Source organism: Solemya pervernicosa gill symbiont (genome assembly GCF_002020875.1).
In the GTDB taxonomy this organism is placed as follows: domain Bacteria; phylum Pseudomonadota; class Gammaproteobacteria.
Genome location: NZ_MPRL01000030.1, coordinates 1 through 45,593 on the forward strand (window position 1 = coordinate 1; position 45,593 = coordinate 45,593).

At 52.5% G+C, this 45,593-nt stretch carries 35 protein-coding genes, 1 other RNA gene and 2 pseudogenes; 22 read left to right on the forward strand and 16 right to left on the reverse strand.

Annotation, left to right across the window (positions count from 1 at the left end; all coding sequences use genetic code 11):
- From BOW52_RS08480 to BOW52_RS08515, 9 genes and pseudogenes are all read left to right on the forward strand, one after another.
- Window positions 1-773, forward strand: a 773-nt coding sequence (locus tag BOW52_RS08480) for a response regulator (protein ID WP_135622189.1), incomplete at its 5' end; no start/stop codon positions are given.
- Window positions 774-946: 173 nt separating this feature from the next.
- Window positions 947-1,043: signal recognition particle sRNA small type (ffs, locus tag BOW52_RS08485), an RNA gene on the forward strand.
- 152 nt (window positions 1,044-1,195) lie between these two features.
- Window positions 1,196-2,992 (forward strand): DNA polymerase III subunit gamma/tau, encoded by a 1,797-nt coding sequence (gene dnaX / locus BOW52_RS08490; protein ID WP_078483654.1) that lies wholly within the window; start codon window positions 1,196-1,198, stop codon window positions 2,990-2,992.
- A gap of 74 nt (window positions 2,993-3,066) precedes the next feature.
- Window positions 3,067-3,390 carry a YbaB/EbfC family nucleoid-associated protein gene (locus BOW52_RS08495; RefSeq protein ID WP_078483655.1) on the forward strand — a complete coding sequence of 108 codons (324 nt, stop codon included), beginning with the start codon at window positions 3,067-3,069 and terminating at the stop codon, window positions 3,388-3,390.
- 9 nt (window positions 3,391-3,399) lie between these two features.
- Window positions 3,400-3,990, forward strand: a complete 591-nt coding sequence (gene recR, locus BOW52_RS08500) for a recombination mediator RecR (RefSeq protein WP_135622190.1) — start codon at window positions 3,400-3,402, stop codon at window positions 3,988-3,990.
- Between the two features lie 67 nt (window positions 3,991-4,057).
- Window positions 4,058-4,402 (forward strand): histidine triad nucleotide-binding protein, encoded by a 345-nt coding sequence (locus BOW52_RS08505; protein ID WP_078483657.1) that lies wholly within the window; start codon window positions 4,058-4,060, stop codon window positions 4,400-4,402.
- 60 nt (window positions 4,403-4,462) lie between these two features.
- Window positions 4,463-4,546, forward strand: a pseudogene (locus tag BOW52_RS17995) (SEC-C metal-binding domain-containing protein); the annotation flags it as partial.
- Window positions 4,547-4,597: 51 nt separating this feature from the next.
- Window positions 4,598-6,343 (forward strand): tetratricopeptide repeat-containing sulfotransferase family protein, encoded by a 1,746-nt coding sequence (locus BOW52_RS08510; RefSeq protein ID WP_236725679.1) that lies wholly within the window; start codon window positions 4,598-4,600, stop codon window positions 6,341-6,343.
- Window positions 6,344-6,644: 301 nt separating this feature from the next.
- On the forward strand, window positions 6,645-9,560 hold the full coding sequence (locus tag BOW52_RS08515) for an inverse autotransporter beta domain-containing protein (protein WP_172840270.1): 2,916 nt from the start codon (window positions 6,645-6,647) through the stop codon (window positions 9,558-9,560).
- An 83-nt stretch (window positions 9,561-9,643) separates the two neighbouring features.
- Here the strand turns inward: BOW52_RS08515 and BOW52_RS08520 are convergent, their stop codons facing one another.
- Genes BOW52_RS08520 through BOW52_RS08545 form a run of 6 tightly spaced genes read right to left on the reverse strand, consistent with a single transcriptional unit; the run spans window position 9,644 to window position 15,432 of the window.
- Window positions 9,644-11,047, reverse strand: a complete 1,404-nt coding sequence (locus tag BOW52_RS08520; protein WP_078483660.1) for a phenylacetate--CoA ligase family protein — start codon at window positions 11,045-11,047, stop codon at window positions 9,644-9,646.
- Window positions 11,044-12,471: a phenylacetate--CoA ligase family protein gene (locus tag BOW52_RS08525; protein ID WP_135622192.1), complete on the reverse strand. Its 1,428-nt coding sequence runs from the start codon at window positions 12,469-12,471 to the stop codon at window positions 11,044-11,046. Before BOW52_RS08525 ends, BOW52_RS08520 begins: the two co-directional genes overlap by 4 nt.
- Window positions 12,472-13,482, reverse strand: a complete 1,011-nt coding sequence (rsgA, locus tag BOW52_RS08530) for a small ribosomal subunit biogenesis GTPase RsgA (RefSeq protein WP_078483662.1) — start codon at window positions 13,480-13,482, stop codon at window positions 12,472-12,474.
- Window positions 13,483-13,519: 37 nt separating this feature from the next.
- Window positions 13,520-13,873, reverse strand: a complete 354-nt coding sequence (locus BOW52_RS08535; protein WP_078483663.1) for a 4a-hydroxytetrahydrobiopterin dehydratase — start codon at window positions 13,871-13,873, stop codon at window positions 13,520-13,522.
- A 5-nt stretch (window positions 13,874-13,878) separates the two neighbouring features.
- A complete protein-coding gene (locus BOW52_RS08540) occupies window positions 13,879-14,154 on the reverse strand; it encodes a c-type cytochrome (protein ID WP_078483664.1) in 276 nt (91 codons plus the stop codon).
- Window positions 14,155-14,184: 30 nt separating this feature from the next.
- Window positions 14,185-15,432, reverse strand: a complete 1,248-nt coding sequence (locus BOW52_RS08545; RefSeq protein ID WP_078483665.1) for a M48 family metallopeptidase — start codon at window positions 15,430-15,432, stop codon at window positions 14,185-14,187.
- 86 nt (window positions 15,433-15,518) lie between these two features.
- Between BOW52_RS08545 and orn the strand changes: the two genes are divergently transcribed.
- Complete coding sequence (gene orn / locus BOW52_RS08550) at window positions 15,519-16,064, forward strand: oligoribonuclease (protein ID WP_078483666.1); 546 nt, start codon at window positions 15,519-15,521, stop codon at window positions 16,062-16,064.
- Between the two features lie 8 nt (window positions 16,065-16,072).
- On the opposite strand, the gene BOW52_RS08555 is transcribed toward orn, so the two are convergent.
- On the reverse strand, window positions 16,073-16,891 hold the full coding sequence (locus tag BOW52_RS08555) for a sulfurtransferase (protein WP_078483667.1): 819 nt from the start codon (window positions 16,889-16,891) through the stop codon (window positions 16,073-16,075).
- Window positions 16,892-17,037: 146 nt separating this feature from the next.
- Here BOW52_RS08555 and BOW52_RS08560 point away from each other — a divergent pair, with 146 nt between their 5' ends.
- From BOW52_RS08560 to BOW52_RS08580, 5 genes are read left to right on the forward strand one after another with little or no spacing between them, the layout of a single operon-like run.
- Window positions 17,038-18,156: a 4Fe-4S dicluster domain-containing protein gene (locus tag BOW52_RS08560; protein WP_078483668.1), complete on the forward strand. Its 1,119-nt coding sequence runs from the start codon at window positions 17,038-17,040 to the stop codon at window positions 18,154-18,156.
- The gene (locus BOW52_RS08565; RefSeq protein WP_078483669.1) at window positions 18,149-18,982 is read left to right on the forward strand and encodes an FAD/NAD(P)-binding protein; all 834 of its coding nucleotides are present in this window, start codon (window positions 18,149-18,151) and stop codon (window positions 18,980-18,982) included. The genes BOW52_RS08560 and BOW52_RS08565 overlap by 8 nt, the downstream gene beginning before the upstream one ends.
- Window positions 18,979-19,779 carry an NADH-quinone oxidoreductase subunit B family protein gene (locus tag BOW52_RS08570; RefSeq protein ID WP_236725680.1) on the forward strand — a complete coding sequence of 267 codons (801 nt, stop codon included), beginning with the start codon at window positions 18,979-18,981 and terminating at the stop codon, window positions 19,777-19,779. The genes BOW52_RS08565 and BOW52_RS08570 overlap by 4 nt, the downstream gene beginning before the upstream one ends.
- Window positions 19,772-21,073, forward strand: a complete 1,302-nt coding sequence (locus BOW52_RS08575) for a Ni/Fe hydrogenase subunit alpha (protein ID WP_078483670.1) — start codon at window positions 19,772-19,774, stop codon at window positions 21,071-21,073. The genes BOW52_RS08570 and BOW52_RS08575 overlap by 8 nt, the downstream gene beginning before the upstream one ends.
- The gene (locus tag BOW52_RS08580) at window positions 21,066-21,554 is read left to right on the forward strand and encodes a hydrogenase maturation protease (RefSeq protein ID WP_078483671.1); all 489 of its coding nucleotides are present in this window, start codon (window positions 21,066-21,068) and stop codon (window positions 21,552-21,554) included. Before BOW52_RS08575 ends, BOW52_RS08580 begins: the two co-directional genes overlap by 8 nt.
- On the opposite strand, the gene sbcB is transcribed toward BOW52_RS08580, so the two are convergent.
- A complete protein-coding gene (gene sbcB / locus BOW52_RS08585) occupies window positions 21,527-22,972 on the reverse strand; it encodes an exodeoxyribonuclease I (protein ID WP_078483672.1) in 1,446 nt (481 codons plus the stop codon). The genes BOW52_RS08580 and sbcB overlap by 28 nt on opposite strands.
- A gap of 150 nt (window positions 22,973-23,122) precedes the next feature.
- Here sbcB and nifJ point away from each other — a divergent pair, with 150 nt between their 5' ends.
- From nifJ to BOW52_RS08605, 4 genes are all read left to right on the forward strand, one after another.
- On the forward strand, window positions 23,123-26,728 hold the full coding sequence (gene nifJ / locus BOW52_RS08590; protein WP_078483686.1) for a pyruvate:ferredoxin (flavodoxin) oxidoreductase: 3,606 nt from the start codon (window positions 23,123-23,125) through the stop codon (window positions 26,726-26,728).
- Complete coding sequence (locus tag BOW52_RS08595) at window positions 26,725-27,741, forward strand: dihydroorotate dehydrogenase-like protein (protein WP_078483673.1); 1,017 nt, start codon at window positions 26,725-26,727, stop codon at window positions 27,739-27,741. The genes nifJ and BOW52_RS08595 overlap by 4 nt, the downstream gene beginning before the upstream one ends.
- A gap of 173 nt (window positions 27,742-27,914) precedes the next feature.
- Window positions 27,915-29,072 (forward strand): GGDEF domain-containing protein, encoded by a 1,158-nt coding sequence (locus BOW52_RS08600; protein ID WP_078483674.1) that lies wholly within the window; start codon window positions 27,915-27,917, stop codon window positions 29,070-29,072.
- 161 nt (window positions 29,073-29,233) lie between these two features.
- A complete protein-coding gene (locus tag BOW52_RS08605) occupies window positions 29,234-32,944 on the forward strand; it encodes a PAS domain S-box protein (RefSeq protein ID WP_078483675.1) in 3,711 nt (1,236 codons plus the stop codon).
- 126 nt (window positions 32,945-33,070) lie between these two features.
- On the opposite strand, the gene BOW52_RS08610 is transcribed toward BOW52_RS08605, so the two are convergent.
- The 3 genes from BOW52_RS08610 to phnD form a co-directional block, all read right to left on the reverse strand.
- Window positions 33,071-33,910 carry a putative bifunctional diguanylate cyclase/phosphodiesterase gene (locus BOW52_RS08610; RefSeq protein ID WP_078483676.1) on the reverse strand — a complete coding sequence of 280 codons (840 nt, stop codon included), beginning with the start codon at window positions 33,908-33,910 and terminating at the stop codon, window positions 33,071-33,073.
- Window positions 33,911-34,079: 169 nt separating this feature from the next.
- Window positions 34,080-35,483, reverse strand: a complete 1,404-nt coding sequence (locus BOW52_RS08615; protein ID WP_078483677.1) for a sensor domain-containing diguanylate cyclase — start codon at window positions 35,481-35,483, stop codon at window positions 34,080-34,082.
- Window positions 35,480-36,352, reverse strand: a complete 873-nt coding sequence (gene phnD / locus BOW52_RS08620) for a phosphate/phosphite/phosphonate ABC transporter substrate-binding protein (protein WP_078483678.1) — start codon at window positions 36,350-36,352, stop codon at window positions 35,480-35,482. Before phnD ends, BOW52_RS08615 begins: the two co-directional genes overlap by 4 nt.
- Before the next feature lie 155 nt (window positions 36,353-36,507).
- Here phnD and BOW52_RS17015 point away from each other — a divergent pair, with 155 nt between their 5' ends.
- Window positions 36,508-36,678, forward strand: a complete 171-nt coding sequence (locus BOW52_RS17015) for a hypothetical protein (RefSeq protein ID WP_172840271.1) — start codon at window positions 36,508-36,510, stop codon at window positions 36,676-36,678.
- Here BOW52_RS17015 and BOW52_RS18000 read toward each other — a convergent pair.
- The 3 genes and pseudogenes from BOW52_RS18000 to BOW52_RS08635 form a co-directional block, all read right to left on the reverse strand.
- Window positions 36,670-36,861 (reverse strand): annotated as a pseudogene (locus BOW52_RS18000) (PEP/pyruvate-binding domain-containing protein); the annotation flags it as partial. The gene BOW52_RS17015 and the pseudogene BOW52_RS18000 sit on opposite strands and share 9 nt — an antisense overlap.
- Before the next feature lie 18 nt (window positions 36,862-36,879).
- Window positions 36,880-40,047, reverse strand: coding sequence for a bifunctional diguanylate cyclase/phosphodiesterase (locus BOW52_RS08630; protein WP_078483679.1), 3,168 nt, complete (start codon window positions 40,045-40,047; stop codon window positions 36,880-36,882).
- A gap of 41 nt (window positions 40,048-40,088) precedes the next feature.
- Entirely contained in the window at window positions 40,089-41,720 is a 1,632-nt protein-coding gene (locus tag BOW52_RS08635) for an alpha-D-glucose phosphate-specific phosphoglucomutase (protein ID WP_078483680.1), read from the reverse strand.
- Window positions 41,721-41,923: 203 nt separating this feature from the next.
- Here BOW52_RS08635 and BOW52_RS08640 point away from each other — a divergent pair, with 203 nt between their 5' ends.
- The gene (locus tag BOW52_RS08640; RefSeq protein ID WP_236725681.1) at window positions 41,924-42,340 is read left to right on the forward strand and encodes a DUF1249 domain-containing protein; all 417 of its coding nucleotides are present in this window, start codon (window positions 41,924-41,926) and stop codon (window positions 42,338-42,340) included.
- A 105-nt stretch (window positions 42,341-42,445) separates the two neighbouring features.
- Here BOW52_RS08640 and dapD read toward each other — a convergent pair whose 3' ends face one another.
- On the reverse strand, window positions 42,446-43,270 hold the full coding sequence (gene dapD / locus BOW52_RS08645) for a 2,3,4,5-tetrahydropyridine-2,6-dicarboxylate N-succinyltransferase (protein WP_078483682.1): 825 nt from the start codon (window positions 43,268-43,270) through the stop codon (window positions 42,446-42,448).
- A gap of 65 nt (window positions 43,271-43,335) precedes the next feature.
- The gene (dapC, locus tag BOW52_RS08650) at window positions 43,336-44,547 is read right to left on the reverse strand and encodes a succinyldiaminopimelate transaminase (RefSeq protein ID WP_078483683.1); all 1,212 of its coding nucleotides are present in this window, start codon (window positions 44,545-44,547) and stop codon (window positions 43,336-43,338) included.
- 48 nt (window positions 44,548-44,595) lie between these two features.
- Here dapC and BOW52_RS08655 point away from each other — a divergent pair, with 48 nt between their 5' ends.
- The gene (locus tag BOW52_RS08655) at window positions 44,596-45,477 is read left to right on the forward strand and encodes a DMT family transporter (RefSeq protein ID WP_078483684.1); all 882 of its coding nucleotides are present in this window, start codon (window positions 44,596-44,598) and stop codon (window positions 45,475-45,477) included.
- Window positions 45,478-45,593 lie beyond the last annotated feature (116 nt).

Consider the following 45,593-nt stretch of genomic DNA (forward strand, 5'->3'; position numbering starts at 1 on the left):
CAGGTCTGAGCATTCTGGTCGTCGATGACAATGCGATCAACTTGACGTTGGCGACGACCCTGCTGGATACCGAAGGGGCAACTGCTGTGGCTGCCAAGAGCGCGGAAGAGGCGCTTGAGCTTGTTAATAAACAGCGTTTTGACCTGATCCTTATGGATCTTGAGATGCCTGTGATGAGTGGTATTGAGGCCGCGCAGCAACTTAAAGAGGTTCAGAGTGGTGGTCGTGCGACGCCCATTGTCGCACTCACCGCGCACGCCTTTCCCGAAAAGCGGCAGGAAGCGCTGGATGTTGGGATGAACGATCTGCTGGCTAAACCCTATACCGCAGAGCAGCTCTATGACGTCATCAAGAGGTGGTGTGTTGAAAATGAATCGCAAACTGACGCAGAAGCGTTAACACAAATATCCGCTAGTGATGATCTACCACTCTATGATCGTGAAGCGGCCCTCGCTGCCGTGGGTGGCAACGAATCGGTAGCCACACAGCTACTTAAACAGTTCATGGAAAACCTGGCCATCAGTGAGGCGGCTATGGTCTCAGCACAAGAGTGTAGTGCCGATGAGCAGCTCTATCAAGCAATACACAAGCTGGCCGGTTCAGCCAGTAGTGTTGGTGTCTTGGCGCTTCATGCAGAGGCGATTCAGTTGCTGGAACTGCTGAGAGGAGAATCAGGTTCTGAAGGTATGGTTAATGATGCTATTGCCAGGCTCCAGGCACTGATTATGGAAACAAAAACGACACTGTCTCGTGAAGTAGAGGCTCTTCAATAGCTCGTTCAGCAGATCGATTGTGGCTGGTAACTTGGCCTTATATGGGGGATCTGATATTCTCTCGCTCCTCTGCCAATCACCCCAAATTGAGTGCAACGTAGATTTACCGATACGTGAGCACCAACGTGGTTGAATACTCCATCTGGAGAGCAGAACCGAGTTTTGGTGACCGGTGTTGGTCCCCTCGCGACGAGAAACTGTGAATCCGGTCAGGCCTGGAAGGGAGCAGCCGCAGCAGTGGATTCGGGCGCCGAGGTGTGGCTGGCATCGGTTGCCTCCATTTTTACTGATATCAAAGCCTGTTTTGTTGCGTTATGTGCATTGTGTGTCGATTCGCAATGCCATGTTCTGCGCTGGCGCCTACATCCCCTAATCCTGTATATTTGCTCCTTCTATTCGACTCGGATTTCAGCTGATTCCAGATGAGCTATCAGGTTCTCGCCCGTAAGTGGCGACCACGCAATTTCAGCGAGATGGTTGGGCAGGAGCACGTACTTCGTGCGCTGATCAATGCACTCGATAACGACCGCGTTCACCACGCCTTTCTCTTCACCGGTACACGAGGTGTTGGCAAGACGACTATCGCACGTATTCTCGCCAAGTCGCTTAATTGTGAACAGGGAGTTACTTCAACACCCTGCGGTGAGTGCGCGGCCTGTACTGAGATCGATGAGGGACGGTTTATCGACCTGATCGAGGTCGATGCGGCATCCAGGACCAAGGTCGAAGATACACGTGAGCTACTCGAGAACGTGCAGTACGCACCGACACGCGGACGCTACAAGGTCTATCTGGTGGATGAGGTGCACATGCTCTCCAACCACAGCTTCAATGCACTGCTGAAGACCCTTGAAGAGCCACCGCCACATGTGAAATTTCTGTTGGCGACCACCGATCCGCAGAAACTTCCCGTGACGATTCTTTCACGCTGTCTGCAGTTCAATCTCAAGCGTCTGCCCGTGAGTCGCATTGGCGGATATCTGGAGCTTCTCCTGGGGAAGGAGGCGATCAACTTCGATCAACCCGCGCTGGGACTACTCGCCAGGGCTGCCGATGGCTCAATGCGTGATGCGCTCAGTCTGCTCGATCAGGCGATCGCCTTTGGCGGCGGTATCGTCTCGGAGGCGGAGACGCGTGCAATGCTCGGTACGATCGAGCAGGAGCATGTGATTGAATTGGTCAGCGCATTGGCCGATCAGGATCCTCAGCCGATCTTTGCCAAGGTTGAGCAGCTATCAGAATTCTCCCCCGATTATGCCGGACTGCTGAATGAGGTTATCACCCTGTTGCACCGCATCGCCCTTGCACAGACGATTCCCGAGGCCATTGACGACACCTATGGTGATCGAGACGCCGTTATCGAACTGGCGAACCGCTTTGATGCCGAAGAGTTGCAGCTCTACTACCAGATCGCCCTGATCGGTCGACGAGACCTACCGCTGGCTCCAGTGGCGCGTAGCGGTTTTGAGATGGTATTGCTGCGGATGTTGGCATTCTCACCTGAAGAGAGTGGGACGACTAGTGGGGGAGGCGATCGTCCGGTTGCTCGTCGTGAGGCTGCGCCGCGTAGTACGCCACGGCCTGCTCGCACAGAGGCTGCACCCTCAGCAGCCCCAGCGGCATCTCAGCCGGGTGTTAATCGTGAAGCTGTGTCTGAACCGACTGAGGGATCGAGCCCCATTTCACGCGCTCGCTCAGCGCTCTCTGCAGCAACTGCACAAAAGGCGGCTCAGCCCGCTGCTGAGAAGAGGCCGAGTGAAGCCCCCGTTTATCAAGCTCCGGTGGCCGAACCAGAAACGCCCCCCGCTGCAACCGCCGCTAAGGCGCCATTACCACCTGAGTGCAGCTGGCCTGATGTGGTTACAGCCTTAGGTTTGAGTGGTGCATCCGTCCATCTCGCTAACAATTGCCTCTTTGTTGAGGCGGATCAAAGTAGCGTTACTCTACAGCTCGATCCGGCAGCTGAGCATCTGCGTAGTCAGAGCGTTGAGCAGCGTCTACATAAGGGATTGGAAAACTATCTGGGAAAGAGCACCCGTCTAGTCATTAAGGTTGAAAAGCCGGTGGCAGAGACACCGGCACAGGCGCAGGTTCGAAATCGTGAAGAGCGTCATCAGGCTGCAGTGGAGTCGATGCAAAAAGATATAAATGTCAAAGAGATAGTGGATGTTTTTGATGCAACTTTGCATCAGGATTCGGTGCGTCCGATCGACTATTAGTACTATCGATATCAGATAAATTCAGTAATCACTGTCCACTATATTGTGGACCGGAATAGATAGAGGAACAGGCAATGAAAGGTGGACTAGGTAACCTGATGAAGCAGGCTCAGCAGATGCAGGCCAATATGGAAAAGGCGCAGGCTGAGCTGGCCAATATGGAGATTACCGGTGAATCGGGCGGCGGCATGGTGAAGGTTGTGATGACCGGTAAACATGAGCTGCGTCGAGTCTCGATTGATGATTCCCTTGTCGGTGACGATAAGGAGATGCTGGAGGATCTGATCGCTGCTGCGGTCAATGATGCGGCCCATAAGGTTGAGGCGGCTACCCAGGAGCAGATGAGTGGCTCAATGGGTGGGATGCAGCTTCCACCTGGTTTTAAACTCCCCTTTTAGATTACGGTCGTGTCAAAGGACCTGATCTCCCAGCTGATCGATACGCTTCGCTGTCTGCCCGGTGTTGGGCCGAAATCGGCGCAGCGCATGGCCTACCATCTGCTTGAACGCAACCGAGAGGGTGGCAACAAACTTGCTCATGCCTTGGTTGAGGCGATGGAACATGTCGGCCACTGCCGTATCTGCAATACCCTCACCGAGCACGATGAGTGTGAGATCTGTTCAAATCAGGGACGTGACGGCTCGTTGCTCTGTATTGTTGAGACCCCAGCTGATGTGCTGGCGATCGAGGCAACCGGGTATCGTGGTCGTTACTACGTCTTGATGGGGCACCTCTCACCACTTGATGGAATCGGGCCAGAGGAGCTTGGGTTGCAAAAGCTGGCAGATCACCTCGATAGAGGTGGAATTGATGAGTTGATTCTTGCAACCAACTCGACGGTTGAGGGTGAAGCGACCGCTCACTATGTGGGCGAGATGGCACACAAACGCGAGATCCGTGCCAGCCGTATTGCCCACGGCGTTCCGATTGGCGGTGAGCTGGAGTATATCGATGGTGGCACGCTTGCCCATGCACTGGCGGGGCGCCAATCGGTTTAGTGGTCTAACTATTTCCTGAAAATGTCTTTACTAAGATTAACGTAACCAACTGTTATTAATGATAACTATGGAAGAGTGTCTGTTTTGTAAAATGGTGGCTGGTGAGATAGAGCCACAGTGCGTCTACGAGGATGAGCAGGTGCTCGCCTTCCGGGATATCAATCCCCAGGCACCAACCCACGTTTTAATTATTCCCAAGCAGCACCTATCGACGATCAACGATCTTGATCACGAACATGAGCAGCTTGTTGGTCGACTCTATATAGCAGCCCAGAAAATCGCTGCTACAGAGGGGCTTGCTGATAGTGGTTATCGGACGGTGATGAACTGTAATGCTGACGCCGGTCAGACAGTATTTCATATCCACCTCCACCTGCTCGGTGGTCGCAGGCTGGGCTGGCCACCGGGTTAATTCTGGTCGTCACACGACGATGCTCAAATCTGAGATACCTAAGGATAGAGATTACCTTTAATGAATCAGCAGCAAGCAACAACACCAACAAGAAATGGTCCGTGCCCATGCGGTAGCGGTAAGAAATTTAAAGACTGCTGTGGAGAGATAGAGAACAGTTCGGTATCACGACATCAGCAGTCTCAGAAAAGCGGTGTGCCACCTCACATCATCAAGCATATCGAAGAGGGTATGAGTGCTGCCAAGGCATTGACGGATGGTGGTGATCAAGAGGCTGCCGAGCATCGTTTGCAACAATTAATTAGTGAAATTCCAAAGGCTATCGACCCTCTGCGTATGTTGGTTGGGTTGATGAAAGCCCGCAAAGTGAGCAGTGATGAGCTGGTCGATCTTCAGGCAAGGCTGGTCATGCTCAGTCCAGAAAGCGATGCCTTTCTCTGTGATGCAGCCCAAACGCTGCTTAATTTAAAACGATATGCTGAGGCTGAACGCTGTGCTCGGCGTGCTGTTGGAATCCGCCCGACCAATCCGCAAGCACATAATGTTCTGGGAATGGTGTTGGCAGAGATGCATCAGCCTGATGGTGCTGAATACCATTATAAACAGGCCTTGAGTCAACACATTCCGGTTGGAAAGCTCTGTGCCAATCTCGCCTTTGTACTAAAACAGCAAGGAAAAATTGAGGAGTCAGCCGCTTTCTATCGAAAAGCGGTCGCGCTCGAACCGGATAACGCCGTCAATCTACTGACCTGGGCCAAGCTTGAAGAGTCATTGAAGCATTTTGATACCGCCTGGGATCTTGTAGAGCGTGCAAGGAAGGTCTCCTCTGACAAGGCGTGTCTGGTGCTTGAGTCGACACTCTTGCGGCGTGAAGGGCGACTCGAGGAGGCTCTGGAAAAGCTTAATGGCATCGATGTTGAGGATGAGAAGGATGTTTTCTTAATTAGTTACTTCAATGAGCGCGCACAGGTGCTCGATAAATTGAAAAGATTTGACGAGGCGTTTGTCGCCATCGATCAATCGAATAGCCTGATTCGGAAAACGAGAGAGTCGATATACGATAGCGCATCCAATCGAACTACTGTTGAGCGTTACGAGCAGTTTTATCAAGCACGTCGAATCAAGGAGATACCGTGTTGCGGTAATGATCCCGATGTTCCAGAGCAGGCCACCCCCCTGTTTATTGTTGGCTTCCCACGTTCTGGTACAACGATGGTCGAGCAGATCTTAACTTCCCACCCGAATATTTCGGCAGGCGATGAACTCACCTATTTGTGGCGTATCAGTCAACTAGCTCCCACACTGCTGGGAAGAAGAGGGGAGTTTCCCGAATTTCTCAGCAAGCTGGATCAGTCAACGCTCGAGGCGGGGTTGAAGAGTCTGCGTGAGTACTACCTCTGCAATGCGATAGCCGATCGTGTCGTTGGATCTGAGACCAAGCTTTTTACCGACAAGATGCCGCTCAATGAGATGCATTTAGGACTGATTAATCTGATCTTCAATGACGCTCCCATTATTCATATGATTCGTCACCCTCTCGATGTTGTGCTTTCAAGCTACTTCAATGATCTTACTCACGGTGATAACTGCTCCTACAGTCTGGTTAGTGCCGCACAACACTACGCTCTGATATTTGAGCTGGTGGAGCATTACAAAGCCAATCTCGATATGCGTTATCACGCGGTTCGGTACGAGGACATCGTCGATAATCCTGAAACCCATATCCGCGAGCTACTCGAATTCGTGGGTGAGGAGTGGGATGATCGCTGCCTCGATTTTCACAAAAACAAACGTTTTGCCAGAACGGCCAGCTATGCGCAGGTGACTGAGAAGCTCTATACCCGATCGGTATTCCGATATAAGAACTACCGAACACAACTTGAGGCGATTATTCCAATCCTCGAACCGGCTATTTCAGCGCTTGGATATACAGTCGAATAGCGCTTAGGTGAGCTAAATGTGTGCTGTAAGTAGTTTTTTCCTCTATTTGAGAATGGGATTATTTTGTAGCTTATTAGCCTCAAACAGGTCTGATTTATTTTTGATGTCATCATTGGAAAAGTAGATGTTATCTAACTGATTGTAATATGGGTAATTATTGAGTTTGTTGTTTGAATGATAAATGGTGGGTTTAGTTGTTATTTTCAGGAATTGTGACTAGAATTATGCAAATTCTTATGATCGACGTTCATCTTTAATGATCGTTTGTGACAAAACAACAATTCCATGGAGAGGTTTCTCAATGAGCCATCGTCGTAGCCGTACAAAAGCACAGGTTGTCGCACGTAACGAAAGACAGAAACGATCTCCCCACTTCAAACACACCATGATTGCAGCAGCTGTCGCAATGGCTATGCTGCCAGAGGCACAGGCTCTGGCCAGCAATGCGGTCAATATTGAAACCTACTTCAAACCTGGCAATCGACGTGCACTGGTTGGCGTGGAAGCTGTTTTCGCGATGGCTCGCCGTGAAGACTCGCTCTGGTTTACTGATATTAAGTTCACTGGGACCAACAAGGAGACGATGGAAGCCAACGTCGCTCTGGGACGTCGCTGGTTCAACGATTCTAACAACTGGCTCATCGGTGGTTTCGGCTCATTCGACAAGCGTCAATCGCGCAGTAAAGAGGTCTATGACCAGTTGACCTTTGGTTTTGAGGCGCTGAGCGACACCTGGGACTTCCGCGCCAACTACTACTATCCAATCACTGATAAACAGTATGTCGGTGTCGGTAACAAGGGCTGGTTCTCGGGTACATCGCTGATCCGTAGTGGTGTCTACGAAGAAGCACTGGCCGGTGGTGATATCGAGATTGGCCGTCTGCTGCCTGTTTCAAACGAAGTTGAAACCCGCGCCTTCCTCAGCGGTTATCGTTTTAGTGGTGACCTCGATACCACCGTTACCGGCATGGGGGCTCGTCTTGAGGTGCGTCCGCAGCAGAATCTGATCTTCGGTCTTCAGGTGCAGCAGGATGATCAGCGTGATGTGCAGTACTACGCTGAGATTCGTTACAGCTTCGGCCACAAGAGCAAGAGTGCTATTCGTACGCTCAATGAGCGCATGATGGATCCGGTCCGTCGCGATCCCGATATCGTCACCACCGGTCCGACCGATAGCGAAAACCGTAACTTCGGTACCCTCTACAGTGATGATGTAATTCACATCGACAATGAAGGTGGTGAAGGTGGTGGTGATGGTAGCGCAACGAATCCCTACGAGACGGTAGGGGATTGTAATGCCGGTCGCTGTGAGGGTAGTGAAGGGGCGCTGATTTTCGTCCATGAAGGTAGTTCTCCCTACGACACAGAATCCTTCTCCCTCGAATATGGTCAGACTCTCTGGGGCCAAGGTTATCAGTTACTCGACATTCTAGACGATGGTAACGGCGATCCGCTGGAGCTGGGATCGTCAAACATGCCTACCCTTGAAGGGGGCGAGTTTGATGGCGGTGTTAGTGGTCGCCTGAATGACAGCAATACCGTGATGGGCCTTAGGTTTGCCGGAAATGCAACCGGAATTCTGGCTGACAACAACACAGATTTTAATATTCACGACAACGAATTCGATCTTGATATCGGTAATGTTGCTATCGAAATCAACACCTACGCTGAAGGTGCAGAGGGTAGTGAGTCGACTGTTGGTACGATCAGTAATAACTACTTCTATGCGACAGAGTACGGCGTTGCAATTGTGGCTACGGCTGAAGGTTCTGAGGGCGCAACGGTTACTCAGGACGTCACCATTAGTAATAATGGTATCTATGGTCTTGGATACGGCGTTGTTATGAGTAATAGCGCCAAGTACGGTGCTATCTCAACTCAGACGGTCAGCCTTGAAGATAACTGGATCGTTACTGATAATCCTGCAGTGTTGGCCTATAACGATGCTCAGCATGAAGGGTCCTACGGCGTACAGAATGTCAATCTTGATGGTAATGTTGTCTTGTCCTACAGCGTTCCTGTGATGGCGGTCAACCTTGCTGGAGACGCATTCGATGAATGGGAAGATGGGGTACCTGTAGGTGGCGACGCGGGCTCGGGTTACGGATCGGCATCCCAGACCATTACGATGTCTGACAATATGGCCTACGGAGTCGCCCATGGTCTCTATGCACATACCGAAAGTTTCGGATACGGTGTAAGCACGCAGACGATTATGTCAGAGAATGACCAGTTCACAGGTTTCTTCTCTGGTATGACCACCACCGTCTTCTCCAAGTATGGAAGTTCATCAACGCAGAATGTCACGCTGGATGACTCTGTTGTATTTGGTTATGGCGTTGGTGTACTGGCGAATGCCTCTGCAGGCGAAGGTGGCTACACTGAGCAGAATCTGACCATCGAGAATGGAACTCGAATCGACGGCTACGGTATCGGGTTGCTGGCATCGGCAGGTAAATATTTAGAAGAGTCTCCTTACTCTCTCGGTTCGATTGTTGGTGAGGTGGAGTATGGTGATCTGACCGGATTTACTGAACAGACCGTCACCATGGATAGCAGTATTATCGGTTCCAAGTATGAGGGACTCGATAATATTAATGCTGTTGGCGCCTACTTCGTAGTCAGTAGTGACTATGGCTCTACATCGCATCAGACGGTCACTTTGACCGATAATGTTATCGATAGTGCGTATGGTAACGGACTGATTGCTGTTGCTGACGATTATGGTGTCACTAATCAAACAGCCACCCTGTCAGGCAATACAATTACCTCTGGTTCCAGACTTCATGATCCCGTCTATGGCACGTACTCACTCAATATTGTTGCGGATGGTGGCGATGCCCCCTATGGCGGCAATGTAACCCAGGATGTCACACTGAGTGATAATATGATTGGCTTTGATGAGTACGCAGGAGAGGGTTATGGCATCCCGGTAAGAATCGATGCAGATGGTGATTATGGTCTGGTGGATCAGGATGTAAGCTTCAGCGGCGATACATTGGAGTCTGGCGTCTATGGTCCTTCCGTCTATGTAAATAATGATGGCAGCTTCAGTGATACATTCCAGGATGTGGAGCTGAGTAATACCAATATTACTGAGGAAGATGCTGTCGACGATGGTGCAATTGTATGTGAAGTCGATTCCACGCCCGATAACACCAGCATCGATGTTGATGGCAGTGAGATCAGTGGTGAAGTCTGTAGTGATCCTATCTAGATAAGCTCCGAGCTCACTTTCGGTGAGTGAAGCTTATGTTGGTTGAAAATAAAAATGGTCCGGATAATATCCGGACCATTTTTTTATGCTGTTCTGACTAATTCAGAGCGAAAGTCTTCCAACTTTTCGTTACTACTCAGGGTGCCGTGATCGAGATAGAGAAAGCGGATATCAAAATCACTGAAGTAGTTGATCGATTGGTAGAAGCTGCGAGCAACATCTTGTTCCTCCCTGTTCGATAGGTGACGATCGCTCTCGATTCTAACCTCCAGCACCTCTCTCCTGGTCTGGACAATCTGAAAGCGATGAGAGGGTAGGGCCTTAAGTAATGTTTTTTTGAACTGTGTCAGTCGTGGCCACTGTTTATCACCGGAATGGAGTGTCAGCATGTTTCGTTCGCGCCCCATGATCCGTCTGATCGTGGGAAGCCCTCGGCCGCAACCGCACGCTTCGCCAACCTCCGCGTAATCGCCAATCGCGTAGCGAATCAGGGGCATGGCAAAGTTGTGTAACGTTGTCACAATGACTCTGCCGATCTCGCCGGGTTTACATGCCTCGTCCGTATCACTAATCACCTCCAGCAGGACGCTTTCAGACTGAACGTGATAGTTACCGGACTCACCGCACTGAAGCGCCATGTAGCCGCACTCCTTGCTGGTGTAGATGCCGTAGAGTTTGGCGTTAAATACCTTGTTAAAAAGTACAACACTCTCAGGCTGAACAACTTCACCAAAGGCGATTGCCTCCTCGAGTGCCGGTAGGGTCTTGTTGTGTTGTTCGAACCAGGCAGCGATGGCATTGAGATTGGAGGCGTAGCTGTGCAGGTAGGTTGGATTCTGTTCTATTAACCATCGGCACTGTTTTTCAATGGGATTTGAAACATCCAGAGCAACGGAGGCGGTGGTGTGAAAGAGGGTGTTTGTTATCGGTCCCCAACCCGCTATCTCAAGGCCATCTTTGAAACGCGGGTCATTATCGGGGGTGTCACGAATATAGGCGATCTTTTTTGTGAAGTCCCGCTGGTGCCAGAGGTGATCGCGCAGGGTATGAGTCTTCCAGATAAAGTGACTATATTGCGTACCGATAAAGTCGATCGACTGGCCGGTTGAACCGGAAGTGCTCCCTTTGTGACACGCCCCATGCTGCTTCGGAATAGCCGTCGAAATTATGCTCTTCTGCTCACGCTGTATCGTCCCTCTCTCCAGTATCGGCAGCTGCGACCATTGCTCTGGTGAGTAAATCTTGTCGGGGTGAAGATCGTCGCTATCGAGTCGCTGTCGGTAGTACGAGCAGCTCTGGTAGGCGTGTTGAAGCAGTACGGTAGCCTGTTGAAACTGACGCTCGTTGATATATTCCGGTGATTGCCACTGATCGTGTTCCATCTGGTAGATCACGGAGAGCAGTCGCGCACCCTCTTGAGAGGGGATGGCGGGCCAGGCAGATTCTGCAATAGAAGTGACGAAGGTGCTGTGTCTGTTCGGCCTCAAACGGTCTGCTCCCTATCTGATTGGATGAGTTCAGATCTGAAGTCTTCAAGCTTATGGTTATTGCTAAGCTCTCCGCTGTTTAGATAGTGGAGTTTAATGCTGTAAGCGTACTGCTCTCCAATGCTTTTGTTGAGTGCCTCCCTGATTCGTTCCTCACCAGAGGGGGGCAAGCTCTGGCTGGTTTCGATGCGAAGTTCCAGTTTACGCAGTTCCGTTTGAACCACCTGGAACCGAGGCGTTGTTATGAGCGACAGGAGTACCCCTCTAAATTCACTGTTGAGACTCGGCCACTGTGAGCTTCCGTCGGGTAGACGAAGCATGTTGCGTTCCCTGCCCATCACCTGGCTGATGGTGGGAGAGCCTCGCTTACAGCTGCAGGGTGTAGCAAGCTCAGCATAGTCGCCAATCTCGTATCGAATCAGTGGCATGGCAAAATTGTGTAGAGGGGTGACGATGACTCGCCCCACCTCGCCAGGAAGGCAGGGCTCTCCTTCTGAATCGACTATCTCTAACAGAACGCTTTCAGTCTGCACGTGGTAGCTTCCCTTCTCATGACACTGAAGGGCGAGATAGCCGATCTCATTACTACTGTAGGTTGAGCTGACCGATGCCTCGAAAAGATCACGATAGAGTGAACGGGTATCGGGTTTGAGCAGCTCGCCAAAGGAGAGTGCCTCTTGCAGTGAGGGTAGGGTGTGGTTGTTGAGTTTGAACCAGTTGGCTATCGCCTCGAGATTGCTGGCGTAGCTGAGTAGATAGGTGGGATCGGTCTCGATTAACCAGCGGCACTGCTGCTCAATGGGGGTGGATGAGTCCATGATCGCTGATGGCCCCGTCTCGTATATGGCATTGGTCACTGGACCCCAGCCAGGGATAAGGACACCTTCGCTGAAACGACTGCGCTGCTTCTGCATGTCACGGATATAGGCGATCTTTTTACTGAAATCACGCCGATGCCAGAGATGATCGCGCACGGTGTGCGCCTTCCAGATCAGCTGACTCAGTTCCGTTTTGTGATACGTAAGAGGCTGACCTGTTGAGCCGGATGTGTTGCCGCTGCTGATTCGCCCATGACTCTTTGGAGTGCTGTTAGAGAGAAGGCGATCTTTACTCTCTTGAACGGTTGTCCGTTTCAGTATCGGCAGTGTACGCCAGGCCTGCATCGAGTTGATGTCGTCCGGGTTAATTGCCTGCTCATCTAAGATGGTGCGGTAGTGGTCACAACTACTGTAGGCGTGCTGGAGGAGAATCTTCGCCTGTTGTAGTTGCTGTTTTTCAAGCGTCGCCGGATCGAACCACTGGCTCTGCTCCATCTGGTAGAGCAGCGAGAGCATCTGTGAGCCTTCGGTGGAGGGGATTGCGGGCCAAATGTTTCCCGCTAGTGTCGACTTAACCCGTTGATGATGCTCCGGCTCATCCATCATCTACTTGTCGCCACCAGCACAGATGGCGTGAAAACTCTTCAGGCGAGCTTCGTTGATCCGCTTATCCTCGATCGCCTCTTTCAGGGCGCAGCCCGGTTCGACGATATGACTGCAGTTATTAAAACGGCAGTGACCCAGATAGGGGGAGAACTCCGGAAAGCCGTGGATGATCCGAGTCGGATCGCTCTCCCAGAGGCTGAAGTCCCGCACACCGGGTGAGTCGATCAGGGCGCCGCTTTGGGGTAGATGGTAGAACATCGATGTGGTGGTGGTATGACGGCCGAGACCACTCTGTTCGGAGATGGCGCCGATGCGAATATCCAGGTCAGGCATTATCGCTTTCACTAACGATGACTTGCCGACTCCCGACTGACCCACCAGTACGCTTGTTTTACCTTCAAGCTGACTATTTAACTCATCGAGCCCATGCTCGCTGTGGGTGCTGGCAAAACGTAGCTCATAACCGATGTTTTTATAGATTGAGAGGCGTTCTTTCAATGCAACCAACTCATTTGAGTTCAGCAGATCGATCTTGTTGACCAGAATAATCGGGTGGATCTCACTCAGTTCGGCCGCAACCAGATAACGATCAAGAAGTCCTTCGCTGGGCTCAGGTGCGGTGGCGATGACGACCACGATTTGATCGATATTGGCAGCAACCGGTTTCACCTCGCCACTACTGACGGGGCGTGATAGTAGTGAGTCTCGCGGTAGTAGGGCGGTGACCACCCCATCGCCCTGTTCACTGGCCTGCCATACTATGCGGTCGCCAACGACCAGGGATTCCATGTTCTGCCGCATTTGGCAGCGGTGAAGCTGCTTCTTGTCATCTTCAACCGCGATGGCCTTACCGTAGTGAGCGATTATGGTGCCGCGCTGTTCTGCGCCCAGCATGGTGTCGGCCAGTTTATCGGCCTCTTCAGCGCAGCGTTCTTCAACGCGTGACTTGCGCCGAGCCTGAATGGCACGGATGCGTTCGCGTTGCTGTTTGGTGAGTCTGCGTTTTGCCATCAGAGAAGAACGGTAGAGAGGAAACTACGGGGATTAATCAAACGTTGTTATCCCCGCCGTTAAAGAGCGCATCGATCTGCGCCGCACAGATAAAGTCATTCTCGGAGAGGCCACCAACGCTGTGAGTTGAGAAGTGGATCAGGCAGCGGTTATAGCTCACCTCAAGGTCGGGGTGGTGGTCTTGTTGATGGGCGATCCAGGCGACGCCGTTTACAAAGGCGATGGTCTGGTAGTAATTCTTGAAACGTAAGGTGCGACTGATCTGCTTCAGGCTCTCATCCAGTTGCCACTCAGTGTCGATCTCCTGCTGCAGACGACTAATCAGCTCTTCGTCGAGCGGTGGTGTGTCGCTGCTAAGAGACTGGCAGTGACGCTGCAGGAGAGTACTCATAGGGTCTAGAACTTGTAGAAATTGTGGTTGAGAAAGTCAGAAACCATCTCTACATCTTCCTCAAACCACTTCAAGCCGAGGGCCAGTTCACAGCGCTGTACCTGAGTGGTAAGCCCGGGGCGATTGGTTACGCGGCGATCTGTACGGGTATAGATCTCACTACCGTGACAGCGCACACAGTTCTCGTTGTGTAGCTCCTTGCCCTCACTGAGATCGGCGGCATTGGCAGTGCCAATCTGAAGAGCGGTAGCGGCAACGGCAATAGCGATTAAGTAGCGCATCTGGAATACCTTCCTGTTTCTGTCGGATAACTATGAGCTGATTTTAGCCGATAAGTGGGCCACCCGCAGCGGGGCTGGTGGATGGGAGTCGTGGAATGCCGAGTAGAGGGGATCGGGGGTCAACGTACTCGCATTCTCCTTGTAGAGTTTGACCAGCGCGGAGATCAGATGTTCAGGCGTGCTCTGCGCAGCGGCGAAGTCATCGGCCTCATACTCATGCTTGCGGGAGAACCAGGAGAAGAGTGGGGTGAGGAAGAAGCCGAAGGCAGGCGAAACCAGCATGAACAGCGCCAGCGCTACATGGTTCGAAGGAGTAGAGACGCCCAGATCACTGTAGAACCAGGAGGCGCTCACCAACCAGCCGAGCAGTGCCAGCGCGCCAAGGCTGATAACCGCTGAGGAGAGAATACGTTTGGGGATGTGGTGCATGCGGAAGTGCCCCAGCTCGTGGGCGAGTACGCCCTCGATCTCCTCAGGGGTGAGTGATTCGATCAGGGTGTCGAAAAAGACGATGCGTTTCTGTTTTCCGAGGCCGGTGAAGTAGGCGTTACCGTGGCTGCTGCGTTTGGAACCGTCCATGATAAAGATGCCATTGCTGGCAAAGCCGCAGCGTTCCAGTAGCGCCTCGATGCGATCGCGAAGCTCGCCTTCTTCAAGTGGTTCAAACTTGTTGAATAGTGGTGCGATGAAGGTCGGGTAGGCCCACATCATCAATAGTCCAAAACCCATCCAGACTGCCCACAGGTAGAGCCACCAATACTGACCGGCTGAATCCATCAGCCAGAGTGCCACCCAGGCGAGTGGTGCACCAATTACCAGCATCAAAAGGCTCTGTTTGATCAGATCGGTAAAGAAGAGTTTCGGCGTGCTTTTGTTAAAGCCGAAGCGTTGCTCGAGCTTGAAGGTTTTGTAGTAACTGATTGGTAGTTCAATCAGTGAAGCGATCAACGCCATGCTGATCAATAGACCCACACCTGTGACGAGTCCATTAAGCGCTAGTGAGCGCCAGAGAGTATCGAGCAGTTCAAGTCCACCACCAAAGGTCCAGATCAGGATTAGCAGGGTGCCAAAGAAGAGTTCATAGCTGGATATACGATTGCGAGCCACCGTGTAGTCTGCAGCCTTCTGATGAGAATCGAGATCGATTTGACCTTTAAAGGCATCGGGAACCTGGCTGCGTCGTTTGACGATATGGGTGATATTGCGAAGCAGTAGTGCGATGTCTACAAAGAGTGAGAGGAAAAGGAAGAAGATGAAAATCAGGCTGAATTCGTACATCAAGGGTCTCGTAGGGATGAGTGCGGCGGCACCGGTGCCCGTTTGCTAGAATGGTCATTAGTCTAACAGAAATATAAAGGGTACCCATGGAACAGAACTCTAAGAATCTGATATGGATCGACCTCGAAATGACCGGTCTTGATCCCGATAATGACAAGATTATCGAGATCGCTACCATCGTTACCGATGCTGAGCTTAATATCCTTGCCGAAGGTCCGGTCATCGCCATTCATCAGAGTGATGAGATCATGGCGGGCATGGATGAGTGGAATACCAATCAACACGGTACATCTGGGCTAACCCAGCGGGTCAAGGATAGCCACTACAGTGAGGAAGAGGCAGAGGCGGAGACGATTGCCTTCCTTGAGCAGTACGTGCCAAAGGGTGCCTCACCGATGGCAGGCAACAGTATCTGCCAGGACCGACGTTTTATGGTTCGTGGTATGCCCAGGCTCGAAGAGTTCTTTCATTATCGCAATCTTGATGTCAGCACCCTCAAGGAGCTGGCAGCGCGCTGGGCACCCGCTATGGCCAAGGGATTTAAGAAGAGTGGTAACCATCTGGCGCTCGACGATACGCGTGACTCGATTCGTGAGTTGCAGTACTACCGTGAGCACTTCATCAAGGTCTAACCAGATAATCAAACCTCTACGGGTGTGTTGGGGAGATTCCCCCACTCCGACCAGGAGCCTGGGTAGCCCTTGATATTGGGATAGCCGAGACTCTTCAGCATGATATAGGTGTGTGCTGAGCGGTGGTGGCTGTGGCAGTAGACGATCACCTCGTGTTCCGGCGTGATACCTAATCCCTCCAGCATCTTTCGTAACTCACTCGCCGGCAGCAGACGTAGATTGCGCGACTGATCCATCGCCAGAGTCCACTCCATGTTGACCGCGCCAGGTATGTGACCACCTTTCTCGGCAAAGCGTTTCACCCCCCGATACTCATCGACGCTACGTGCATCGAGTAGTGCCAGCTGACCGCTATTGAGCTGTGACTCAATATAGTGCTGATCGGCGATCGCCTGGGTGAATGGTCGGTCTGGATATTCGGCTGCGACGGGTTTGATCTGTTCGGACTCGAGGGCATGTCCCTCATTACTCCATGCGTGCAGTCCACCGTTGAGCAGCGAGTAGTGTGGGTGGCCAATCGTCTCCAGCGTATAGAGCAGTCGTGCCGCCTTGCCACCTCCCTCATCATCATAGGCAACCACATGGGTATCTGGTGTGATTCCCAGCGAAGCAAGTAGCTGACAGAAGCTGGAAGCATCGGGAAGCAGACCAAACACCGGCTTGCGGTTGAGTACAATTTGACCGTAATCGAGATAGATAGCGCCTGGAATATGGGCGCTCTGGTAGCTGCTCTCCTTGCAGAGATCGAGAATGAGCAGATTGTCCTGATTTAGATGCAGCTCAAGAAGATCGGGCTCAACGATAAGGGGCAGGGTTGGGTCGCTCATTTCAGCTCCGTTTGTTATTTTATTAGGCTACTACCGTGTCATTATTATCCAATCACTATGTCGCTGTCGTGTCTGATAAATAGCCTCTCTATAGAGAGGTTAAATAACCATGGAAATATTAATTTAAATTAATCTAGACTAGGACCATGGATCGGATCGACTACCATGGATATCTCCCCAGAGAGCAGTTGCCTGAGCTGTTGCTCTTGCTAGTCCAGGCAGAGTATCAACTACTCGCTGCCCAGGAAGAGAGTGGGGCGATGCTTTATAAACCACTCGCTGCTGGTCAACCGTTGCCCACTGCGATTGGTGATGAACAGGGACCAGGCCACTATCGTCTGGTAGAACGATTCGATCGGCGCAACTTCGCCTGGGCCAATGGCCCGCAGGCACTCAAACCGATGCTCTTCGCACCGCAGGAGCCGCTGTGGCGTTATCAGCGTGATAACACAGGAGAGCTTCAGTTTACGAGTAGCGAACCGCAACTCGAACCTACGGCTGTGATTGGTGTTCGCGCCTGCGATCTGGCAGCGATGAAGATTCATGATCAACACTTTCTGGAACAGGAATCTCCCGATCTCCATTATCAGCGTCGTCGTGAATCGCTCTTCATCATCGCCGTTGACTGTAGCCACCCTTCGGCGAGCTGCTTCTGTGTCTCGACGGGTGATGGGCCGGAGGTGGAGCACAGTTACGATCTTGCGCTGACCGAACTGGAAGAGGGTTTTCTGCTACGCGGCGGTAGCGTGGCAGGTCATGCACTACTGTCACAACTTGCTCTCGAAAAAGTCACCGATGATCAGCGCTACCTTGCCCACCAGCAGCATGAGTCAGCGGTGGCACGACAACAGCGCGCTCTGCCCAAACTCGATCTACAACGACGCCTGTTTGCCAATCTCCACCATCAACACTGGCAGGCCGTCGCGGAGCGCTGTCTAAGCTGTGGTAACTGCACTTCAGTCTGTCCTACCTGTTTCTGTCATCGCGAATTCGATCAAGGTGCACTCGATGGCTCCAGTGGTGAGCACCTACGTGAGTGGGAGAGCTGTTTCAGTGAGGGGCACAGCTATATCCACGGCCTGCATGTACGGAGTGAGCCGAAATTTCGTTATCGCCAGTGGCTAACCCATAAGCTTGGAAGCTGGCATGAACAGTATGGGCGTTCAGGCTGTGTCGGCTGTGGTCGCTGTATCAGCTGGTGCCCAGTGGGCATTGATCTGACCGAAGAGGTAGAGATTATCTGCGGGGAGGGTAGTCATGATTAATCCCTACCTGCCCCAGGAGGCAGAGATTGTCGAGCGTATTGAGGAGGCGCGAGACATCTTCACTCTGCGACTTCGTTTCACCGATCCTGCCGTACATCGTGCCTATAGTTTTGCACCGGGCCAGTTCAACATGCTCTGGCTGCCCGGCGTGGGTGAGATACCGATCTCCATCGTCTCCGATCCCGAAGATGAGCATATGTATAACCACACCATTCGCGGCGTTGGACGGGTGAGTAATGGTCTACGGACGTTACGTCAGGGCGATCGGCTTGGTGTTCGCGGCCCTTACGGTCGTGGCTGGCCGATGCAGGGGGCAGTAGGGCGTGATGTGGTGATCGCCACTGGTGGCCTCGGCTGTGCACCGGCAGTATCGATGATTAATTACGTGGTACGACGCCGAGAACAGTTTGGCCGTCTGATTATCATGCAGGGGATCAAACACTCCAATGACCTGATCTGGCGTAGCAGCTATGAACAGTGGGCAGAGCTACCCGATACTCAGGTTCTACTTGCAGCAGGAGAGAGCGGGCCGCAATGGCCTTGGGCACAGGGTAATATCATGGTGCTGATCGATCGTGCCGATTTTGATCCAGAGAACTGCACCGCCATGCTCTGCGGTCCGCAGGGGATGATGGTGGCGGTCACCGATCATCTGATGGCACGCGGTGTCTCCGATGATGACATCTGGCTCAGCATGGAGCGCAACATGCAGTGTGCGATTGGCCACTGTGGCCACTGTCAGATCGGTGCCAAGTTTGTCTGCAGGGATGGCCCTGTTTTTAACTACGCTGAGATTGCCGATCTGCTCAGCGAGCCGGGTTTATGATGATGACTACTTTCTCCGTGACAAAAACTCGTATCGCGGTCCACAAGTTCAGCTCCTGTGACGGCTGTCAGCTCGCCTTTCTAAACGCCGGTGAGGCGCTGTTGGAGCTGGCTGAGCTGGTCGAGATTGCCCACTTTGCCGAGGCAGGGGTGATCGATAGTGAGGCGGAGGTCGATATCGCCTTTATTGAAGGGAGTGTCACCACTCCCGCTGAAGAGCGGCGTATTGATGCGATCCGCCAACGTAGTCGCTATCTGGTGAGCATCGGGGTTTGTGCCACTGCCGGTGGCCTGCAGGCATTACGAAATATTGCCGATGCGGGTGAGTGGCCTGCCGCGATCTACGCCTCACCACAGTTTATTGATTCGCTGCCAACCTCCACACCGATCGCATCACATGTGAAGGTCGACTTTGAGCTCTGGGGCTGTCCAGTGAATGGGGCGCAGGTGTTGCAGACAGTGCGTTCATTGCTGGCCGGTGTCACACCGCGTGCTGAGACAGAGACACTCTGCGGTGAGTGTAAACGCCAACTGAAGGTCTGTGTGATGGTCGCCAAAGGAGAACCCTGTATGGGACCGGTCACCCGCGCCGGTTGTGGTGCGATCTGCCCCTCGGTTGGACGCGGTTGTTACGCCTGTTACGGTCCTGCGGCTTCAACCAACACTGCTGCCCTGGCGCATCAGCTTCACGCCATGGGGCTTACCTCCAAGGCGGTTGCTGATCACTTTCTACTCATCAACAGTGCCGCCCCGGCGTTCAAAGCTGAGGGGCTGAAGTGGCGAGGTGAAGATGAGTGAGCAGCGCACACTGGAGATCAACGTCCCGGTGTTGGCGCGGGTCGAGGGGGAGGGTGCGCTTGAGCTGAAGATCGAGGGTGGAGCGATCAGCGAATTGCGTCTGCGTATCTTCGAACCACCCCGCTACTTTGAGAAGTTCCTCGAGGGGCGCCACTTCAGTGAGGTGCCCGATATCGTGGCACGTATCTGCGGTATCTGCCCGGTCGCCTACCAGATGAGTGCGGTGCACGCCTTTGAATCGATCTATGGAGCCAACACCGGTCCGTGGGTACGCGAGATGCGTCGTCTGATCTATTGTGGCGAGTGGATCGAGAGTCATGCGCTGCATATGCATCTGTTGGCACTGCCCGACTTTCTCGGTTTTGGCAGTGTCATCGGTGTGGCCAAAGAGCACCCCGATGAGGTGCGTCGCGGTCTGCGTCTCCAGGCATTGGGTAATGATCTGATCAAACTGCTGGGTGGTCGTTCGGTCCATCCAGTGGGTGCCAAGGTCGGTGGTTTCTACCATGTACCTTCTCAAGGTGATGTTGATGCGTTACTACTTCGTCTGCATGAGGCGTTGCCTGAGGCGGAGGCGTTGGTAGATTGGCTCGCATCACTTGATCTGCCTGATGATCAGCAACCGTTTGTCTCGGTGGCGATGCGCCATCCGAATGAATATCCAATGAATGAAGGACGACTGGTCTCGAGCAGTGGACTCGATATTGCGATTGAGGAGTATGAGCGCCACTTTAGTGAACACCACGTGCCGCATTCGACAGCACTCCACTCAACACTTGAGGGCCAACCCTATCTGGTCGGACCGTTGGCGCGGCTCAACCTCAATCTCGACCGACTTCCCGATACCGTTAAGGCGATTCTGGAGCGTAGTGGTATCCGCTTCCCCAGCCAGAATATGTTTCACAGCCTGATTGCACGTGGTGTGGAGCTTCACTACGCAATCGTTGAGGCGATCCGGATACTTGAGGCATATAGACAGCCGACGAGATCCGACGTTGAGATCACGCCTCGTAGCGGTATCGGCTTTGGTTGCAGTGAGGCACCACGCGGTATTCTCTGGCACCGTTACGAGTCGGATGGTGATGGGCGGGTTGTCTCGGCTCGAATCGTTCCTCCGACCGCACAGAATCAGATGCGTATCGAAGAGGATCTGCGCCTCTCACTCAACCGTTTTGGGCTCGACCGGGATGAGGCGGAGATACGCCTTCACGCCGAGACGGTGATCAGAAACTACGACCCCTGTATCTCCTGCGCCACCCATTTCCTCGACCTTACCTTGTCGCGAGATGAGTAGAACAGATCCACTGATTATCGGTATCGGTTCGCCCTGGGGTGATGATCGTTTTGGCTGGATGGTCGTCGAGCGTCTGCAGTCGATGTCGACCATGCTGCAGAGCGAGTTGCTTACCGCTGAACGGGGGAGTGCAGAGCTACTTCAGTGGCTGCAACACGATAGGCCCACGCTACTGATCGATGCGCTCCGCAGTGACGATCAGGTCGGAATAGTTAAGGTGATTGAACGCGAGGCACTGCTCGGTGAGGTGGATGCGATCTCGAGTCACCAGATCGATCTGCGTCAGATTCTGGTACTCGCCGATACGCTTGGTCAGTTGCCCCGGCGACTCTGTCTCTTTGGTGTAACGATCGATTGCTGGGAGGTTGACGCCCATCCTTCAGCTGCGATTGAGGCAGTGGTTGAATCGATCTGTGAAGCGGTTGTCGCACAGCTCACGACGTGGCGTGAGGGTTATCTACTCAACAGCGTCTCTCCATAGTCCTCTAGTTTTTTGAGTAACTGGCGATCTGCTTCGCTGGTTTCACTATCGTTGATCAACTCTTTTATGCGCTGCCGATAACTATCAAGAGTGATTGAACCTCCCCCCGTCTCATCGGTAAGGCGGTGGTGGCGATACTCATCCCACTCTGCACGCTCTTCACTGTTGAAGTTCTCAGGCCAGTTACGACCCCGGTAGCGGAACAGTAATTCTGGAATCCGTTGGTCATCGAAAATGGCCGGTATGTTGGCGAGCTTATCGGGTGCAGTGGCACGAATTTTATCCATCTTGCGACGATCATCACTGCTGAAGAAACCGCCGCCGTATAGAGAGGCGTCAGGGTCGCTGGTCGGGTCGAATTTTCTATCGGCAAATGCCTGCTGGATCTTCGTCTCCAGACCAGTGGCACCCTTCAGCGCCTCGAGGTGCTGCAGACTGGTTGCTACATCGATCTGTAGTCTCTCGGCGGCCGCCTCATCCATAGTCTTCGGGGTAACGACTACCGGACACTTGTTGGCGTGCACTACCTTGAGCGGAATGCGCTCCACGCCCTCCGGCATCTCATCCCTGGGGGTAAAGATCCGTTTGGCGATCTCTTCTGCATCGAGGCTGAGCAGAGGTGTTGGATCGAAGCGTAGATCGTAGACGATGATGCCGTTTTTATTGCTCGGGTGGTTGGTCACTGGGGCGACCAGCGCGGTGCTTCCAAACTCGCCCGGGATCATTCCGGAGGTGTGCAGAACCGGTTTCATCGCTCGCACATTAAGCTGATCGAATACCTTGCGTTTATTACGTAGCTGGTAGATGTACTCATAGAGACGAGGTTGATGATCTTTGACGAGCTTAGCTACTGCAATGGTGGCGTGCACATCGGAGAGGGCATCGTGGGCAGCGGTGTGGCTAATGCCGTTTGCCTCGGTCAGACGTTCCAGTTTGAAACAGGGTTTACCGTCATCGTAGTCGGGCCATTCGATTCCCTCGGGTCGCAGTGCACGGGTCATTCGTACCATGTCGATGATATCCCAACGAGTATTACCGCTCTGCCACTCGCGGGCGTAGGGATCGAAGAAGTTGCGATAGAGCGAGAAGCGGGTGAATTCATCGTCAAAACGGATCGAGTTAAAACCGGCACCACAGGTGCCGGGTCGCGCCAGCTCACTATGGATCGCCTTGATAAACGCCGCCTCATTAACGCCCTTCTCGTTGACCTCCTGTGGAGTGAGTCCAGTCACCATGCACGCCTCTGGATGGGGCAGGGCATCATTGGCCAGCTTGCAGTAGATCATCAACGGTTCGCCGACGATATTAAGATCCTCATCGGTGCGAATACCGGCAAACTGCATTGGTCGATCACGTGCCGGATCGATACCGCTGGTCTCATAGTCGTGCCAGTAGATGGTGTTTTTGGATGTGGCCATGGGCTCTCTGTTACCTCGCTATCCGTAGCGTGTTCTTCTTCGATATATCTGCCTACCTTACCAGATTAGGGGAGCGTGATTGACCGCTTGAGACCGTAGTGCGGTTTGATAGACTGGAGTGAAAAGAGGCGCTACGGGATGGAGTTTGTAATGGCCGATAATAAGATGCTGACCATCGATGGTAATGAAGCCGCTGCGCGCATCGCCTATCTTACCAATGAGGTTATAGCGATCTATCCGATCACCCCGGCATCGCCGATGGGTGAGCTCTCCGATCAGTGGGCTGCCGAGGGGAAGCCCAACCTCTGGCGCTCAATACCGCACATTATCGAGATGCAGAGCGAGGCGGGTGCCGCTGGAGCGATTCACGGCTCGCTGCAGAGTGGGGCGTTGACCACCACCTTTACCGCCTCACAGGGTCTGCTGTTGATGATCCCCAATATGTACAAGATCGCCGGTGAGCTGACGCCAACGGTGTTCCATATCGCGGCGCGTTCTCTGGCGGCCCAGGCGCTCTCAATCTTCGGTGATCATAGCGATGTGATGGCGGCCCGTTCGACCGGTTTCTGCCTGTTGGCAGCTGGCAGTGTGCAGGAGGTGATGGACTTTGCTCTGATTGCACAGGCGGCCTCACTACAGGGGCGGTTGCCGATGCTCCATTTCTTTGATGGCTTTCGTACCTCTCATGAAATATCCAAAATCGAGGCGGTCGAGTCATCGGTGGCCAGGGCAATGATCGATGAGGCCACTATCACCGCACATCGAAATCGAGCCCTCTCTCCCGAGCATCCGGTACTACGAGGCTCTTCACAAAATCCTGATGTCTACTTCCAGGCGCGTGAGAGCGTTAATCCTTATTACCAGCGGATGCCGGCTGTTGTGCAGCAGTTGATGGATCGCTTTGCCGAGTTGACGGGGCGTCGCTACCGACTCTTCGATTACGTTGGTGCTGAAGATGCAGAGCGGGTGGTGGTGATGGGCTCTGCGGCCGAGACGGTTCATGAGACGGTTGAACATCTGAATGCCAGCGGTGAACGGATTGGGCTGCTCAAGGTTAGGCTCTTCCGTCCCCTCGATAGTCGTGCCCTGATCGATGCACTTCCCGCGACGGTACAACGTATCGCAGTGCTTGATCGTACCAAGGAGCCGGGGGCCGATGGAGAGCCGCTCTACAAGGATGTAGTAACAGCGCTGGCTCAGGATGGCTGTCGTGGAACAGGGCGATTTAATACCATGCCACTGGTGGTTGGCGGGCGTTACGGTCTCTCATCCAAGGAGTTTAATCCTGGCATGGTCAAGGCGGTGTTCGATCACCTTAACGAGGAGAGGCCAAAAAACAGTTTCACCATCGGTATTAATGATGATGTGGGTGGAAGCAGTCTCGAATGGGATAACTGTTACCGCACCGATGCCGGACGTGAGATGAAGTGCGCGCTCTTCTACGGTCTCGGTGCCGATGGCACCGTCAGCGCGAATAAAAATTCGATCAAAATCATCGGTGAGTCGACTGATCTCTATACTCAGGGCTACTTTGTCTACGACTCGAAAAAGTCGGGAGCGGTTACCGTCTCACATCTGCGCTTCGGACCTAAACCGATTCGCTCCAGCTATCTGATTGGTGATGATCAGGCCCACTTTGTCGCCTGTCATCAGCAGGTCTTTCTTGAACGTTACGACATGCTCGACAAGGCGACTGTCGGGGCCACCTTTCTACTCAATTCATCGGTCAGGCTTGAAGAGGTTTGGGAGACGTTGCCGCGCAGCATGCAGCAGCAGCTGATCGATAAACAGATCAACTTCTATCTGATCGATGCCTACGCAGTGGCGGTGAAGGTCGGGCTTGGCCGGCGTATCAATACCATCATGCAGGCGTGTTTCTTCGAACTATCACATGTGGTTGAGAGTCGCGTGGCTGTGTCAGCGATCAAGGTGGCAGCCGAGCAGAGCTACGCCAAGGCGGGGGAGCGAATCCTCAAGGCCAATATCGCCGCGATCGATCAGGCGTTGGCCCATCTGCACCGGGTTGAGCTACCGAATGAAACGAACAGCACTTTTGAGAAGCCGCCTGTCATCTCGGAGGATGCCCCACAATTTGTACAGCAGGTAACGGCTGAGATTATTGCAGGCTGGGGTGATGCGATACCGGTCAGCCTGATGCCGAACGATGGCACCTTTCCTCTCGGTACTGCCGCTTATGAGAAACGCAATCTGGCGCTGGAAGTACCGGTGGTTGAGACCGATCTCTGCACCCAGTGCGGTAAGTGTGTTTTTGTCTGCCCCCACAGTGTCATCCGTAGCAAGATCTTCCCAGCTGAGGCGGCTATTGACGCACCAGCAAGCTTCAAACACGTAGCGCTGCGCAGCAAGGCCTATGCACAGGGGCTGGAGATTAGCTATCAGGTGGCGGTGGAAGACTGTACCGGCTGTGCGCTCTGTGTCGAGGTCTGCCCGATTCGCGATAAACAGCAGCCGGGGCGTAAGGCGATCAATATGGCAGCTCAACCACCGCTACGAGAACAGGAGCGGAACAACTGGAACTACTTTCTGACACTGCCCGAGTACGACCGTTCTCTGTTGAAGGCCTCGACGATCCCCGCCTCGATGGTAATGGAGCCGCTGTTTGAGTTTTCTGGGGCCTGTTCGGGGTGTGGTGAGACCCCCTATCTGCGCCTCGCCACCCAACTCTTCGGCGATCGCATGGTGGTGGCTAACGCCACCGGCTGCTCATCGATCTACGGTGGAAACCTGCCGACTACCCCCTGGACGACCAACAGCGAGGGGCGTGGTCCTGCCTGGTCCAATTCCCTGTTTGAGGATAACGCCGAGTTTGGACTTGGAATGCGAGTCGCAATTGATAAGCAACGTGAATATGCGACTGAACTACTGCGGCGTATCGCATCACAGCTCGATCGCGATCTGGTGGATTCAATCCTTGAGAGTGAGCAGTCCGATGAGGCTGAGATAACGGTTCAGCGTGAACGAATTGTACTGCTGCGTGAGAAGCTTGAGCAGAATGCTACTGATGAAGCTAAGGAGTTGTTGGCAGTTGTCGATACGCTGATAAGCCGCAGTGTCTGGATTGTGGGTGGTGATGGCTGGGGATATGACATCGGTTTTGGCGGACTTGACCATGTACTTGCCTCAGGGCGCAACGTTAACGTCCTGCTACTCGACACGGAGGTCTACTCCAACACGGGAGGTCAGACCTCCAAGGCGACACCGCGCGGTGCGGTAGCGAAGTTCTCTGCTGCGGGTAAGGTGACAAAGAAGAAGGACCTGTTTCATATTGCGATGGATTATGAGGGCGTCTACGTGGCTCAGGTCGCCTTCGGTGCCAAGGATGTACAGACGCTGAGAGCATTTATCGAAGCGGAGTCCTATGAGGGGCCATCGCTGATCATCGCTTATTCACCCTGTATCGCCCACGGTGTCGATCTTAAGAATAACCTGCGCCAACAGGATCTGGCGGTGCGTAGTGGTCACTGGCCTCTGCTTCGTTACGATCCACGCAAACTCAAGCTGGGAGAGAACCCGCTGCGCCTGGACTCGAAAATGCCCTCAATACCTTTTCGTGACTATGCGGCAACGGAGGCACGTTTTAGTGTGTTGAAACGTAGCCATCCCGATTCCGCCGAGCAGTTATTTGAGCGGGCGCAGCGGGATATCTATGAGCGGTATCACCACTACCAGGAGCTGGCATCTTTAAAGGTGGACGATGAGCAGGGGACCGATGAGGTTGAGAGGAGTAAGCCGTGAGTGAGTTAGATCTGAGTTGTAACTATCTGGGGCTAAAGTTGAAGAGTCCGTTGGTGCCCTCATCATCGCCGCTCTCACGCAGCCTCGACAGTGCACGTGAACTTGAGGATGCCGGTGCTGCTGCGATCGTGATGTATTCGCTCTTCGAGGAGGAGCTGGAGCATGAGGATGAGATGCATGCGCGCTTTGTTGAGGAGCAGTCGATTGGGTGTGCCGAGGCCGATAGCTACCTGCCGATGCACGGCACCTTCGAGCGCGGCATTGATCGCTACCTGCGGCAATTGAGTGAGTTAAAGGCGCATCTGGAGATCCCGGTAATAGCCAGTCTTAACGGCATTACACTCGATAACTGGATAGCACACAGCAAAGCACTGCAGCAGGCTGGGGCCGATGCGCTGGAACTCAATGTCTACTACATGGCCACCGATTGTGAACTACGCAGTGGTGAGGTTGAAGGGCGCTATATCAAACTGCTGAGAGCGCTAAAGAATGAGGTCTCACTGCCGGTTGCGATGAAACTCTCACCACAGTTCAGTGCATTGCCTCACTTTGTAAAGGAGCTAGAGGCGGCGGGAGCGGCAGGTGTCTCGCTCTTTAATCGTTTCTATCAACCCGATATCGATATCGATGCGCTCAAGGTGACACCGCAGATTCAGCTTTCACGCTCGGCTGATGCGCTGTTAGCAATGCGCTGGATTGGAGTGTTGCGTGATCTGTCACCAATCACGCTTGCTGCAACGGGTGGAATTCATACTGCCGAGGATGCGATCAAGATGATCCTTGCTGGTGCCGATGTTACCCATCTCTGCAGTGTCCTGCTTGAATCGGGGAGTCACACGATTTCAGAGATTTACCAGGGTATCGAGCATTGGATGGAGCAACAGGGGTTTGAATCTCTGGATCAAGTTAGAGGTGTGTTGAGTCAGCAGAATAGCCAGGATGAGGGGCGTTACGAGAGGGCCAACTATCTCTGGGTGCTCGATAGCTATTCGGCTGGTGAAGGCGTGAGGTAACCAGTCCGTTTGTAACATACTGCACGTCATTTGGTACTAGACTTTAAGGTATGGATAACAATCGCTGACCGCCATGGATAGCGAAGCGAAGGCGGTTAGTCCGCGATAGTCGACGCCGTCTGCCTATTCGTAGTTGAGAGCGAGAGCGAACGACGACACTCCACCGTCCGCTGTTGATCTCGATCCTCGTCATCGGCCTCGTTGTCTCCAGCGCCGTTCTCTATAGCTTCAAACTCGGTAGTCGCATGAGCGATCTCTATGCACCGATGATCGATGCGGCGATGGAGATTAAATTTGAGGCGACAACCGCACACCTCTGGTTTGAAGAAATGATGTCGGGTGATCGGAGTGAGAGTATCGAGTCGGTAAGAAGCCACCTTGATGCGGCGGAGTGGTACGCGCAGGCGATGCTGAGTGGCGGGCAGAATCAGGAAGGTGATTTTCTACCGCTTGAAGATGCGGTGATGCGTGGTCATATTGAAAATGTGCTGCTCAAGCTGACCGAATTTCGGTCCATTATGCAGTTACGTTGGGAGGCGGGTCTTGATATGGGGCCCGGCAGTGAGCTTGACCAACGTTTCGATGCGGTTTTTTCAGCGTTTATCGCCGAGGCGGATGAGGTCGAAACCTACCTGCAGCAGATGCTCGCCGAATCGAGGCACTACTTTTTTCTCAACCATGCTCTGCTCTTCGTGACAGCGTTGCTGATTACCTTTGCCGTATTCATTGTTTTTAGTCGATTTATGCAACAGCAGCTCTATAACCTTCGAACACTGGAGGAGACGAATAGGGAGTTAAAGCAGGAGATCAAACGTCGCAAAGAGGTTGAGCAGACACTGCAGAAACAGGCAACCACCGATGTACTGACCGGTAGCTATAACCGGGCCAAGATGATCTCGCTGATTGATGAGGAGTGGTTGAGGAGTCAGCGCTACTCCGTCACCTTCTCACTGGTGATGCTCGATATCGATTACTTCAAGCATATTAACGATGAGTGGGGGCACGATGTGGGTGACCGAGTGCTCAAGGAGATCGCTGACAGGATCTCTTCAATACTGCGTGATAGCGATACGCTCGCCCGCTGGGGCGGCGAAGAGTTTATGCTGCTGCTGACCAATACACCGATTGAGGGTGCGGTGGAATTGGCTGAGCGTGCGCGTCGTGCTGTTGCACGACAGTCGATGCAAGGTGTGGGCAGTGTGACGGCCAGTTTTGGTGTTACTGAATATAATCAATCATTTAGTGCGATTAATCAGATGTTGAAGAGCACTGATGTTCGTCTCTATATGGCGAAGTCACAGGGGCGAAATAGGGTGGTCAGTGAAGAGTAGAATGGTAAGACTTATTGATCAGTCTCAATACACTTAGTATCGAGATCGCTCTATACTGTCGGCAGTAGTAGATTGCTCAGAAATTCCCGGGGTATCAACACCGTAAGCGTGTTGCCGGTGTAGTTCGACTCCTTAGGGTAGGGTGTTACGGAAGATGTTCGATGGGTAAACGCTGGAATCTGGAACGTAAGCTTCTGATCCTGATCAGTGGTGTGCTGGTTGCCAGCCTGTTGGCGTTCTGGTGGGTTGAGTATCGCCATATCAAGGCCGATGCCGAGACGGAGCTGCTCTCGTCGGCAGACCGGATACGTGATGTCTTGATGGCAACCCGTCGTGTCTATCAGCATCAGTTCATCGATAGCGGGCTCCCGCTAAATAAAAAGACCATCGGTTTCCTACCGGCCCATGCAATGGGTGAGATTTCGAACGATCTGTCCAATTGGTCGAGCGATGGTTTTTCATTCAACAACGTTTCTGATAATCCACGAAATCCACTGCATAAGGCTGATGCACTCGAGGAGGAGGCGATCGCCTTCTTCCGTAACAAACCAGAAGAGGAGTTTCATTTTGTCCCCTACGAGAACGAGAAAGGAGAGCTCAACTACCACTATGCAAGGCCGATCTGGGTCGAACAGTACTGCCTGAAGTGTCACGGTGACAAAGATAATGCTCCGGTTACGATTCAGGAGAGCTACGATGAGGCCTACGACTACAAGCTTGGCGAACTGCGTGGTGTGCTCAGCATCAAGATACCGGCCAGCAATATGGAGAGCCGCATCCGCCAGCAGGTCTACCTTCAGCTATATCTAAAATCAGCGCTGATTTTACTAATCGGTCTGCTTATCGGATGGACGGTCAGGCGCCAGGTTACAGAACCACTCTCGAATATTGCCGCTGCCGCGCGCAGGATCGGCTCTGGCCAACTCGATACATTGATCGATATCAGGGCGAGCAGTGACTTCGAGGAGCTGGCCCACGATCTGAGCCATATGGCCAGTCAGCTACAGGTTGACAAGGATAGTCTGGTCAGTGAACGCAGTTTTCTCAAAGCACTCATCAAAACGATTCCTGACCTGGTGTGGATGAAGGACCCAGACGGTTTCTATCTACTCTGCAACGACCGCTTCGAGCAGTTTTTCGGCCATCCTGAACATGAGGTCGTCGGCAAGACCGACTACGACTTCGTCAACCGGGAGTTGGCAGACCTTTTCAGAGAAAACGATATGGCCGCGATTCGGAATGGCGGACCGAGAATCAACACAGAGGAGGTCGTGTTTGCAGACGATGGCCATCGTGAGCGAATCGAGACGATAAAAACGCCGATATTCAATATAAAAGGTGAGCTTGTTGGTGTCTTGGGTATCGGCCGAGATATTACCCGGCAGCATCAGGCAGAGGCGGTACTGCGTGATGAGAGGGATGAAAAACAGCGTTATCTCGACACGATGCAGACGATCATGGTTGCCCTCGATAATAGGGGCGATATATCCATGATCAATCGTGCAGGGCGTGAACTTCTCGGTTACGAGAAGGAGGAGTTGATCGGCAGGAACTGGTTTGACTGCTGTCTGCCTGAGCCCGATGGTATGGAGCTTGTCTATCCCATCTTTCTCAAGATAATGGCAGGCGAGGTCGTACAGAATGACCACTTTGAGAATAGTGTGATCTGTCGCGATGGCAGCGAGCGCATGATTAGCTGGTACTCTGCAGAGTTGACCAACGAGGCGGGCGAGGTGATCGGCCTGCTCAGTTCGGGAGAGGATGTTACCGAGACGCGCGAGGCAGAGGTGCTTATCAAAGAGGAGCAGCAGCGTTATCACGAGATCTTTAATGCCACCAGTGAAGCGATCTTTATCCATGATGCGACAACAGGCAAGATCATCGATGTCAATAATCGCATGCTGGAGATGTATGGTCTGGAGCGGAGTGAGGCACTACGGCTCTCAGCCGAGGCGTCCAGCTCAGGCACACCCCCCTATACGGAAGAGAACGCCCACGAGAAGGTGCGGTTGACGGTGGTGGAGGGACCACAGACCTTCGAGTGGCATGCAAGGCATAACGACGGCTCACTGTTCTGGGTAGAGGTCTCGACGCGCGCTTCGTATATCGGTGATAAACGACGTGTCCTCGCCGTGGTACGCGATATATCGGCCAGAAAGGCGCTCGAAGAGCAGATGAATGCGCTGGCCAAACACAATCGTCTGATCCTCGATTCTTCAGGTGAGGGTATCTTCGGGCTCGACAGTGAGGGACGACACGCCTTCGTCAATCCTGCCGCAGCAGAAATGTTGGGCTACAGCGCCGAAGAGCTGATTGGTCAGCCTTCACACGCGATCTGGCACCATCACCATCCAGATGGAGATGATTATCCGGCCCAGGAGTGTCCAATTCGTGAAACTGGCATCAGTGGAGTGCCTCATAGCGGTGAAGAGTGGTTCATTAAGAGAGGGGGGGATTTCTTTCCGGTCTCCTACTCCAGTAGTCCGATTGTTGAGGATGAGCGGATTACAGGCGTCGTCGTCTCTTTTTCTGATATTTCGGAGAAGAAGAAGGCTGACGAGAAGATTCACTACCTCGCCTACTATGATGAGCTGACGGCACTGCCCAATCGTGCCCTGATGATAGACCGGGTCACCCAACAGCTGGCAACGGCGCAACGCCTCAACAACAAGGCGACGCTGGTGCTGCTCAATATCGATCGCTTTACCAATATAAACACAGCGCGCGGTCACAATATGGGTGATTTCCTGCTAGTTGCACTGGCAAGAAGGCTCGAACAGCACCTCTATAAAGAGGATACCCTGGCGAGATTATCTGCCGATGAGTTCGCCGTGCTATTACCACACCTGAACAAGAGTCGCGAGAGTGAACAGCGTAATGCGATAGCTGTGGTCGACAAACTTCAGGCGGTGGTTCGTGATCCGCTGCTTGTCGGTGATGAGGCGGTCAATATCACCGTCAGTATGGGAGCGACTCTCTTCCCGGAGAGCGCCTCCGATCAACCTAGGGATATCTTGCGACGCGCCGATAGTGCACTGCATCGCGCCAAACGTGCGGGCGGTAATCAGTGCGCCTTCTTCGAGAGAGGCATGGATGAGGTGGTACAGAGACACTATCAGATCGAGCGTGAACTTTACCATGCAGTAAACAACGCTGAATTGAGGATATTTCTTCAGGCGCAGGTCGATGCCGATGGTGTGCTGGTAGCTGCGGAGACACTGGTCAGATGGGAGCACCCTGAGCGTGGCCTGATACCACCGGGTGTCTTTATCCCCATTGCCGAGGAGTCGGATCTGATTGTCGATGTCGGTGGCTGGGTGCTTACCGAGGCGATGCACCTGATGGCCAGGTGTGATATGGCGGGGCACCAGCTTAAGTTGTCGGTTAACCTGAGTCCACGACAGTTCCGTAAGCAGGGCTTTGTGCCCTGGTTTAAAGGTCTCGTCAATGAGAGTGGTGCCGATCCGACGAATCTTACACTTGAGGTGACCGAGGGACTCTTCATCGATGATCTGTCCGATGTGGTGGCGAAGATGGATGAGCTGGTTGCAATGGGTGTTAATTTCTCTATCGATGACTTTGGTACTGGCTACTCTTCTCTCTCCTATCTGAAGCGGCTTCCTATTAATGAGTTGAAAATTGATAAATCGTTTGTGCAGGATGCGCCTCACAGTGCTGATGATGCTGCGTTGGTCGAAACCATTCTTCTGGTGGCCAAGTCTATGCGTCTGAAGGTGGTGGCAGAGGGTGTTGAGAAGCAGGAGCAGGCCGACTTCCTCAATGCACGCTCCGAGGTGATTCATCAGGGCTATCTGTATGGTAAACCAGAACAGGCTGAGATCTGGATTGATAGATGGTTTAATGCTGATTGAATAAGTGGTTTCAATTGGCTTGATAGAAATTGTCAGCTTCGATGATGGTTACAATCTACGTTGATTAGTATCGTTCGATCCCGAGTAGGTTGTTGTCGGATGTACTGTGGCGTCAGTATTCAACTATTAACCGTTTTTCAGTAACGTAGTAATCTTATCCGCAGGTAGGGGCTTCGAGTAGAGGTAACCCTGTGCAAGTGGACAGCCCTCTTGTAGAAGGAAATCTGCCTGCTCACGCGATTCGACACCTTCTGCAATAACATCTAGACCGAGGCTGTTTGCCAGGGCGATAACGGCGCGTGTTATACCTGTGTCGTCCAGATCGTGTGGAAGGTCATCGACGAACGATTTGTCAATTTTTAGTTTGGAGATGGGTAGCTGTTTTAGGTATGCAAGCGATGAATAGCCGGTACCAAAATCATCAATAGATAGTTGCACTCCCAGCGCCTGTAGTTCTTGAAGTTGTTCAATGGCACCTTCACCCTGACCCATAACAAAGCCTTCAGTGACTTCAATCTCGATCCATTCGACCTTGCACCGGTTTTGTTCAAGGAGTCGCTTAACCGTAGCGCTTATGTTTCCATTTAGTAGCTGTTTTCCCGATACATTGATGGCAACCCGACCTGGATTCAGCCCCTGTTCGTGCCAGCCGACCACCTGCTGCATGACCTGATCTAGTATCTGTTCACCTAGCTCCAGTATCAGCCCGGTCTCTTCCGCGAGAGGAATGAAATCAAGTGGTGAAATAATGCCCCGATCAGGGGATATCCATCGAGCAAGTGCCTCCATCCCAATTAATTGGTTGGTTTCAATGTCATATTGGGGCTGATACCAGGCAACAAAATGTTGATCTGTCAGGGCCTTTCGAATGCCGTTCTCCAACAACATTCTTTGCATGGCTCGATGGGTAAGATCTTCCGTATAGAACTGATATGAGTTACGGCCTCTCTCTTTTACCTTGAACATCGCGGCATCAGCATTACGAATGAGCGTTTCGCAACTGTCTGCATCTTGTGGATAGATGCTGATTCATATGCTCGCCGTTAGATGGTAATTGTTACCATCGATATCCATCGCTGACCGCCATGGATAGCGAAGCGAAGGCGGTTAGTCCGCGATAGTCGACGCCGTCTGCCTATTCGTAGTTGAGAGCGCGAGCGAACGACGGAGAAGGCTTGGATGCCCAAAACAAGCTTCCGCAAAAATAGCGACTCCCCGGTGGCTCTTTAATCGCCTCGATTACCTTTTGAGCAACAGAGGCGGCATCATCTGGACTATTTACAGAGGTGAGAATTATCGTGAATTCATCTCCCCCAAGACGAGCGATGGTGTCATCTGCGCGTATGCACTGTTGAAGGCATTTACCCGTCTGTATCAGGACCTTGTCACCAACGCTGTGTCCAACGCTGTCATTGATCTGTTTGAACTGATCAAGATCGATAAAGAACAATGCAAACAGTTCACCGTTTCTTCTGGCTTTTAGTAACGTCTGTTCCAGCCGGTCCAGGAAGAGTAGTCGGTTAGGTAGTGATGTGAGTGTGTCGTGATGGGCCAGGTGGTCCAGGTGCTGACTCTTTTCTTCAATCTCATGCTGCAAAAGGATATGGGATGTCATCTCACGAGATGATTCAATGATTCCCGTCAGTTTGCCGTTGTCATCAAAGAGTGGAGAGGCGAGTAACTCAAAAAAACGGTCATTTCCACTCTCATCTGGGTGGTTGTGAAGCGTCGTGGCATGTTTTCCAGTTAGTTTTACCTGCCGAAGTGGGCAGGGATGGTCGTCGCCATCGCAGGGTGTGTCACGGTTATGGGAGATCTCATAGCAGTGGATAGGTTGTTGCTGGTCGTTAAATAATTGGGGGTCTTCAGTGCCTGCAGCAGAGTCATTGATAAGCTCCACTTCATAATCGGTGTTAATCAGCATGATCCCATCATGAACACCATTGATTACAGATTGTAATAACCGGTGCTGTTTGGCTATTTCATGTTCGGCATTACGGCGACGCTCTATTTCATGCAGTAGTGGTGTGATGGAAAATTTGTGAAAAAGAAACCAGGTTGTTATACCAAGCAAAATGGTTGCGATGGAACTTATAAGAGCCAACTGTTTGATTAGGCTGTTTAGGAGCTGTGTGGTAACAATAGGTTCGCTAGTGAGTGTCAGGTCATATCGGTCGTGATTAACCGTTATTGATCCAGAACTGGTGAATGTCTCTCTCACTGATGGGGTAGGTCGATTGTATGTACTCAGCGCAAAACCGTCCTCATTGACTAAAGTAAGTGTTACTACTTCGCTGTGTCCTTTCCCCCAGCTGTTGAAATACCACTCGATTAGAGCGAAGTTCTCGGTGATTAACGACTCCCGTGCCAACTGTGTGAGTAGTTTTACGACGTTTTGTTGTGAGTTTTCAAAGCTACTGAAAAGTGAGTCGTGTTGCTGCTGGTATATGAAAAAGTTACCGGCCACCAGGAATAGTGTGAATAGCAGAGCGATGCCAAACCAGCTTTGTCTGTGAGCTGTTTTTTTCAATGAAATCACGGTGCTGTTTTTCTTTGCTCTAACAATGGACGGTCTGAGATAAGAGCACGTAGCTTGTCGTACTCCTGGCTTGTCGCGGGAATGATCGCGGTGGCACCCTTTTTGATTTTGTTTAAAATCAAGGCCGCTCCCGATTGTTTGTGAAGATTTTGTAAGAGTGGGATCAGTTCGTCGATAAGCTCTCTTTTTGTTGTTGGACCAGCAACAAAAATATGAGTGGGAACGTCAGGGGTCCACTTCAGTGCTTTAAGCCCTCGAGCCTCGTACTCACGAAACACCTCTTCTTTAATGCCACCGGCGTGATATTTCCCCATCAAAACCGCCAATGCGACATTGTGGTGGTTTTTAAGATGTGAGTAGGAGTCCAGATCGGTTAAATCGATTCCGACATCGTTAAGCAATCTTTGCGGTACCAGATTGCTCAGGGTTGAGTTGGGATCGCCAAATGCAAAACTTTTCCCTTTGAGCTCGCTTAATGAGGTGATCTTACTATCTCTGCGGATAGTGATTACACCTCGAAATGTATCCCTGCCTGCAAAGCTCAGCCTGCCGAGTGGTACGATGTTCTCGTTAAGTTCGGTTGCCTTGATATATCCAGCAGGACCAAAATAGGCGAAATCGACCTCACCTTGGTTAACCGCATCGATATGATCCTGATAACTGGTACCGACACGTATATGGATGTGTTTGCCGGTTGTTTTTGAAAGATATTCTGTCAGTGGGGTAAAACGCTCTACCAGTGTGGTTGCATGTAGGTAGGGGTGTATGCCGAGAGTCAATCCATTTTCTGCATCTGCGACCACAGTGTTTGATGTGAGCAGTAGGGATATTGCAAAAAGGTGTGCCGTCAAATGTTTTATGTAGTACATGACCGTATACGCCAGGTTTGTTGATGAGATCAGAGCATTTTCAACATCCTGCAGCGGTAGCCCTATCAAGCATATGACCTATATCAAACGCTTCATGATACCTATATGGATACAGCGTCTTATGCTGTGTTCCAACTTCTTAAAGATAATTTATTATGGCTGGTATGTCGATCATGATTTGTCTGGGGGATGAGATCCATATGGTTAAATTATTGATTGATACGGTAGGAGATGGCGCGATTGTTAAAGAGTGTGCTAAAGAGCTGTTTACAGGTGGTGTGCAGGTTGGTTTATCGTGTAATTTGAGCTACACCCCTTCAACCTGACAAATGTGGTGTGGGTGGGTCTTCTACGGTGGCTGAGGAGCGTACCGTGACATCGGTGTTCTCACCATGCCCCGTTTCAAGCCCTTTGTGGGCATCACTATAGTAAAAGGCCAACACAGAGGGCAGTTCACCACGCATCATCCACTGATGGATCTTGACTTCGGAGATCCGTAGGGTCTCAACATCGTCTGTATTGCTAAGCTATACGTTCACCCGATGTTGTTCCATCCAGGTGATGAAATTATCTGCTGGAAGCGGCCTGCTAAAATAGTAGCCCTGCAGTCGATCGCAGTGAAGAGAGGTGAGCGCCTCTACCATCTCTTCTGTCTCTACCCCTTCAGCGGTGACGGCCAGTCCGAGATTGTGAGCGAGCTCTCTCGTGGAGCGAACAATTATGGCGCTATCCTCATCTTCGATCATGCGCTGTATGAAGCTGGTATCGATCTTCAGTTCATTGGCAGGAAGTCGCTGCAGGTAGGAGAGTGAAGAATATCCGGTACCAAAGTCATCGATAGAGATGCCATGGCCCATGCTGCTGATCTCATCGAGTATCGTGGCAATGTAGTCTGGATCGTTCAGCATGGCCGTCTCGGTCACTTCAAAGGTCAACTGTTCGGGGCTGATCTTCCAGCGCTCTGAAAGATCCCTGATGTGTTGAACCAGTCCCGCTTCCTGGAGGTTGCGTGCTGAGAGATTGACTGAAATGGTTAGATAACAGTTGTTTTTATTCCACCGTTGCAGATGGCTGGCGGCCTCATCGAGTACCCAGCGAGTGATCTTCTGTATGTAGCCATTGCGCTCAGCCAGTGGTATGAACTCTGCGGGTGAGATAAAGCCATGTTCGGGGTGTTGCCAACGGATCAGTGCTTCGGCATTGATGGGGTGTGCTGGATTGCTAGGCATCTTGGGCTGAAAATAGAGCGAGAACTCTTTTCGATCGATAGCCTCACGCATGTCGCTATTGAGCATCAGTCGACGAACGCTATGTTGATCAAACTCAGGGTGATAACTCTCGTAACCACTACGAAATGATTTGGCTTGCTTGAGTGCAACACCTGCGTGGCGTAGAAGCTCCTCGGCGCTGTCACCGTGCTCAGGGTATGAGACAAGGCCGATGGTGATCTCAACGTTCAGACTGAAATCGCCAATTTCAAAAGGTGAGAGTAGCGCATGGTTGAGTTGGTCAATAACAGTCTGTCTATCGTCGAACAAGGCCTCTGGAAAAAGCAGTGCGAACTCATCGCCACCGGTCCTTGCGATGGTGTCTCCCTCTCGGATGGTGTTTTTCAAACGTTCCGCAAGCATTGCAAGTAGCTGGTCTCCCTGATCGTGTCCGAGTGTGTCGTTTATCTCGCCAAAGCTATTAATGTTGAGATGGAGGAGTAGCAGGCAGCTATTCAGGCGCCGTGATCTCGAAATTTCGTTTTTTAACTGCTCTAGCAAAAGGGCGCGATTGGGTAGTCTGGTCAAAGTGTCGTGCAGACTCTGGTATTGAAGATCTCTCTGGTACTGATGACGCTCACTGATATCAAGGGCAATAACGAGATAAATATCCTTAATGGCGAGTCGCGAGCGCTGTACTCTTATATCCATTGCTCTGCACGTGCCGTCTTTACTGCGATGATCAGCTTCGAATCGAAGCTCTTTTAGCGTGTCATTATCTAGGGCTGAGAAACTCTGTTTCAGGTCACCGACATCCTTGCTCTCAAGGAAGTCGGAGTAGGTGAGTTGTTTGAATTCCGCTTCTGAATAGCCTAGATGTTGGGTGGCTGTTTTATTGGTACGCAGGATTTTTAGTGTTTCGATGTCGAGCAGGTAAATCTGGTTGCTCGCATTATCAAAAATGTGCGCCAGCTGGATGGTGATATCTTCAGACTGTTTCTGTTCGGTAATATCTTGCAGCGTTCCAAGCATGCTGATAGGGCGGTGATCTGAATCAAAACTTAGCTGTGCCTGGTCTCTTACAAAGCGCGTTGAACCATCAGCATGGATGATGGTGTGTTCGATCTGAAAGGGTTCGCCACTTCTCAGGGCCTGTTGAATAACCTCGTCAACATAGCGGCGCTCACTGTTTGGGATTAACTGCAGCACATACTCATAACTCAGAGTGTTGATACTTTTTTCGAGGCCAAAGATCTCATAGAGTTCATCAGACCAGATGACTTGGTTGTCGTGAATGGACCAATTCCAGCTACCGATATGTGCAATATGTTGTGCCTCAGCCAGCATCTCGTTGCTCTGCTGTAGCTGATTCTGAGTCGATTCAAGCTGTTGGTTACTCTCCTGCAGCGAGAGGATATGTTCCTGTTGCAGGTCAGTGCGTCGTTCATACTCATCCTCAAGTTTTTGTTCAGTAGCAGTTAGGGTGTTTTCTGTGTTCTCAGCTAGCAGATAGAAGAGAATGAAGACGATGCCGCCAACACTAAGTACTAGAACTGCAGAGAAGCTGAGAATGCGCCACCCGCTTTCAAACCAGTGTTCTGTAGGATTGAGTACAAGCAGAATACCTACCTGCTGTTGAGTGACATCTTCAAGCGGCAGGAATGATGCTTTGAATCTCTTCTCAGGAATGCTGACGTTTACAGGTTCTCTAAAACGTAGTTCTCCAGGATTCTGAAGCCTTTCCTCTAGCTGCTTAGGGAGCGATTGATAGAGCTTCGCTGATGAGACCATGATGTGTTCGGGGTAGTCATTCCAGGATGCTTCACGTCCATGCATCTGCATTCCCTCTTTCCATCGCTGCCTGTCGAGATGATCTTTCTCAATGAGAACGTAAAGCGATACATCCAGGGCATCGTGTAGCTTGCCCAAAATGTGATCGATCTCTTTGCCTAGCTCGACATAACCGATCAACTCACCCTGGTGATACCAGGGGTGGACGACTCTGAGTGTGAAGGTACCGAGTATTCCTAACTCAAGTCCGTAACTGACCTTGCCGCTTCGTTCTGCCTCCAGGGTGGTAAAGCGCTCAATGCGATCGCTATGACGGGTCGGTTGATGTACGCGTAGCAGATTGATCCGGTCGGGAGTGGTGAAGTAGAAGTGAGTGATCTGGCTCTGCTGGTTTAACTGTTTGTAGAGGGTGTTGCTGAGATTAAGAAGTTGAACTCGGTCACGCTGTAAAAAAGCCTCAATGATCCTCTCATCTCTAGCAATTAAATTCAGGCTCGATCTCATCAGTGAGGCATCGGCCTCAAGATCACCTTGATAGATAGTCTCTACCACCTGCATCTGCAGAGTGGTTTCCTTATCAATACCCTCAAATATGTGCCAGAACGTTGCAGCAATGAAAATCATCATCACGATGAAAATGATGATCGATAGAGGAATCAGGATCCTCTTTTTCAGGTAGCCGGTATAGTCGTTCATGGGCTATTTCAGCTCGTCACCGTTAGTGGTTGAATCTCATATCAGGTGATCACCGTCGGGGTGCTGCGTCCCGTTCTTGACTCAAGTTCAGATAGAGAGGAGGCAAACTCAATGAGTGCTATCAGCGTCTGCTGCGTATCTTGTTGTTGTCTGCTCGGTTCGAGCTCAAGCTGCTCTATGTAGATCCGTATCGTCGCCCCAACCGTTCCGGTACCGGAGAGGCGGAAGATGATACGAGAGCCATCCTCGAAGCCGATTCTTAGTCCCTGATTTTGACTCTCGCTCTTATCGACGGGGTCGAGATAGGCGAAGTTATCGGCGTAGCTGATTGTGCGACCGTCTATCCTGGTACCCACAAGATGCGTGAGTTGTGATTCGATATGTGCCATCAGCCCACGGGCCGCCTCGCTATCGACCGCCTCGAAGTCGTGACGGGTGTAGTAGTTGCGACCATATTTGGCCCAATGCTCAGTGACGATATCGGCGACCGGTTCCTGGCGCACGGCAAGCACGTTGAGCCAGAAGAGTACCGCCCAGAGTCCATCCTTCTCACGCACATGGTCAGAACCGGTGCCAAAGCTCTCCTCACCGCAGAGGGTGATACGTCCTGCATCGAGCAGATTACCGAAGAACTTCCAGCCGGTGGGTGTCTCAAAGCACTCAATACCGAGCAGCTCCGCAACACGATCGACCGCACCACTGGTTGGCATCGACCGGGCGACACCGGCAAGCCCCTGTCGGTACCCCTTTACATGGTGGGCATTGGCAGCTATCAACGCCAGACTGTCGGAGGGGGTGATGAAGAAGTTTGCACCGAGCACCATGTTGCGGTCTCCATCACCATCGGAGGCGGCACCAAAGTCTGGTGGGTTACTACCGAACATCTCATCGACCAGCTCTTTGGCGTAGGTGAGGTTGGGATCGGGGTGTCCACCACCAAAATCCTCCAGTGGTTCGCCGTTGATGATGCTACCGGCGGCAGCGCCGAGGCGCTGCTCCAAGATCTCTTTGGCGTAGGGACCGGTGATGGCGTTCATAGCGTCAAATCGCATTCGAAAACCGGAGGCGAAGAGGGCGCTTATCTTGTCGAAGTCGAACAGCTCTTCCATCAGCTCGGCGTAATCGGAGACCGGATCGATGATCTCAACGACCATATCACCGGCTGAGCTGACACCGACCTGGTCGAGATCGGTCTCTGCCCCTTCAGCAATGTTGTATTGCGTGATCTCAAGCGAGCGTTGAAAGACTGCCTCAGTGAGTTGTTCGGGGGCTGGGCCACCATTGTTACCGTTGTACTTGATACCGAAGTCCTCATCGGGACCACCGGGGTTATGGCTGGCTGAGAGAATAAAACCGCCCTCAGCGCCATATTTGCGAATCACCGCAGAGGCTGCTGGGGTTGAGAGGAGGCCACCTCGACCAACCAGAACCTTGCCGACGCAGTTGGCGGCGGCCATCTTGAGGATGGTCTGGATCGCCTCGCGATTGTAGTAGCGCCCATCGCCACCGACCACGATCGTCTTGCCGGCCAGGTTGCCAACGGTGTCGATCACCGACTGAACGAAGTTCTCCAGATAGTTGGGCTGCTGAAACTGTTTGACCTTTTTACGAAGTCCTGAGGTGCCGGGCTTCTGGTCGTCGTAGGGGGTGGTTGTACAGGTTTTTATCTTCATCTCTGTGACTCTACGACAATCAAAATCGGTTGCAAGTGCCAAATATAGTGCTGCATCGTAACGGCGCAAAGATTGTGTCTGGACACCGCTTTGATCATGCCAGCTTTGCGTGAATTGGAGCTGTGATATGCTGGCCACCTATGCTGATAAAAGAGTACCAGAGCCGGGATCGTTGCCAGCCACAACGATCATTGAACCAACTGATGGCGATCTATGAGGCCAACTATCGGCGCCTAAAACACCTGATTCCAGCGCTGACCCAGATTGCCGATCGGGCTATCTCTACCAGCAGCGACGATCTCGATCTCCACCTACAGATCGAAGATCGCTCGACCTATACCACGATTCTGACCCTGACCTATCTCTTTGATGATGGCTCTGTTGCCGATCCGGCGGCGCGTATTCGCATCTATCACGATGCACGGGTGGCCGAGGTGGAGGCGTGCCGTTTCCGACAACCGCTGCCCTTTACCCGTATAGCCCGTCCCGGTGTGAAGCTGCCGGTTCTGGAGTGGAAGTGGGAGATCAACGTCTTTCTGGAGAAGTGGTTGCTCTACTGTATCGAGCAGGGACATCTTTTCGATCTTGAGAGTGTGATTGGTCAGCCAGCGGCTGGATAGCCATCTGAATCGATAGCCGGAAGGTTATTCGTCTTACGTTACTGCTGAATTATAAAAAAATCGCGACTCTGGCACTTCCCTGTGCCGCAATCGCATTGTTATCGCCTAGATATCACGCAGCAGCTCATTGATGCCGACCTTACCTCGGGTCTTGGCATCGACCTGCTTGACGATCACCGCGCAGTAGAGGCTGTAGCTGCCATCCTTGCTCGGCAGGTTGCCCGAGACCACCACTGAACCGGCCGGTACACGGCCGTAGATGATCTCGCCGGTCTCGCGGTTGTAGATCTTGGTCGACTGCCCAATGTAGACACCCATCGAGATAACCGCACCCTCTTCAACGATGACACCCTCAACAACCTCGGAACGTGCGCCGATGAAGCAGTTGTCTTCAATGATGGTGGGAGCGGCCTGCAGAGGTTCAAGTACACCACCGATGCCAACGCCACCGGAGAGATGGACGTTTTTACCGATCTGCGCACAGGAGCCGACGGTGGCCCAGGTGTCGACCATGGTGCCGGAATCGACGTAGGCGCCGATGTTGGTGTATGAGGGCATCAGAACGGTACCAGGAGCGATGTAGGCACCACGGCGTGCAGAGGCGGGTGGCACCACTCGTACACCGGCATCACGCAGTTCGCGTGAGCTCATGTCGGCGTACTTGGAGGGGACCTTGTCGTAGTAGTTGGTGAAACCACCCTTCATCAGGTTGTTGTCTTCGATGCGGAAGGAGAGCAGTACTGCCTTCTTTAACCACTCGTTAACACTCCAGTCGCCCACACCTTTCTGCTCGGCAACACGTGCCTCACCGCAGTCGAGCTGGCGCAGTGCTTCATCGACGGCCTCTTTGACGTGTGGCTCTACATTGCGTGGGGTGATGTCGGCACGGCGCTCAAACGCCTCTTCGATGATGCTCTTGATGTCGCTCATTGGTTCAGTTCCTTATCCTGAAAAATGTAGGGTTGCTACCTTTCGGTTTGATGCGAATTGTAGCGTTAAATAGTCTCGATATAGTCACGAATTCGGTGGGCAGCCTCGATGCACGACTCCAGTGTCGCCACCAGTGCCATGCGTACATGACCGCTGCCGGGATTCTCGCCATGTGCATCACGTGAGAGATAGCTGCCGGGTAGCACGGTAATATTCTTCGCTGCAAAGAGTCCTTGCGCGAATTCACACTCATTAATCGGTGTTCTGGCCCAGAGGTAGAAACCGGCATCGGGACGTGAAACCTCGAGCACCGGAGAGAGTATCTCTAATACAGCATCGAACTTCTGCCGGTAGAGCTCACGATTGGTCTCTACATGCTGCTCATCCTGCCACGCCTTGATACTGGCGTGCTGAGAGGCGGGCGGCATAGCGCAGCCGTGGTAGGTGCGATAGAGCAGAAAGCGGCTAAGCACCTCGGCGTCACCTGCCACAAAACCGGAACGCAGGCCCGGCAGATTGGAGCGTTTAGAGAGGCTGTGGAAGACCACGCAGCGCTTGTAGTCGTTGCGTCCCATCTTGGCGGCTACTTCCAGTAGACCGACCGGCGGTTGTGACTCGTCGGGGTAGAGCTCCGAATAGCACTCATCGGAGGCGATGATGAAGTCGTAACGGTCGGCCAACTCGATCAGTTGTTTCAGGGCTGCTTCGCCAATCACCGCACCGGTTGGATTGCCGGGTGAACAGATATAGATCAGCTGGCAACGTTGCCAGACCGCCTCAGGGACAGCATCAAAGTCGGGTAGATAGCGGTTATCCGCAGTTGCATTGAGGAACAACGGTTCGGCACCAGCCAGCAGCGCGGCACCCTCATAGATCTGATAGAAGGGGTTGGGCATGACTACCAGAGGTCCACCCTCTGATGAGTCGGTATTACGATCTACTATCGCCTGGGCGAAGGCGAAGAGCGCCTCGCGAGTGCCATTGACCGGCAGGATCTGCTGCTCGATATCGAGGCTCTCGGCAGGGAGATTGAAACGTCGTATCAGCCAGTCACTAATTGCACCACGCAGCTCAACCATCCCCTTGGTTAGCGGATAGCTGGAGAGGGTGTGCAGGTGTGTGATCAGCTCTTCGGTGACAAAACCGGGTGCGGCGTGTTTCGGTTCACCGATCGATAACGGGATATGTGACAGTCCGGCAGGGGGTTCGATACCCGCCTTGAGTTGCTTGAGACGCTCGAAGGGGTAGGGCTGCAGGAGATCGAGATCGGGATTCATAGTGTCCGGGTATAGCCGTTCGGAAAAGCGGCTAGTATAAAGGTATCGATGATGCCATCCAAACAAACGACCAACTTTCTCCCCGTTCTCAGCCTGTTGATCGCCGCAACGCTCTGGGGCGTTATCTGGTATCCGATGAGATTGTTGGAGCAGGGTGGGCTCCACGGCGCCTGGCAGGCAGTTGTGCTCTACGCTACAGCGGCGCTCATCTTCGTCCGCTGCTGGCCACGGGTTTTCGAGGCCTACCCCAAAGCCCTGCTTAATCTTACGGTTATGGCGCTGGCCTCGGGCTGGTGCAACCTCTCCTTTATGCTCGCCGTGCTTGACGGTGAAATTGTGCGAGTACTGCTGCTCTTCTACCTCTCTCCGATCTGGGCGGTGGTGCTCGGCTGGCTGTTGCTTGGTGAGCGCCCTTCACGTGGGGGGCTGTCAGTGCTGGCGATCGCTCTCTCTGGAGCGGTGATTATGCTATGGGAGCCGAGGGTCGGTTATCCCTGGCCTGAGACGGGTGCTGACTGGCTGGCGCTCTCGTCGGGATTTGCCTTTGCGATTATGAATGTTGAGACACGTTATCTGCAGTCGATCGATATTGATGTGAAGACGGTGGTCGCCTGGTTGGGGTGCGTCGTTGTGGCGGGAGTGGTGGTTGTCGTGATGGGCATATCACTACCCGTTGTCAGTGGATCGGTCTGGGTGGGGGCACTGCTGCTGGGTGCCCTGGCGATAACGGTGATGACTCTGGCTGTCCAATACGGGGTTACCCATATGCCGGTACAACGCTCGGCGGTGATCCTGCTGTTTGAGATTGTGGCGGGTGCGCTCTCTTCACAGCTATTAACCGATGAGGTTATTGGTTGGCAGGAGTGGGTGGGTGGTGTGCTGATTATTCTGGCGGCTTATCTAACCGCAAAACGTGAAATAAAATCGTAAATATCACATAACCAACGCCCGCTGACCGCCATGGATAGCGAAGCGAAGGCGGTTAGTCCGCGATAGTCGACGCCGTCTGCCTATTCGTAGTTGAGAGCGAGAGCGAACGACGAAGA

Coding starts and splice junctions, on each gene's coding strand:
- dapD (WP_078483682.1), bottom strand. CDS start 43,270: ATGAGCGACATCAAGAGCATCATCGAAGAGGCGTTTGAGCGCCGTGCC.
- sbcB (WP_078483672.1), bottom strand. CDS start 22,972: ATGGCCACATCCAAAAACACCATCTACTGGCACGACTATGAGACCAGC.
- nifJ (WP_078483686.1), top strand. CDS start 23,123: ATGGCCGATAATAAGATGCTGACCATCGATGGTAATGAAGCCGCTGCG.
- rsgA (WP_078483662.1), bottom strand. CDS start 13,482: ATGGCAAAACGCAGACTCACCAAACAGCAACGCGAACGCATCCGTGCC.
- dnaX (WP_078483654.1), top strand. CDS start 1,196: ATGAGCTATCAGGTTCTCGCCCGTAAGTGGCGACCACGCAATTTCAGC.
- BOW52_RS08495 (WP_078483655.1), top strand. CDS start 3,067: ATGAAAGGTGGACTAGGTAACCTGATGAAGCAGGCTCAGCAGATGCAG.
- BOW52_RS08640 (WP_236725681.1), top strand. CDS start 41,924: ATGGCGATCTATGAGGCCAACTATCGGCGCCTAAAACACCTGATTCCA.
- orn (WP_078483666.1), top strand. CDS start 15,519: ATGGAACAGAACTCTAAGAATCTGATATGGATCGACCTCGAAATGACC.
- BOW52_RS08560 (WP_078483668.1), top strand. CDS start 17,038: ATGGATCGGATCGACTACCATGGATATCTCCCCAGAGAGCAGTTGCCT.
- BOW52_RS08630 (WP_078483679.1), bottom strand. CDS start 40,047: ATGAACGACTATACCGGCTACCTGAAAAAGAGGATCCTGATTCCTCTA.
- phnD (WP_078483678.1), bottom strand. CDS start 36,352: ATGTACTACATAAAACATTTGACGGCACACCTTTTTGCAATATCCCTA.
- dapC (WP_078483683.1), bottom strand. CDS start 44,547: ATGAATCCCGATCTCGATCTCCTGCAGCCCTACCCCTTCGAGCGTCTC.
- BOW52_RS17015 (WP_172840271.1), top strand. CDS start 36,508: ATGGCTGGTATGTCGATCATGATTTGTCTGGGGGATGAGATCCATATG.
- BOW52_RS08540 (WP_078483664.1), bottom strand. CDS start 14,154: ATGCGCTACTTAATCGCTATTGCCGTTGCCGCTACCGCTCTTCAGATT.
- BOW52_RS08580 (WP_078483671.1), top strand. CDS start 21,066: ATGAGTAGAACAGATCCACTGATTATCGGTATCGGTTCGCCCTGGGGT.
- BOW52_RS08635 (WP_078483680.1), bottom strand. CDS start 41,720: ATGAAGATAAAAACCTGTACAACCACCCCCTACGACGACCAGAAGCCC.
- BOW52_RS08605 (WP_078483675.1), top strand. CDS start 29,234: ATGGGTAAACGCTGGAATCTGGAACGTAAGCTTCTGATCCTGATCAGT.
- BOW52_RS08570 (WP_236725680.1), top strand. CDS start 18,979: ATGATGATGACTACTTTCTCCGTGACAAAAACTCGTATCGCGGTCCAC.
- BOW52_RS08515 (WP_172840270.1), top strand. CDS start 6,645: ATGAGCCATCGTCGTAGCCGTACAAAAGCACAGGTTGTCGCACGTAAC.
- BOW52_RS08655 (WP_078483684.1), top strand. CDS start 44,596: ATGATGCCATCCAAACAAACGACCAACTTTCTCCCCGTTCTCAGCCTG.
- BOW52_RS08555 (WP_078483667.1), bottom strand. CDS start 16,891: ATGAGCGACCCAACCCTGCCCCTTATCGTTGAGCCCGATCTTCTTGAG.
- BOW52_RS08525 (WP_135622192.1), bottom strand. CDS start 12,471: ATGATGGATGAGCCGGAGCATCATCAACGGGTTAAGTCGACACTAGCG.
- BOW52_RS08545 (WP_078483665.1), bottom strand. CDS start 15,432: ATGTACGAATTCAGCCTGATTTTCATCTTCTTCCTTTTCCTCTCACTC.
- BOW52_RS08565 (WP_078483669.1), top strand. CDS start 18,149: ATGATTAATCCCTACCTGCCCCAGGAGGCAGAGATTGTCGAGCGTATT.
- BOW52_RS08610 (WP_078483676.1), bottom strand. CDS start 33,910: ATGTTCAAGGTAAAAGAGAGAGGCCGTAACTCATATCAGTTCTATACG.
- BOW52_RS08575 (WP_078483670.1), top strand. CDS start 19,772: ATGAGTGAGCAGCGCACACTGGAGATCAACGTCCCGGTGTTGGCGCGG.
- BOW52_RS08535 (WP_078483663.1), bottom strand. CDS start 13,873: ATGAGTACTCTCCTGCAGCGTCACTGCCAGTCTCTTAGCAGCGACACA.
- BOW52_RS08505 (WP_078483657.1), top strand. CDS start 4,058: ATGGAAGAGTGTCTGTTTTGTAAAATGGTGGCTGGTGAGATAGAGCCA.